General features: G+C 69.9%; 60 protein-coding genes, 3 pseudogenes and 1 riboswitch (1 of these 64 running past the window's edge). Of the genes and pseudogenes, 29 read left to right on the top strand and 34 right to left on the bottom strand.

The genetic code is table 11. The annotated features are described in order from the left end of the window. Both ACFYVR_RS05480 and ACFYVR_RS05475 read left to right on the top strand, forming a co-directional pair. Positions 1-58, top strand: the final stretch of a protein-coding gene (locus ACFYVR_RS05480; RefSeq protein ID WP_387470489.1) for a maleylpyruvate isomerase family mycothiol-dependent enzyme. 575 nt of this gene lie to the left of the window's left edge; only the last 58 of its 633 coding nucleotides appear in the window; the start codon falls outside the window, past its left edge; the stop codon is at positions 56-58. A gap of 89 nt (positions 59-147) precedes the next feature. Then, complete coding sequence (locus ACFYVR_RS05475) at positions 148-2,166, top strand: serine/threonine-protein kinase (protein WP_387470487.1); 2,019 nt, start codon at positions 148-150, stop codon at positions 2,164-2,166. Positions 2,167-2,176: 10 nt separating this feature from the next. Here ACFYVR_RS05475 and ACFYVR_RS05470 read toward each other — a convergent pair whose 3' ends face one another. From ACFYVR_RS05470 to ACFYVR_RS05440, 7 genes and pseudogenes are all read right to left on the bottom strand, one after another. Beyond that, on the bottom strand, positions 2,177-3,514 hold the full coding sequence (locus ACFYVR_RS05470) for an amidase (RefSeq protein ID WP_387470485.1): 1,338 nt from the start codon (positions 3,512-3,514) through the stop codon (positions 2,177-2,179). A 41-nt stretch (positions 3,515-3,555) separates the two neighbouring features. Beyond that, positions 3,556-4,110, bottom strand: a complete 555-nt coding sequence (gene hpt / locus ACFYVR_RS05465) for a hypoxanthine phosphoribosyltransferase (protein ID WP_387470483.1) — start codon at positions 4,108-4,110, stop codon at positions 3,556-3,558. 17 nt (positions 4,111-4,127) lie between these two features. Next, complete coding sequence (tilS, locus tag ACFYVR_RS05460; RefSeq protein WP_387470481.1) at positions 4,128-5,141, bottom strand: tRNA lysidine(34) synthetase TilS; 1,014 nt, start codon at positions 5,139-5,141, stop codon at positions 4,128-4,130. Beyond that, a complete protein-coding gene (locus ACFYVR_RS05455) occupies positions 5,138-6,190 on the bottom strand; it encodes a zinc-dependent metalloprotease (RefSeq protein WP_387470479.1) in 1,053 nt (350 codons plus the stop codon). Before ACFYVR_RS05455 ends, tilS begins: the two co-directional genes overlap by 4 nt. Further along, positions 6,187-7,602 (bottom strand): D-alanyl-D-alanine carboxypeptidase/D-alanyl-D-alanine-endopeptidase, encoded by a 1,416-nt coding sequence (gene dacB, locus ACFYVR_RS05450; protein WP_387470477.1) that lies wholly within the window; start codon positions 7,600-7,602, stop codon positions 6,187-6,189. The genes ACFYVR_RS05455 and dacB overlap by 4 nt, the downstream gene beginning before the upstream one ends. A gap of 56 nt (positions 7,603-7,658) precedes the next feature. Then, the gene (locus ACFYVR_RS05445; protein WP_387470475.1) at positions 7,659-8,528 is read right to left on the bottom strand and encodes an RNA-guided endonuclease TnpB family protein; all 870 of its coding nucleotides are present in this window, start codon (positions 8,526-8,528) and stop codon (positions 7,659-7,661) included. A 173-nt stretch (positions 8,529-8,701) separates the two neighbouring features. After that, positions 8,702-8,851, bottom strand: a pseudogene (locus ACFYVR_RS05440) (hypothetical protein); the annotation flags it as partial. A 156-nt stretch (positions 8,852-9,007) separates the two neighbouring features. Here ACFYVR_RS05440 and ACFYVR_RS05435 point away from each other — a divergent pair. Both ACFYVR_RS05435 and lexA read left to right on the top strand, forming a co-directional pair. Next, positions 9,008-9,499: an inorganic diphosphatase gene (locus ACFYVR_RS05435; protein ID WP_387470473.1), complete on the top strand. Its 492-nt coding sequence runs from the start codon at positions 9,008-9,010 to the stop codon at positions 9,497-9,499. Between the two features lie 164 nt (positions 9,500-9,663). Further along, positions 9,664-10,326, top strand: coding sequence for a transcriptional repressor LexA (gene lexA / locus ACFYVR_RS05430; RefSeq protein WP_387470471.1), 663 nt, complete (start codon positions 9,664-9,666; stop codon positions 10,324-10,326). 4 nt (positions 10,327-10,330) lie between these two features. Here lexA and ACFYVR_RS05425 read toward each other — a convergent pair. The 5 genes and pseudogenes from ACFYVR_RS05425 to ACFYVR_RS05405 all read right to left on the bottom strand — a co-directional run. Then, a pseudogene (locus ACFYVR_RS05425) lies at positions 10,331-10,756 on the bottom strand (arginine deiminase family protein); the annotation flags it as partial. Next, positions 10,753-11,083, bottom strand: a pseudogene (locus ACFYVR_RS05420) (amino acid permease); the annotation flags it as partial. The pseudogenes ACFYVR_RS05420 and ACFYVR_RS05425, both read right to left, overlap by 4 nt. Before the next feature lie 135 nt (positions 11,084-11,218). Beyond that, positions 11,219-12,907 (bottom strand): MDR family MFS transporter, encoded by a 1,689-nt coding sequence (locus ACFYVR_RS05415; protein ID WP_387470469.1) that lies wholly within the window; start codon positions 12,905-12,907, stop codon positions 11,219-11,221. Next, positions 12,904-13,386, bottom strand: coding sequence for a MarR family winged helix-turn-helix transcriptional regulator (locus ACFYVR_RS05410; RefSeq protein ID WP_387470467.1), 483 nt, complete (start codon positions 13,384-13,386; stop codon positions 12,904-12,906). Before ACFYVR_RS05410 ends, ACFYVR_RS05415 begins: the two co-directional genes overlap by 4 nt. 132 nt (positions 13,387-13,518) lie before the next feature. After that, the gene (locus ACFYVR_RS05405; protein WP_387470465.1) at positions 13,519-14,346 is read right to left on the bottom strand and encodes a crotonase/enoyl-CoA hydratase family protein; all 828 of its coding nucleotides are present in this window, start codon (positions 14,344-14,346) and stop codon (positions 13,519-13,521) included. A gap of 128 nt (positions 14,347-14,474) precedes the next feature. Between ACFYVR_RS05405 and ACFYVR_RS05400 the strand changes: the two genes are divergently transcribed. Further along, complete coding sequence (locus ACFYVR_RS05400; protein WP_387470463.1) at positions 14,475-14,999, top strand: 2-oxo-4-hydroxy-4-carboxy-5-ureidoimidazoline decarboxylase; 525 nt, start codon at positions 14,475-14,477, stop codon at positions 14,997-14,999. Here ACFYVR_RS05400 and ACFYVR_RS05395 read toward each other — a convergent pair. After that, positions 14,990-15,586: a TetR/AcrR family transcriptional regulator gene (locus tag ACFYVR_RS05395; protein WP_387470462.1), complete on the bottom strand. Its 597-nt coding sequence runs from the start codon at positions 15,584-15,586 to the stop codon at positions 14,990-14,992. The genes ACFYVR_RS05400 and ACFYVR_RS05395 overlap by 10 nt on opposite strands. A 159-nt stretch (positions 15,587-15,745) precedes the next feature. On the opposite strand from ACFYVR_RS05395, the gene ACFYVR_RS05390 reads away from it, so the two are divergent. From ACFYVR_RS05390 to ACFYVR_RS05370, 5 genes are all read left to right on the top strand, one after another. Next, positions 15,746-16,837 (top strand): hypothetical protein, encoded by a 1,092-nt coding sequence (locus tag ACFYVR_RS05390; RefSeq protein WP_387470460.1) that lies wholly within the window; start codon positions 15,746-15,748, stop codon positions 16,835-16,837. 63 nt (positions 16,838-16,900) lie between these two features. Continuing rightward, the gene (locus ACFYVR_RS05385; RefSeq protein WP_387470458.1) at positions 16,901-17,374 is read left to right on the top strand and encodes a YbaK/EbsC family protein; all 474 of its coding nucleotides are present in this window, start codon (positions 16,901-16,903) and stop codon (positions 17,372-17,374) included. A 73-nt stretch (positions 17,375-17,447) separates the two neighbouring features. Continuing rightward, positions 17,448-17,546, top strand: coding sequence for a putative leader peptide (locus ACFYVR_RS05380; RefSeq protein WP_387470456.1), 99 nt, complete (start codon positions 17,448-17,450; stop codon positions 17,544-17,546). Positions 17,547-17,659: 113 nt separating this feature from the next. Continuing rightward, the gene (locus tag ACFYVR_RS05375) at positions 17,660-18,217 is read left to right on the top strand and encodes a flavin reductase family protein (protein ID WP_387470454.1); all 558 of its coding nucleotides are present in this window, start codon (positions 17,660-17,662) and stop codon (positions 18,215-18,217) included. A gap of 90 nt (positions 18,218-18,307) precedes the next feature. Next, positions 18,308-18,778 carry a winged helix-turn-helix domain-containing protein gene (locus ACFYVR_RS05370; protein ID WP_387470452.1) on the top strand — a complete coding sequence of 157 codons (471 nt, stop codon included), beginning with the start codon at positions 18,308-18,310 and terminating at the stop codon, positions 18,776-18,778. A gap of 54 nt (positions 18,779-18,832) precedes the next feature. On the opposite strand, the gene ACFYVR_RS05365 is transcribed toward ACFYVR_RS05370, so the two are convergent. Both ACFYVR_RS05365 and ACFYVR_RS05360 read right to left on the bottom strand, forming a co-directional pair. Then, complete coding sequence (locus tag ACFYVR_RS05365; RefSeq protein ID WP_387470450.1) at positions 18,833-19,450, bottom strand: hypothetical protein; 618 nt, start codon at positions 19,448-19,450, stop codon at positions 18,833-18,835. 153 nt (positions 19,451-19,603) lie between these two features. Beyond that, positions 19,604-20,884: an aminotransferase class V-fold PLP-dependent enzyme gene (locus ACFYVR_RS05360; protein WP_387470448.1), complete on the bottom strand. Its 1,281-nt coding sequence runs from the start codon at positions 20,882-20,884 to the stop codon at positions 19,604-19,606. Between the two features lie 50 nt (positions 20,885-20,934). Continuing rightward, positions 20,935-21,051: riboswitch (SAM riboswitch) on the bottom strand. Between the two features lie 216 nt (positions 21,052-21,267). Here ACFYVR_RS05360 and ACFYVR_RS05355 point away from each other — a divergent pair. Next, positions 21,268-22,548 carry a hypothetical protein gene (locus ACFYVR_RS05355; protein WP_387470446.1) on the top strand — a complete coding sequence of 427 codons (1,281 nt, stop codon included), beginning with the start codon at positions 21,268-21,270 and terminating at the stop codon, positions 22,546-22,548. Between the two features lie 128 nt (positions 22,549-22,676). Here the strand turns inward: ACFYVR_RS05355 and ACFYVR_RS05350 are convergent, their stop codons facing one another. From ACFYVR_RS05350 to ACFYVR_RS05340, 3 genes are all read right to left on the bottom strand, one after another. Then, the gene (locus ACFYVR_RS05350; protein WP_387470444.1) at positions 22,677-23,867 is read right to left on the bottom strand and encodes a serine/threonine-protein kinase; all 1,191 of its coding nucleotides are present in this window, start codon (positions 23,865-23,867) and stop codon (positions 22,677-22,679) included. A 71-nt stretch (positions 23,868-23,938) separates the two neighbouring features. Continuing rightward, complete coding sequence (locus ACFYVR_RS05345) at positions 23,939-25,126, bottom strand: MFS transporter (RefSeq protein WP_387470442.1); 1,188 nt, start codon at positions 25,124-25,126, stop codon at positions 23,939-23,941. After that, positions 25,123-26,355: a cytochrome P450 gene (locus ACFYVR_RS05340; protein ID WP_387470440.1), complete on the bottom strand. Its 1,233-nt coding sequence runs from the start codon at positions 26,353-26,355 to the stop codon at positions 25,123-25,125. The genes ACFYVR_RS05345 and ACFYVR_RS05340 overlap by 4 nt, the downstream gene beginning before the upstream one ends. A 650-nt stretch (positions 26,356-27,005) precedes the next feature. On the opposite strand from ACFYVR_RS05340, the gene ACFYVR_RS05335 reads away from it, so the two are divergent. Then, the gene (locus tag ACFYVR_RS05335) at positions 27,006-28,400 is read left to right on the top strand and encodes a wax ester/triacylglycerol synthase family O-acyltransferase (protein WP_387470438.1); all 1,395 of its coding nucleotides are present in this window, start codon (positions 27,006-27,008) and stop codon (positions 28,398-28,400) included. A 306-nt stretch (positions 28,401-28,706) separates the two neighbouring features. Here ACFYVR_RS05335 and ACFYVR_RS05330 read toward each other — a convergent pair whose 3' ends face one another. From ACFYVR_RS05330 to ACFYVR_RS05320, 3 genes are all read right to left on the bottom strand, one after another. Further along, the gene (locus ACFYVR_RS05330) at positions 28,707-29,780 is read right to left on the bottom strand and encodes an alpha/beta hydrolase (protein ID WP_387471178.1); all 1,074 of its coding nucleotides are present in this window, start codon (positions 29,778-29,780) and stop codon (positions 28,707-28,709) included. A gap of 312 nt (positions 29,781-30,092) precedes the next feature. Beyond that, a complete protein-coding gene (locus ACFYVR_RS05325) occupies positions 30,093-30,359 on the bottom strand; it encodes a DUF1876 domain-containing protein (RefSeq protein WP_387471176.1) in 267 nt (88 codons plus the stop codon). A gap of 117 nt (positions 30,360-30,476) precedes the next feature. Beyond that, positions 30,477-30,923 (bottom strand): MarR family winged helix-turn-helix transcriptional regulator, encoded by a 447-nt coding sequence (locus tag ACFYVR_RS05320; protein WP_387470436.1) that lies wholly within the window; start codon positions 30,921-30,923, stop codon positions 30,477-30,479. Positions 30,924-31,028: 105 nt separating this feature from the next. On the opposite strand from ACFYVR_RS05320, the gene ACFYVR_RS05315 reads away from it, so the two are divergent. Both ACFYVR_RS05315 and ACFYVR_RS05310 read left to right on the top strand, forming a co-directional pair. Then, on the top strand, positions 31,029-31,406 hold the full coding sequence (locus ACFYVR_RS05315) for a rhodanese-like domain-containing protein (RefSeq protein ID WP_387470434.1): 378 nt from the start codon (positions 31,029-31,031) through the stop codon (positions 31,404-31,406). A gap of 71 nt (positions 31,407-31,477) precedes the next feature. After that, on the top strand, positions 31,478-32,713 hold the full coding sequence (locus ACFYVR_RS05310; protein WP_387470432.1) for an Ig-like domain-containing protein: 1,236 nt from the start codon (positions 31,478-31,480) through the stop codon (positions 32,711-32,713). Positions 32,714-32,770: 57 nt separating this feature from the next. On the opposite strand, the gene ACFYVR_RS05305 is transcribed toward ACFYVR_RS05310, so the two are convergent. After that, positions 32,771-33,946: a 4-hydroxybenzoate 3-monooxygenase gene (locus ACFYVR_RS05305; protein ID WP_387470430.1), complete on the bottom strand. Its 1,176-nt coding sequence runs from the start codon at positions 33,944-33,946 to the stop codon at positions 32,771-32,773. Between the two features lie 62 nt (positions 33,947-34,008). Beyond that, positions 34,009-34,758, bottom strand: a complete 750-nt coding sequence (locus ACFYVR_RS05300) for an IclR family transcriptional regulator (protein ID WP_387470428.1) — start codon at positions 34,756-34,758, stop codon at positions 34,009-34,011. 70 nt (positions 34,759-34,828) lie between these two features. On the opposite strand from ACFYVR_RS05300, the gene pcaH reads away from it, so the two are divergent. Further along, complete coding sequence (pcaH, locus tag ACFYVR_RS05295) at positions 34,829-35,632, top strand: protocatechuate 3,4-dioxygenase subunit beta (RefSeq protein WP_387470426.1); 804 nt, start codon at positions 34,829-34,831, stop codon at positions 35,630-35,632. Next, the gene (pcaG, locus tag ACFYVR_RS05290; RefSeq protein ID WP_387470424.1) at positions 35,629-36,180 is read left to right on the top strand and encodes a protocatechuate 3,4-dioxygenase subunit alpha; all 552 of its coding nucleotides are present in this window, start codon (positions 35,629-35,631) and stop codon (positions 36,178-36,180) included. The genes pcaH and pcaG overlap by 4 nt, the downstream gene beginning before the upstream one ends. 7 nt (positions 36,181-36,187) lie before the next feature. On the opposite strand, the gene ACFYVR_RS05285 is transcribed toward pcaG, so the two are convergent. Genes ACFYVR_RS05285 through ACFYVR_RS05260 form a run of 6 tightly spaced genes read right to left on the bottom strand, consistent with a single transcriptional unit; the run spans position 36,188 to position 40,616 of the window. Continuing rightward, entirely contained in the window at positions 36,188-37,189 is a 1,002-nt protein-coding gene (locus ACFYVR_RS05285) for a DUF3445 domain-containing protein (RefSeq protein ID WP_387470422.1), read from the bottom strand. A gap of 38 nt (positions 37,190-37,227) precedes the next feature. After that, positions 37,228-37,722 carry a dimethylamine monooxygenase subunit DmmA family protein gene (locus ACFYVR_RS05280; RefSeq protein ID WP_387470420.1) on the bottom strand — a complete coding sequence of 165 codons (495 nt, stop codon included), beginning with the start codon at positions 37,720-37,722 and terminating at the stop codon, positions 37,228-37,230. After that, entirely contained in the window at positions 37,719-38,714 is a 996-nt protein-coding gene (locus tag ACFYVR_RS05275) for a DUF3445 domain-containing protein (RefSeq protein ID WP_387470418.1), read from the bottom strand. The genes ACFYVR_RS05280 and ACFYVR_RS05275 overlap by 4 nt, the downstream gene beginning before the upstream one ends. Beyond that, entirely contained in the window at positions 38,711-39,700 is a 990-nt protein-coding gene (locus ACFYVR_RS05270) for a PDR/VanB family oxidoreductase (RefSeq protein WP_387470416.1), read from the bottom strand. The genes ACFYVR_RS05275 and ACFYVR_RS05270 overlap by 4 nt, the downstream gene beginning before the upstream one ends. After that, the gene (locus tag ACFYVR_RS05265) at positions 39,700-40,227 is read right to left on the bottom strand and encodes a dimethylamine monooxygenase subunit DmmA family protein (RefSeq protein WP_387470414.1); all 528 of its coding nucleotides are present in this window, start codon (positions 40,225-40,227) and stop codon (positions 39,700-39,702) included. The genes ACFYVR_RS05270 and ACFYVR_RS05265 overlap by 1 nt, the downstream gene beginning before the upstream one ends. Before the next feature lie 8 nt (positions 40,228-40,235). Then, positions 40,236-40,616, bottom strand: coding sequence for an ethanolamine utilization protein (locus ACFYVR_RS05260; RefSeq protein WP_387470412.1), 381 nt, complete (start codon positions 40,614-40,616; stop codon positions 40,236-40,238). Positions 40,617-40,943: 327 nt separating this feature from the next. Here ACFYVR_RS05260 and glnT point away from each other — a divergent pair, with 327 nt between their 5' ends. The 9 genes from glnT to ACFYVR_RS05215 all read left to right on the top strand — a co-directional run bounded on the left by glnT (position 40,944) and on the right by ACFYVR_RS05215 (position 49,700). Next, positions 40,944-42,320 (top strand): type III glutamate--ammonia ligase, encoded by a 1,377-nt coding sequence (gene glnT / locus ACFYVR_RS05255; RefSeq protein WP_387470410.1) that lies wholly within the window; start codon positions 40,944-40,946, stop codon positions 42,318-42,320. A 35-nt stretch (positions 42,321-42,355) separates the two neighbouring features. Beyond that, complete coding sequence (locus tag ACFYVR_RS05250; RefSeq protein WP_387470408.1) at positions 42,356-43,243, top strand: glutamine amidotransferase; 888 nt, start codon at positions 42,356-42,358, stop codon at positions 43,241-43,243. 147 nt (positions 43,244-43,390) lie between these two features. After that, a complete protein-coding gene (locus tag ACFYVR_RS05245; RefSeq protein WP_387470406.1) occupies positions 43,391-44,092 on the top strand; it encodes a protein glxC in 702 nt (233 codons plus the stop codon). Positions 44,093-44,141: 49 nt separating this feature from the next. Next, on the top strand, positions 44,142-45,467 hold the full coding sequence (locus ACFYVR_RS05240) for an FMN-binding glutamate synthase family protein (RefSeq protein WP_387470404.1): 1,326 nt from the start codon (positions 44,142-44,144) through the stop codon (positions 45,465-45,467). Positions 45,468-45,481: 14 nt separating this feature from the next. Further along, positions 45,482-45,787, top strand: coding sequence for a WhiB family transcriptional regulator (locus ACFYVR_RS05235; RefSeq protein WP_387470402.1), 306 nt, complete (start codon positions 45,482-45,484; stop codon positions 45,785-45,787). After that, positions 45,784-47,016, top strand: coding sequence for an allantoate amidohydrolase (locus tag ACFYVR_RS05230; RefSeq protein WP_387470400.1), 1,233 nt, complete (start codon positions 45,784-45,786; stop codon positions 47,014-47,016). The genes ACFYVR_RS05235 and ACFYVR_RS05230 overlap by 4 nt, the downstream gene beginning before the upstream one ends. After that, on the top strand, positions 47,013-47,594 hold the full coding sequence (locus ACFYVR_RS05225) for a HutD family protein (protein WP_387470398.1): 582 nt from the start codon (positions 47,013-47,015) through the stop codon (positions 47,592-47,594). The genes ACFYVR_RS05230 and ACFYVR_RS05225 overlap by 4 nt, the downstream gene beginning before the upstream one ends. Before the next feature lie 188 nt (positions 47,595-47,782). Continuing rightward, positions 47,783-48,976, top strand: a complete 1,194-nt coding sequence (locus ACFYVR_RS05220; RefSeq protein ID WP_387470396.1) for an NAD(P)/FAD-dependent oxidoreductase — start codon at positions 47,783-47,785, stop codon at positions 48,974-48,976. 76 nt (positions 48,977-49,052) lie between these two features. Further along, the gene (locus ACFYVR_RS05215) at positions 49,053-49,700 is read left to right on the top strand and encodes an SDR family oxidoreductase (RefSeq protein WP_387470394.1); all 648 of its coding nucleotides are present in this window, start codon (positions 49,053-49,055) and stop codon (positions 49,698-49,700) included. A gap of 34 nt (positions 49,701-49,734) precedes the next feature. On the opposite strand, the gene ACFYVR_RS05210 is transcribed toward ACFYVR_RS05215, so the two are convergent. Genes ACFYVR_RS05210 through ACFYVR_RS05200 form a run of 3 tightly spaced genes read right to left on the bottom strand, consistent with a single transcriptional unit; the run spans position 49,735 to position 50,796 of the window. Continuing rightward, positions 49,735-50,139, bottom strand: a complete 405-nt coding sequence (locus ACFYVR_RS05210) for an SRPBCC domain-containing protein (RefSeq protein WP_387470392.1) — start codon at positions 50,137-50,139, stop codon at positions 49,735-49,737. After that, positions 50,139-50,462: an ArsR/SmtB family transcription factor gene (locus tag ACFYVR_RS05205; protein ID WP_387470390.1), complete on the bottom strand. Its 324-nt coding sequence runs from the start codon at positions 50,460-50,462 to the stop codon at positions 50,139-50,141. The genes ACFYVR_RS05210 and ACFYVR_RS05205 overlap by 1 nt, the downstream gene beginning before the upstream one ends. A 55-nt stretch (positions 50,463-50,517) precedes the next feature. Further along, positions 50,518-50,796, bottom strand: coding sequence for a DUF1905 domain-containing protein (locus tag ACFYVR_RS05200; RefSeq protein WP_387470388.1), 279 nt, complete (start codon positions 50,794-50,796; stop codon positions 50,518-50,520). A 99-nt stretch (positions 50,797-50,895) separates the two neighbouring features. Between ACFYVR_RS05200 and ACFYVR_RS05195 the strand changes: the two genes are divergently transcribed. Beyond that, on the top strand, positions 50,896-51,543 hold the full coding sequence (locus ACFYVR_RS05195; RefSeq protein WP_387470386.1) for a helix-turn-helix domain-containing protein: 648 nt from the start codon (positions 50,896-50,898) through the stop codon (positions 51,541-51,543). 615 nt (positions 51,544-52,158) lie between these two features. Here the strand turns inward: ACFYVR_RS05195 and ACFYVR_RS05190 are convergent. Beyond that, on the bottom strand, positions 52,159-52,449 hold the full coding sequence (locus ACFYVR_RS05190; protein ID WP_387470384.1) for a hypothetical protein: 291 nt from the start codon (positions 52,447-52,449) through the stop codon (positions 52,159-52,161). Positions 52,450-52,551: 102 nt separating this feature from the next. Between ACFYVR_RS05190 and ACFYVR_RS05185 the strand changes: the two genes are divergently transcribed. Beyond that, on the top strand, positions 52,552-53,148 hold the full coding sequence (locus ACFYVR_RS05185) for a TetR/AcrR family transcriptional regulator (protein WP_387470382.1): 597 nt from the start codon (positions 52,552-52,554) through the stop codon (positions 53,146-53,148). Here ACFYVR_RS05185 and ACFYVR_RS05180 read toward each other — a convergent pair whose 3' ends face one another. After that, complete coding sequence (locus ACFYVR_RS05180) at positions 53,149-53,919, bottom strand: IclR family transcriptional regulator (protein WP_387470380.1); 771 nt, start codon at positions 53,917-53,919, stop codon at positions 53,149-53,151. 186 nt (positions 53,920-54,105) lie between these two features. On the opposite strand from ACFYVR_RS05180, the gene ACFYVR_RS05175 reads away from it, so the two are divergent. Next, on the top strand, positions 54,106-54,870 hold the full coding sequence (locus ACFYVR_RS05175; RefSeq protein ID WP_387470378.1) for a CoA transferase subunit A: 765 nt from the start codon (positions 54,106-54,108) through the stop codon (positions 54,868-54,870). Then, positions 54,867-55,520, top strand: coding sequence for a 3-oxoacid CoA-transferase subunit B (locus ACFYVR_RS05170; RefSeq protein ID WP_387470376.1), 654 nt, complete (start codon positions 54,867-54,869; stop codon positions 55,518-55,520). Before ACFYVR_RS05175 ends, ACFYVR_RS05170 begins: the two co-directional genes overlap by 4 nt. Positions 55,521-55,664: the final 144 nt, after the last annotated feature.

Raw genomic sequence — 55,664 nt, 5'->3', positions numbered from 1 at the left:
GCTGATCGGCCGGCCCACCCGGCCAGGGCTGCCGGAGCTACCGCCCTGGCCGTTCTGATCGTTCGGACACCGCGCGCGGCGGGATTATCCTGAAGGTCCGAGGCCCTTTCCGGCAGGTCACGACGACAACGGTCGTCGGCAGATGTCATGACACAGCGCCACGCACGAACCACTCCCGACGCGACGGTCGCGGCCGACGCGTCGCCCCCGACTGCCGCGCTGAGCGAATCGGCCAACGAACTCTCACGCGAGGTCCCCGACCAGCCCACCGAGCTGGAAGACCTGCTGAGCGGCACCGCACGCGATCCCGCGCATCCCGACGACCTGCCCACCGTCGCCGCCCGCACCGATCGCCGCACCCTCGACGACCTGGACGTCGGCGACCGCGTGGACGACTTCGACCTGCTGGTCGCGCTCGGCCGGGGCGCCTTCGCGCGCGTCTTCCTGGCACGGCAACGGTCCTTGCAGCGCCTCGTCGCGGTGAAGATCTCCCGCGACCACGGAACCGAGCCGCAGACCCTCGCACAACTCGACCACGACTACATCGTGCGGGTGTTCGACCAGCGCATCGTCCCCGAGCTGGGGATGAAGGTGCTGTACATGCAGTACGTGCCGGGCGGCACGCTGCTCGACGTCCTGCGCCGGGTCCGCGACACCCCCGTCGAGGAACGCTCCGGTGCCCTGCTGCTCGACACCATCGACACCACCCTCGACGCCAAGGGCGAGATCCGGCCGACGGACTCGAGCGTGCGCGCCGAGATCGCGTCCCTGACCTGGCCGGAGACGGTCGCCTGGATCGGGTGCCGCCTCGCCGAGGCGCTCGACCACGCGGGCGGGCACGGCGTCCTGCACCGCGACGTCAAACCCGCGAACGTCCTGCTCACCGCCGAAGGTGTCCCGAAACTCGCCGACTTCAACATCAGCTTCAGCGACCAGGTCGCCGGGGACAGTCCGGTCGCCTACTTCGGCGGGTCCCTCGGCTACATGTCGCCGGAGCAGCTGGGGGCGTGCCACCCCGGCCGGCCGGCGACCGCCGCCGACCTCGACACCCGCAGCGACATCTACGCACTCGGAGTCCTCCTGTGGGAACTGCTCACCGGAACCCGTCCGTTCGCCGACGAACCCGGAGCCGACCCCACCGAGGAGACACTCGACCGGATGCTCGCCCTGCGCGAGGCCGGGCTCGGCCCGGGCGTCGACGCGGCACTGCCCCAGGACTGTCCGGCGACCCTGCGACGGGTGCTGCACACCAGCCTGAACCCGAACCCCGACCGCCGGTGGCCCAGCGGCGCGGAGCTGGCCCGGCAGTTCCGGCTGTGCCTCGACCCGCACGCCCGGGATCTCGTCGACCCCCCGCCCACCCGGCGCCGCCGCACACTGCAGCGCTGGACGATCCCCATCCTGGTGGCCGCGGTGGCGATCCCCAACGCGGTCGCCGGCGCATACAACTACCACCACAACAAGACCCTGATCATCGACACCCTGACACCGCTGGCGGAACTGCACTTCGAGCAGATCCAGTTCGTCATCAACGCGATCGCGTTCCCGACCGGCGCCATCGTGCTGCTCTACCTGTGCCGTCGCCCGCTCACCGTGCCCCGCGGCCTGCGGAAGGGCCGCACCTACGACAGTGTGGCCCTCGCCAGGGCCCGCACCGACACCCTGCTGCTCGGCGACCGCGTCGTCATCGTCGTGTTCGGACTGTGGGCCGTCGCGGGCCTCGCCTACCCGATCTCCTTGCAGATCGCGGCGGGAGGGATCCCGGCCGGGGCGTACGTCCACTTCGTCGGATCACTGGTCGTGTGCGGCGCGATCGCCGTCGCGTACCCGTTCTTCTTCGTCACGTTCTACGCCGTCCGCTACCTGTACCCGGTCCTGCTGCCGTACGGCATCACCAGCAGCGACGACGACCGCGAACTCCGCGGACTCGACCGGCGCAGCACCCGCTACCTCGCGGTCGCGGCGTCGGTGCCACTCGTCGCGGTCGCCGGCGTCACGTTCCTCTCCCCCGAGCAGATTCCCGAGGTCATCGGCGCCGTGCGGGTGCTGTCCGTCGGCGCGATCATCGCGTTCGTGTGCGCCTACTGGCTCTTCCGGCAACTCGAGACCGACCTGCGAGCCCTGGAACGGGTGGTCTCCCACGAACCCACGACGCGCCCCGACTGACGCTTGCCTGTCACACCGCAGCGACCCGCTGCCAGGGCAGCGCCCGCTCCAACTGCGCCGCCACCGCCAGAATCCGGCCCTCCCCACCCGGTGGGGCGGCGATCTGCACGCCGAGGGGGGTCCCGGTTGCCGGTTGAATGCCCGCGGGCACACTCGCCGCCGGCCAGCCCACGAGGTTCCACAGCGACGGGAACGGCGCGTACCGGATGTTCGCGGTCAGGTTCGCCAGCCACGACCGATCACTCCATCGCACCGCCGCGATCGGGGCGGACGCGAGGGTCGGGGTGAGCACCACGTCGTGGTCGGCGAAGTAGCGGCGCAGCGCCCGGTCCAGGCGTTCGACCTGCGCGGGTTTGACGGTCCGGGCCAGCATCCGCCCCGCCGTGACGTGCCGCCGGGTACGCCGCTGCAGCAGCGCGGGGTCGAGGCCGTCCGCGTCCGCCGCGGTGCCCGCCGTCCAGCGGGCAAGCAGCGGAAGCGGATTCGCCGGGTACGGCAGCGGGCCCGTCGCGACGTGGTGACCGAGCCCGCCGAGCGCGGCGGCGGCGCGTTCCACGGCAGCCCGCCAGGGTGCGTCGACGCGGACGACGGGCAGCGGCGAGCGAACCGACACCGCGATCCGCAACGAACCGGGATCGGCGATGTCGGCGAGCCCCGGACGGTCGGCCATCACGGACAGCAGCAGCGCCGCGTCCGCGACGGTCGTCGCCATCGGCCCGTTCTCGGCCATGCCGAACCACGAGTCCACCCCGAGTTCGGCGGGCACGAGTCCGCGTCCCGGTTTGATGCCGAACACCCCGCAGGCCGCGGCCGGGATGCGGATCGACCCCATGCCGTCGGCGCCGTGCGCGGCCGGGACCATCCCCGCGGCGACGGCGACCGCGGAGCCGCCCGACGACCCGCCCGAGGTGACGGCGGGATTCCAGGGGTTGCGGGTGATCGCGTCGGGGGTGTCGGTGGCGCCCCACACGCACAGTTCGGGGACCGCGGTCACCCCGACGACGACGGCGCCCGCGGCCCGCAACCGGGCGACGACGGGATGGTCGGCGGCGGCCGGTGCGGCGGGGCTCGCGAGCGAACCGTTGCCCAGCCGGCGACCGGCGACGGGAACGTTGTCCTTGACCGCGAGCGGTACGCCGGCCAGCGGCAGCGAGGCCAGGTCGGGCCGGGCGCCCAGGGCCGCCGCCTCGGTACGTGCGGCGTCCGCCCGGACGTCGACGAAGGCGCCGAGGCGGGGGTCGCGGGCCGTGATCCGGGCGAGCGACTCCTCGACCGCGTCGACCGGGGTCAGCGTCCCGGACCGCACCCGCTGGGCGACGGCGGCGACGGTGAAGTCGGCGTCCATCACCCGATTATGCGCCCGCGGCGAAGCCGCTCCGGGGAGGTTGATCAGCCGCCGTAGACGTTCGGCTCCAGGGTGCCGATGTACGGCAGGTCGCGGTAGCGCTCGGCGTAGTCGAGACCGTATCCGACGACGAACTCGTTGGGGATGTCGAAGCCGACCCACTCGACGTCGACGTCGATCTTGGTGGCCTCGGGCTTGCGCAGCAGGGTGACCACCGACAGCGACGCCGGGTTGCGGGTCGACAGGTTCCGCATCAGCCACGACAGCGTCAGGCCGGAGTCGATGATGTCCTCGACGATCAGCACGTGCCTGCCCGCGATGTCCTTGTCGAGGTCCTTGAGGATCCGCACCACACCGGAGGAGGACGTCGACGAGCCGTACGAGCTGACGGCCATGAACTCCATCTGGGTGGGGATCGACAGCGCCCGCGCCAGGTCCGTCATGAAGAAGATCGCGCCCTTGAGGACACCGACGAGCAGTAGATCCCCTTCCGGGGCACCCTCGGGGAACTTCTCGGCGATCGAGGCGGCCAGCTCGGCCGTCTTCTCGCGAATCTCCTCTTCGGAGATCAGAACCGATGCGATGTCGCCTTCGTACACGGCGCTAGCCCCTTTGTTCATCGACCTGCCGGCTCGCGCGTGACGAACCCGACCGACAGCCTGCCATGCCGCCGGGACAGCACCAACCTGACGTCCCGCGCGCCGCCGCCGAGCGCGACTCCACCCTGCCCGCGCCAGCGTCCGACGAGATCGTCCGCAGCGCGCAGCTGGGTGTCTGTGAGACCGCCGACGCCCTTGACCTGCAACCATTCGCGCAGCGCCCGGCGACGGACAGCCGGATGCGCGGCGGCGAGGACCTGGGTGTCGAGTTCGTCACCCCCCGTTTCCGAGGGCACCGTCGCCGCCCGCCGCAGTGCCGTCGCAGCGGCGTCGAGCACCTCGCCGTCCTCGCGGACCTGATCCGCGGTTCGCGCGAGGGCCTGCGCGACTCCGCCGCCGAGGATCTGTTCGAGCAGCGGCAGTGCCTCGGTCCGCAGCCGAACGCGGGTGAACGCGGGGTCCGCGTTGTGGGGGTCGCGATGCGGCGGCAGACCCAACTCACCGCAGGCCCGTTCGGTGACCGTGCGGCGCACCCGCAGCAGCGGCCGTCCCCACGGTTCGTCCCAGTCGCGCATACCGGAGATCGACCGCGGCCCGGATCCGCGGGCCAACCCCAGCAGCACCGTCTCGGCCTGGTCGTCGAGGGTGTGGCCGAGCAGGACGGGCCGGCCCGCACGGGCGGCGCCGAGCGCGTCGTACCGGGCGACGCGCGCAGCGGCCTCGAGCCCGCCGCGGGTGCCGACGTCGATCGGTAGCACTCGCGCGGACAGGCAGCCGAGCCGCAGCGCCCGGTCCGCGGCCCGCCGCGCGACCTCCGCGGATCCGTCCTGCAACCGGTGGTCCACGACGAGGGCATGGACCGGACCGGCCTCCGCGACCGCCGCGGCGGTCAGGGCCAGCGAATCCGCCCCGCCCGACAGTGCGACCGCGACCCCGTCCGGGGGCGGGTGTCCTGCGATCCATCGGCGGACCGCGTGGCGCACCTCGAGCAGGGCCTGCCCCTCGGGCAGGCGCGGCGATCCGGTGCTCACGCCAGGACCCGGTCGATCCACGCTCGCGGGTTCTCGATCTCGGCGGTGCGGGGCAGCGTCTCGGGTCCGGTCCAGATCGCGTTGAACTCGGTCATCCCGACCTCGCCGACGACGGCGTCGACGAACGCCTTGCCACGCACGTACTGTGCCATCTTCGCGTCGACACCGAGCAACGCCCGCACGAGCCGCTGCAGCGGGCTGGCCGCCCTGACCCTCCGCTGGTCGAACGCCCGCCGGATCCGGGCCACCGACGGCACCACCGCGGGACCGACCGCGTCCATCACGTGGTCGGCGTGACCCTCGAGCAGGGTGCCGAGCATCAGCAGCCGGTCCAGCGCCTCGCGCTGCGGTTCGGCCTGGGTGGCGCGCAGCAGTCCGAGGATCCCGCGGTCCTCGGGGGCCTGGTCCTGCCCGGGACGCCGGTTCCGCAGCACCTCGGCCAGGCGGCGCACCAGGTCGGACACCGAGTCGTCGCCGACGGCGCCGAGGGTCGCGACCGTCTCCCTCATGTGGTCGCCGATCCAGGGTGCGGACGAGAACTGGACGCGATGGGTCACCTCGTGCAGGCACACCCACAGCCGGAAGTCGTGGGACGGAACCTTCAGGGCCCGCTCGACTCCGACGACGTTCGGGGCGACGAGCAGCAGAGTGCCGTGCTCGCCGGTGAAGGGGTCGTACTGGCCGAGGATCGCCGACGACAGGAACGCCAGCATCGCGCCCGCCTGCAGTCCGGCGGGACGGCCGCCGAGCAACCCGGCGGCGCGGCCGCCCTCCTCGCCGGTCAGGTTCGCCATGGATGCGGCGGCGGCACGGATCCACCCGGCGCGGTCGACGATCCGTGCCTGCGGCACGGGCAGCCCGTCTGCGAGACCGGTGACGTCACGGACCGGTTGCTCGGCCCGGACGGACGCGTCGGCGAGTTCGGCGACGACCGCCTCCGCGGCCTCGCGGGTGCTGGTCGGACCGGGTCGGGCCAGCCGGACCCCGGTGCGCGCCGCCAACTCCCAGTCGACCGCGCCACCCAGTCCGCCGGACCGTTCCTCGGTCATGTGCACCCACACGTCCGCAGGGTCGAGGCGATGGCGTCGAGAGCGGGACGGCTCACGTCCGGCGAGCGGTCGTTCGACATCAGGGCGAACGTCAGGACCCGGTTGTCGACGTCGGTGACGTACCCGACCAGCGCGCTGGCCTCGGACAGGGTGCCGGTCTTGGCTCGCACCCAGCCCGCGCCCACCCCGGTGCCGTAGCGATCGGACAGGGTGCCGGTCGCGCCCGCGACGGGCAGGTAGTCGAGCATCGGCCGCAGTTCCGGGTGGCCGTCGCCGGTCGCGGCGGTGAGGATCTCGTCGAGCAGGCGGGCCGGGATGCGGCCGTCCACCGACAGTCCGCTGGCGTCGTACAGGCTCGTTCCGGTCGTGTCGAAGCCACCCTGGTCGAGGGTCCGGAGGATCGCTTCGGTCGCGCCGGCGAAGGACGGCTCGGTCCCGACCTCGGCCGCGATCTCCCGGCCGACGGTCTCGGCGAGCACGTTGTCGGAGTGGCTCATCATCTGGCCGAGCCGGTCGCGCAGGGGCGCGGACTCGACGGAGGCGAGCGGTGCGGCCCCGGACGGGGCGGTGCCGACGGTGACGCGGTCGGGGGGCAGGCCGAAGGCCGCGGCGAGGGCCGTGCCGACGTCGAGTGCGGGGGTGGCGCTGCGCGGCGACTCGTCCTCGAGTGCCTGCCTGCGTGCGCCGTCGAGCATCATCGGCTCGATCGGGGCGATGTAGCCGGCGGCGATGTCCGTCGGCATCCAGCCGCGGGCCATCGCGGTCCCGGTGTAGGCGCCGGCGTCGACCACGACGGACTCGACGGTCGCGCCCGCGCTGCGAACCTGCGCGACGAGGTCGTCGAGGTGCGGTGCGCCCGGGTAGTACCCGGGCTGCCCGGCAGGTTGCGCGGTCAGGGTCGGGTCGCCGCCGCCGACCACCACGATCTGTCCCGGCTCCGAGCCCTGCACGACCCGGGTGGCGACGCGATGTTCGGGCGGCAACGCGAGCAGCGCGGCGGCCGCGGTGAGCACCTTCGTCGTCGACGCCGGGACCATCGGTGTGTCCGCGCCCTGGCTCCACAGGACGGCGCCGGACGCCGCGTCCGACACGACACCGGTGAACGAACCGAGCGCCGGGTTCGCGAGCGCCGGGCCGAGCGCCGCGGCCACCCCCGCGGGCGTCGGCGTCGGCGCGTCGGCGGGGACCGGGGCGACCTGCTGCGTCGGCGTGACCGGCGGTGGTGCGGGCGTGGTGGTCGGGGACGCCGTGCTGGTCCCGAAACCGAGATTCGGGACCAGCAGCACGAGCGCCGCGACGACGACGCCGATCACGCCGACGGCGACCACACCGAGCAGGAGCCGGACCCGTTTGCGCCGTCGCGCGGCCAGGGACCCGAGCTTGCGGTCCTTCGCCCCTGCCTTGCCCAACATCCCTCCGATGGTCGCTCCACGCACTTCTCACGCCATTATCCCTGACCGGTTACCGTTCAAGAAACGTGTGAAAACGTCTCCCGAGTCGACGCCTGACGGCGTCGACGTTGACCCGCACCCGAAGGTCCCGGTCTTCCCGTGGCAATACCCGCTGCCCGCGCAATGCGGGTCTGACGTGGGTTTCCATCCGGCTCGTTTACCGTCGCCCCGCAACTCGAGGAGGACGCCCACGCAAGCGCCGAAAGACTGCGCGCCGCATTCAAGTCACGATCAATGCGCAGCCCGCACCCATCGCAGATATAGATCCGTTCGGACAGGCGCAGTTTGGCTTTCACCACGCCACACGCCGAACACGTCTTGGAACTGGGATACCACCGATCCGCCACCAGCACACGGGTGCTGCACCAGCCAGCCTTGTACTCGACCTGCCTGCGGAACTCCCCCATCCCGACCCCCGCGACACGCCGAGCCAACCGCCGGTTGCGGACCATCCCGGCCACGTTCAAATCCTCGACCACCACCGTGGTGTGCTCACGTACGAGGCGGGTGGAGAGCTTGTGCAACCCGTCCTCTCTCGCGTTCGCGACCTGGGCATGCGCACGCGCGATCCGTGCTGCAGTCTTGCGCCACCGCTTCGACGGTTCCTGCCTCGTGCGCCGGTCCGGACCGACCCGGCGCGTCGCCTGACGGCCGAGCCTGCGCAAATTCTTCTGCGCATGTTCGAGATGCTTCGGGTTCGCGACCACCTCCCCGAACGCGCCGGTGGTGAACCGGCACGACAGCGTGCCGCGCTTGCCCTTGAATCGGGAAACCGGACTTTCGCGCCTTTCCGCTTCCCGGTCCGGGAGTTCGTCCAGTTCGTCAGCGCGGCTGCGAGGTTCGCCAACCCGGAAGAGTAGGCCTCCTTCGAGTTCTCCGCCCACCACGGCGCCGCGGCCTTCTTGGCCTGGTTCCAGTCCTTGCGGAGGCTGTAGGCAGACCAGCTCGGGCTGGGCGTCAGGTCCGCATCGTCGATCCCGTAGGACCGCTCCGCGGTCCGCTGATCCAGGTTCGCTTTCACCGTGGCCAGGCCCCAGTTGAACGCGGAACGCTGCCCACCACAGTAAGACCGAAGCCCCTCTTCCTGCTCGGAGGTGGGGTCGAGCGCGAACCGGTACGTCTGAATCACCGCACCCACCCCCCGGTCCCATCCCCGCTGTCCGCCCTTGTCGCCGGACCATGAGCGCAAGCACCGACAAAAACGAGCCATAGACGAACAGGCGCACACCGAACGCCACAGGATCACACGGGATCGTGAACTGTCTGTACCCTATGCGTCGCATCCTTCACTTCACCGTGATCCACGGGGAAGGTGGAGCATGAGACGATCAAGCCCACCGAAGACGAAACAAAGCGAGGAAGACGCGTGTCGTTCGACGTCACCATCGAGATCCCCAAGGGTCAGCGCAACAAGTACGAGGTCGACCACGAGACCGGGCGCGTCAAGCTCGACCGTTACCTCTACACCTCGTTCGGCTACCCCGCCGACTACGGCTACATCGAGAACACCCTCGGCGAGGACGGCGACCCGCTCGACGCGATGGTGCTGCTGCCCGAGTCCGTCTTCCCTGGCGTGATCGTCGAGGCTCGCCCGGTGGGCATGTTCAAGATGGTCGACGAGGCCGGCGGCGACGACAAGGTGCTGTGCGTGCCCGCCGGCGACCCGCGCTGGGACCACGTCAAGGACATCTCCGACGTGTCGCAGTTCGAGCTGGACGCGATCAAGCACTTCTTCGTGCACTACAAGGACCTCGAGCCGAACAAGCACGTCACCGGCGCCGACTGGGTCGGCCGCGAGGAGGCCGAGAAGGTCATCGCGGAGGCGTTCGACCGGCTGCAGGCCGACGGCGGCCACTGAGCCCCAACCCTCCCGTGGGGGCGGCACCCCCACCCCGCTCGGCTGAAGGTGGCCTTCGTGCGCGTGAACCGCACGAAGGGCACCTTCAGCCGTTCGAGGGGTGAGCGGGTGTGGGGGTGAGCGGGTGCAGGGCGTGTCGGCGGTTCCCTCTACGATCTCGCCCCGTGACCGGATACGACGACCTCGACCCCTTCGGCGGCCTCGACCCCAGCGCGCTGCCGCCGCGCCAGCAGAGCATTCTCGTGACGATCCGCGACTGGGTGGTCGAGTACGGGTTCGCGCCGAGCACCCGGCAGCTCGCGGACGCGGTCGGCCTGCGCTCCACCTCGGCGGTGTCGAAGCACCTGAAGGCGTTGGAGGACAAGGGTTTCCTGCGCCGCAGCCCCTCGGTGTCCCGGCCGATCGACGTGCGCCCGTTCCTCCGCGGTACCGCGGCGCACGCCGCCTCCGACGACTCGGTGCAGGTACCCGTCGTCGGTGACATCGCCGCGGGCACACCGATTCTCGCGGAGCAGCACACAGACGACGTGCTGTCCCTGCCGCGCGACCTGGTCGGGTCCGGCACGGTGTTCGGACTGCGAGTGCGCGGCGACTCGATGGTCGACGCGGCGATCTGCGACGGCGACATCGTGGTGGTCCGCCAGCAGCACGAGGCACATTCGGGTCAGATCGTGGCGGCGATGATCGACGGCGAGGCGACCGTGAAGGTGTACCGCCGACGCAACGGGCACGTGCAGCTCGAGCCCCGCAACCCGGCCTACCCGGTCATCGACGGCGACGAGGCAGTGGTGCTCGGCCGGGTGGTGTCGGTGATGCGGCGGATCTGACCGCTCAGAAGTCGACGGGGTCGCGGACGATCGGGCACGTCATGCAGTGCCCGCCACCGCGACCGCGGCCGAGCTCGGCGCCGACGATGGTGATCACCTCGACACCTTCCTTGCGGAGCGCCGAGTTGGTGTGGGTGTTGCGGTCGTACGCGAACACGACGCCCGGTTCGACGGCGACGAGGTTGTTGCCGCTGTCCCGCTGCTGCCGTTCGTTGGCGTAGAAACCGCCGCCGGTCGGCACCACCCGGAGCCTGTCGACCTTCAGTGCCTCGGCGACGACGTCGACGAACGACTTCTTCTCCTCGGTGACCTCGGGCGCCTTGTCTCCCGGACGCAGCGAGAAGGTGTGGATGCCGTCGACGATGTCTGGGAAGACGGTGACCAGGTCACGGTCGGCGAAGGTGAATACGGTGTCGAGGTGCATCGCGGAAGGACCTGGCCGAGTGTCGATTTGATCAGCACCCAGTAGCTGACGTTGCTGACGCAGGCACTCGCCAGTACCCGAACGCGGAGAAGAAGCCGAGGTACTCGCCGAATCCGGCCTTCGCGTAGGCGTAGACCCCGGCGTCCAGGTCGGGTTTGCGGACGGCGAGGGCCTGGAACACGAACGCGAGCATCAGCATGCCGGTACCCGCGACGGCCCAGGCGATCAGCGCGCCGAGACCGCCGGTGGCGGAACCGAAGTTCCGGGCAGCGAGAACACCCCCGCGCCGACCATCGAGCCGACGACCATCGCCGACAGCGTCGGCAGCGGCATCTTCCTGGTGGAGGTGGTCTCTGTCGTCACAGCGAACCCCCGAGCCTCGTTCTGCGGAACCGGCACCCTCCGGTGATCCTCGCAGCCCTTCGTCCGGTATGCAGACCAGCCCCGCCGAGTCGTCGCGTCGCGGAGTCAGTCCGGGTCGTGTCCGCCCTCCCGGCCGGCGGCCGCAGCGGCGAGACCGCTGCTGGTACGCAGCGGGACCTCCTTCCAGAACGCCACCAGCACCAGCGAGAGCAGGGCCAGGACCGACACCGTCAGGAACACGGTCGACATCGAGTCGGCGAACCCGACCTTGAACGGTTGCGCCAGCACCGGGCTGAGCTGCTGGATGACCGAACTGTCGTGCAGCACATCGGCAGCCGCGGACGTGTCGTGGTGGACCAGTCCGCCGGCGAGGGCGGCGTCCGCGGGGTTGTCGCCGTGCAGGCCCGCGACGACGGCCTGTTGGAACCCGGGGTCGGACGCGGCGGACTGCAGTTGCTCGGTGATGTTCGGCGTCAGCTGGGCGAACAGGATGGACAGGAACACCGCGACGCCGAGTGTGCCGCCGATCTGCCGGAAGAACGTCGAGGCCGCGGTGGAGACGCCCATGTCCTGCGGCGGCAATGCGTTCTGGATGGCGAGGGTCAGGGGCTGCATCATGTTGCCGAGCCCGAAACCGGCGATCGCCATGAACACCATCACGATCGGCAGCGGAGTGTCGGCGTGGACGTAGTGCATCAGGAACATGCCGAGGGTCACCGTCGCCGCCCCGATCAGCGGGAAGATCCGGTAGTGCCCGGTGCGGGAGATCAGGCGTCCGGACAGGATCGAGCCGACCATCAGGCCGAGGACCATCGGCAGCATCTGCATGCCGGCGAGAGTCGGACTCGACCCGCGCACCACCTGCAGGTACTGCGGGATCAGCGAGATGCCCCCGAACATCGCGGCGCCGACGACGATCGAGATGACCACGCCGAGCGCGAAGGTGGAGTTGCGGAACATCCGCAGCGGGATCAGCGCGGCGTCGCGGAGGCGATGCTCGACGAGGACGAAGACGAGTACACCGACCGCGCCGATCACGTAGCAGGTGATCGACTCCGGGCTCCCCCAGCCCCATTCGCGACCCTGCTCGGCGACGACGAGCACCGGCACGATGCCGACGGCCAGTGCGACCACGCCCCACCAGTCGATCCGGACACCCGAGCGGCGGACCTTCGGGAGCCGCAGGAACCGCGACACCACCGCCAGCGCGAGCGCGCCGATCGGGACGTTGACCAGGAAGACCCACCGCCATCCGGCGATTCCGGCGATGGTGTCCTGACCGGCGAGCAGTCCGCCGATCACCGGGCCGAGCACGGAGGACGTGCCGAAGACGGCGAGGAAGTAACCCTGGTACAGCGCGCGTTGGCGCGGGCTGACGATGTCGGCGAGGATCGCCAGGGCCAGCGACATCAGCCCGCCGGCGCCGAGTCCCTGGAATGCCCGGAACGCGGCCAGCATGTACATCGACTGCGCCATCGTGCACAGCATCGATCCGACGACGAAGATGGTGATCGCGGCCAGGTAGAACGGCTTCCGGCCGTACATGTCGGAGAGCTTGCCGTACAGCGGGGTCGCCAGCGTCGCGGTGATCAGGTACGCGGTGGTCACCCAGGCCTGCAGGGCGTAGCCGTTGAGGTCGTCGGAGATGGTCCGGATCGCGGTCGCCACGATGGTCTGGTCCAGCGATGCCAGGAACATGCCGAGCATCAGCCCCGAGAGGATGACCATGATCTGCCGGTGCGTGTAGACGCCGTGCTCGGCGACCTCCGCTCCCGTGTCTGCCGCCGGGGTCACCGCGGTGCGCTCGGCTGGTCGGCGCCGAAGATCGGCCGCATCCGCTCGTAGTCGTCGACGAAACGGTCCATCAGTCGGGCGAATTCGACGAGGTCGTCGATGGGCCAGTCCGCGAGCACCTGCCCGAGCTTCTCGTTGCGCCGGGCGCGGACCCGGGCAGCGACCGCGCGTCCGCTGTCGGTGGCGGCGAGGACGCTGGCCCGGCCGTCGGTGGGGTCGGGCTGACGCTCGACGAGGCCGCGCTCGACGAGCTGGGTGACCTGCCTGCTGACGGTCGACGGATCGGAGTACATCGCGTCGGCGAGCGCGCTCGAGCGCATCGGCCCGTCCTGGATGAGCCGGAACAGGCAGGCGTAGACGGCGGGGTCGATGCCGTCCGTGGTCTTGGCATGCGCCATGGTCCGGTCCCGCATGCGCTGCAGCCGCACCATGTGGTTTCCGATGCGGTCGGCCAGCGGCTCGACCTCTTCCGGGGTCATCTCTGTCGCTCCTCGAGGGCGTCACTCAAATGCTTGCTGCCCGCAAGTATGTGGTGGACGCCACCGTCGAGGCAACCGGCCGACCTGCGCACCTTTCGCACATCGTCGGCCGGGCCCGACGCGGGGCCGGGTCTATCTCCCCTTGAACTCCGGGGCACGCTTCTGGAACACGGCGGCGATGGCCTCGCCGAGGTCCTCCGACGGCAGGAAGGCGGAGTTCCACGCGGCGACGTACCGCAGGCTGTCGTCGACGTCGGGTTTGCGGCTGTGGTCGAGCACCTGCTTGACGCCCTGCACGACGAGGGGCGGGTTGGCGGCGATCGCGGCGGCGGTCTCGTGTGCGGCGGCCAGCACCGCGTCGGCGTCCTCGTGGACGTCGTTGACCAGGCCGATCTTCTCGGCGCGCGCGGCGTCGATGTCCTTGCCGGTGAGCGCCAGTTCGCGCAGGTGGCCGTCGCCGATGATTCGGGGCAGACGGGCGAGGGTGCCGACGTCGGCGACCATCGCGACCTTGACCTCGCGGACGCTGAACTGGGCGTCGGCGCTGGCGTAGCGGATGTCCGCGGCGCTGATCAGGTCGACGCCTCCGCCGATGCACCAGCCCTGGACCGCGGCAATGACGGGCTTGCGGCAGTCGGCGACGGCGGTGATCGCGCCCTGCATCTGCCGGATCGTCGCGTGGAAGTCCGTGCGCGGCGCGGCCTGCGCCTTGTCGGCGAGAACCGGAGCGAGCTCCGGGGCCATCGCCGCGAGGTCCAGTCCGAACGAGAAGTTCTTGCCCTGGGCGGCGAGGACGACGGCGCGCACGTCGGAGTCGGCGTCGAGGTCGCCGAACAGCTGCGGCAGTTCGCTCCAGAAGTCGGGCCCCATGGCGTTGCCCTTGCCGGGACCGATCAGCGTCACCTGGGCGACGTGGTCCTTGATTTCGACGGTGAAGGCCTTCCAGGCGTCTCGAGTCATTACTCGAGAGTAACCTCTTTCGTGGCCGCCCGTTAAGCCTGTGAAAATTTCGGTCGCCGCAGGTGGCGTCGCCGCGGACCGGCCGTCACGATGTACGCACGGGATGCTTTCGACGCGGGGAGGTCGAGATGTTGATGCACCAGGGCATCGGACTGGATCGGTTCAACGCCCTTGCACCCCGCAGCGCAACCCATGCCCTGTTCGAGTGCTACTACTCGGTGATCTGGGCGGGCCGAATCGTGGACGGACGCCCCTACGTGTCCCACGACGCACTGCTCAGCAGTGCCGATACCGAACTCTTCGAACTGTCACCCGCCGACATCGACATCGCACTGCAGTGCCACCCGACCGTGGCCCGCCGGATCCACACCACCGCCTCCTCACTCGAGCAGTGCGCGGTGTGGGCGCCCGACGAGGAGACGATGCTGGCCGTCCTGATCGCCTGCGAGAGCTACGAGCAGCGGTTCGGCTATCCGTACCTGTGGTGCGCCGCCGGCCGCGACGCAACCGAACTGCTCCTCGACCTCGACGCGCGGATGTCCCACTCCCCCGAGGTCGAACGCAAGACGATGGTCAGCGAACTCGCGAAGGTCAATCGCACCCGGATCCAGCGGATGCTCGGCCCCGAGGGCGGTTACGACAACTACTCCTGACCGCGTCCGAGGGCGCTGGCGAACAGCCCCGAGACCGCTGCCTGCACGGCGCGCCGGTCCACCTGCTCAGGGTCGACGGCGTGCTCGAGCATCAGTCCGGAGATCAGGGCCATCAGCGTGATGGCCGTCGTGCGCGCGTCGACGCGGATTCCCCATTCGGCCGCCCGCTCGGCGATCAGTTCCTCGATCTGCCGCCGCAGGGATCGGCGTTCGCGCAGGTAGGCCTCGGCGACCGCGGGTTCGCGGGCGGCCTGGACGCCGAATTCCAGGACGAGCAGAGCCCACCCCGGGTCCCCGACCAGCCAGGCGCTGATGGTCTCTCCGCCGCGCCCGGCGGCGGCGCCGACGTCGAGTCCGGCGATCTCGGCGAGAACCCGTCCGGCGAGTTCGAGGGAGCGGTCGGCGAACAGCTCCGCGAACAGGTCCTGCTTGGAGTCGAAGTTGGAGTAGACGGCGCCCTTGGTGAATCCGGCACGTCGCGCGATCTCGGTGAGCCGGGCGGCACCGAAACCGCGTTCGGCGAACTCCTCCGCAGCGGCGTCGAGGAGGCGGCGGCGGACCTCGGTGCGCGAGGGCCGGGTCAGCATCCCGGGATCGGCGTGTGAGGCGGCTCGCGGCCGCCGCTCCGGTGTCGTCCTCGACTCAGATTCCACGGTTGTCCATTTTCCAGCTTGACCGCCCCGATTTTGGATACCTAGGGTATTCAATACCTTGGGTATTCACAACGCGGCAAAGGCAGACTCCCGATGACCACCACCGATCTCGACGCGACCCCCGGCGACACGGCCTCCGCACCGGACGCCACCCCGCCACACCGCTCCACCAGCCCCACCGACCGGTACAGCCCGAAGCAGATCCTCGTCGCGGTCGCGGTCGGCGTCCTGCTGCTCCAGATCGGATTCATCACCAGCTACGTCGCCGCGTTCCACCAGCCCACCCCACACGACATCCCGATCGCGGTGGTCGCGGAACCGGGACTGCCCGCGGGCGCCGACCAGCAGGTGGTCGACCGTCTGGGCGCGATCGACGGACACCCCGTGCAGGCCCGCGTCGCGGCCACCACCTACGAGGCCCGCACCCTGATCGGCGACCGCGAGGTGATGGGCGCGTACGTGATCGCGGCGAGCGGCCCGGACACCCTGATCACCGCGAGCGCCGCGGGCAGTTCCGCCGCAACCGCGCTCGAGAGAATCTTCACCGCGGCCACCGCCGACAGCGGACGGACCTTCGTCGTGCGCGACGAGATTCCGGTCGGCGTCCACGACAACCGCGGCCTGTCCGGCTTCTACTTGTCGATCGGCTGGGTGGTCGGCGGCTACCTGCTCGCGGCTGCGGTCGGACTGCTGATCGGGGCACCGCGCACGCTGCGCGAGGCCGGGCTGCACACGACGATCACGGCCGGATACGCGGCGGCGTCGGGATTCGTCGGCGCCCTGATCACGACCACCGTGCTCGGCACGTTCACCGGCCACCTGTTGCCGTTGACGCTGCTCGGCGCCGGGGTGGTGTTCGCCACTGGCATGTTCACGGCGGGACTGCGGGCCGCGCTCGGAATCCTGGCGGTGCCGCTGGCGATCGTCATCTTCGTGGTCCTCGGAAACCCCAGCGCCGGAGGCGCGTTCGGATCGAACGTCCTGCCCTTGTTCTATGCGGCCATCGGCCGGTGGATCACGCCGGGCGCGGGTACGGAGGGCGTGCGCAGCATCGTCTACTTCCACGGCACGGGCATCGGGCAGCCGATCGCGACGCTCGTCCTCTACACCGTGGTCGGCGTCGTCGCGGTGTTCGGCTGCACCGCTCGTCTCGCAGCACGGAGCTCGGCACCCGAGGTCGCATAACGGACGCAATTCGACCCGAGCGTTTCGTCGCGCACAGGATGCCCGCCGGTCCTAGGGTGGGGCATGGCGAGAACACTGCACCCGAACGCGGCCAACGTCGCACGGACACTGATCTCGCGCGGCCACCACGGCGTGGTGGTCACGCAGGACGCGCCGACCCACACCGCCGCCGACGCCGCCACCACCCTCGGCGTCGACGTCGGAGCGATCATCAAGTCACTGGTGTTCCTCCTCGACGACGAACCCGTCCTGCTGCTGGTGTCCGGCGCCCACCAGGTCGACACCGAACGCACCGGCAAACGCCTCGAGGGCACGCTCACGCCGGCCCCCGCGACACTCGTCCGCGAGGTCACCGGGCAGCCCGTCGGCGGCGTCGCACCAGTGGGGCACCCGACGAACCTGTCGACCTACGTCGACAACGCACTCGAGGCGTATCCCGAACTGTGGGCCGCGGCGGGCTGCCCCGACGCGGTGTTCCGGACGACCTTCCGCGAACTGCTGCGAATCACCGCAGGACTGGCCGTCGACATGAACTGACGGGCCCGCCGACACCCCGCCGACGCATCGAACCCGAGGCTCGCCGTCGACGCGCACCGGCGGTCGACCTATAGTGGTGCAAACCGATTCTGGAGGCACCGTGACCGAACAGGGCTGGCGACGTCGCCACGTCGACCTGTGCCGTGTCACGACGTGCCTGTGTTCGCACTGATTCGAACCACAGGCGCGCACGTCCCGCGTGCGCGTTTCCCAGCGCGTCCCCGGCGCGCGCATCCATGACAGCCGGCGCATCCGGTCGCCTGCGCACCCGAATCGAAAGTACCCATGCCCCAGTCGCTCGAACCCCAGCAGCAGAACCCCGCCACCGCGCCGGTGGACGGCACCGCCGTCACCGCCGACGGATACCGGGCGGCGATGCGTCGGTACCCCGCCGGCGTCACGATCGTCACTCTCGACTCCGGGTCCGGGCCGGTCGGCTTCACCGCGACGTCGTTCGCGTCGCTGTCGCTGGACCCGCCGCTCGTGTCGTTCAACATCGCGCACACCTCGTCGTCCATCCGGGCGTTGCACGCTGCGGATTCGGTGGTGATCCACCTGCTCGGCGAGCACCAGCACCCGCTCGCGGAGCGGTTCTCCCGCAGCGCCGACCAGCGCTTCGCGGACACCTCGCTGTGGAAGCGCCTCGAGAGCGGCGAGCCGGTGCTGCACGGAACCCCGATCTGGTTGCGCACCACCGTGCATCAGCTGATTCCGGCGGGCGATCACACCCTCGTGATCGGACTGGTGACCCGGATCCACGACGAGAACGACGCCGAGGCGGCAGCGTCTCCGCTGCTGTACCACGACGGCCGCTACCATCGATCCACCCCATTGGGCGAATGATCATCGCGCACAACGCAATCCACGTCGGACGGGAGTGTCGCGGCTGTCGCTGACCCGACCGCCGAACCCCCTTCCGACGTGGAGTCCCACATGATCCCTTCGTACGTGCGTGAGTCGAGCACCGATCTGGTGCTCACCCTGCAGTTCACCGGTTCCACCGACCACCGCCAGCTCGCCGCACTCGCAGAAGCCCTCCGAGCGACCGCGCGCGAATTGGTGCCCGGCGTCGACGCCCTCACCCGGCTCGACCCGGTGGCCCCGCTTCTGATCGATCTGCCCGCCCGCGAGGTCCGGCTCGACGGGACACCGGTCTCGTTGAGCCACACCGAATTCGAGATCCTGTCCCATCTCACGAGCCGGCCGCGGGTGGTGGTGTCGCGGCGGCGGATGCTCGAACTGTGCGGCACCCTCGGCGAGCGGGACCGCGCTGGACGCAGCGTCGACGTGCACGTGTCGCGGGTGCGCACCAAGCTGGGCCGGTTCGGCAGGCAGGTGACCACGGTCCGCGGGGCCGGCTACCGCTACGACCCCGACCCGCAGATCCACGTCGTCACACACTGAAGCGAACCCTCGCCCGGTCCCGACCGGGCGAGGGTTCGCTTCGTGGAGGCTGTTTCAGGAGGCGAGTTCGCGTGGCGAGAGACCGAACCGGCCGAGCACCTCGCCGAGGACGGCGGACGGGCGCGTCACGCCGGAGTCGTGCAGCAGCGGCAGCACGTCGTCGACGACGCGGTCGAGCACCCGGGGCAGGACCAGAGGCAGCAGGGTGACACCGTCCGCGACCTCCGCGGCCCGGATGTCGGCCAGCAGACCGGCCAGACCGGAGGCCGAGCCGACATACGAGATCGATTCGGGCACACGGGGTTCACGCAACCCAGCGTCAAGCCGGGCGAGTTCCCGTCGGGCGCTGCGGTGGTCGTCGGCGAGCAGCACCTCGATGTCGAGCAGGACGGCGACCGAATCGGGATCGCGGCCGTCCTCGGCGACGCGGGCGCGGATCGCCTCGCGGCGCTGCTGCGCCTCACGCAGGTCGTGGGCACGGACCCGGACCACCGATCCGGGATCACCGACCAGGTCGAGCGACGACGACGTCAACTGGACCCAGTAGTCGCTGAGCCCCACCGGGATCCGGAACTCGGTGTGCGCGGCGGACGCCGGGTGGTGGCCGGCGCCGGACAGCTCGACCGCCACGTGCAGCGGGCGAGTACGAAGGGACGAGAAGGATGCAGACATGACAGACCTCGGGAGATGTAGCGGGGTGACGTGGTTCGGCGAGTTGGAACTCAGGCCGGACACATACCCGAGGCAGTACGGCACAGGTCGACATGCCGACGGCACCACTGACCGTCGATCGTGCCTGCCGCAGCCGTTGTCATGGCAAGGATGTTACCGCGCCGCGGCGGCGTCCGTCGCGCGCCCACGCACGAACTCGCCGACGGCGGCGATCAACCGGTCCACATCGGCGCTGCTGCTGCCCAGCCCGAGGCTCGCGCGGACGGCGCCGTCGCCGTGGCCGAGCCGCGACAGCAGCGGGTGCGCGCAGAAACGTCCGTCCCGGACGCCGATGCCGTGCAGGTCGGACAGGTACGTCGCGACCTCGCGCGGCGCGGCGCCCGCGACGGTGAAGGTGACGATGCCGACCGCATCCGGCGAATCCGGCCAGATCCGCAGCACGTCGACGCCGTCGACGTCGGACAGTCCGGCGACGAGCCGGGCGCAGAGTGCCCGCTCGTGGCGCTGTGCGGCGTCCGCGTCGAAGGCGGCGAGGGCCTGGCAGGCGGCGGCGATCGCGACGGCGCCGAGCACGTTCGGCGACCCGGCCTCGTGACGCTGCGGGGCCGTGGCCCATTCGATGCCGTCGAGGTCGACGTTCTTCGTCGCCCCGCCACCGGCGAGGTACGGCTCGGCCACGTCGAGCCAGTCGGCGCGCCCGACGAGCGCACCTGCACCGAACGGCGCGTACAGCTTGTGACCGGAGAAGACGAGGTAGTCGACGTCGAGGTCGGCGATGTCGACGCGGCGGTGCGGCAGCAGCTGAGCCGCGTCGACGGCGATCCGGGCGCCGCACTCGTGGGCGATCCGGGCCAGCCGGGCGATGGGCAGCACCTCGCCGGTGACGTTGGAGGCACCGGTGACGGCGAGCAGCGCGGCGGGACGGGTGCACAGTTCGGCGACCAGTCGCTGCACGGTCTCCTCGACGGTGTCGGCGGAGCGGACGACCCGGGCACCGTTTCGCTTCCAGGGCAACAGGTTTGCGTGGTGCTCGATGTCGAGGACCACGGTGTCGCCGGGCACGCAGGACGCGAGCAGGTTCAGCGCGTCCGTGGTGTTGCGGGTGAAGACCACGACGTCGTCGGTGCGGGCCCCGACGAAGTCGGCGACCACGTCGCGGGCGCCCTCGTAGCGCTCGGTGCACACCTGGGAGGCGAATCCGGCACCGCGGTGCACGCTCGCGTAGAACGGCAGCAGCGACTGCACCGCCTCCGCGACCGCGGACAGCGCCGGCGCGCTGGCCGCGTAGTCGAAGTTGGCGTAGGTGACCGACGTGCCGTCGGCCAGCGGCGCCACCAGATCGGATCCACACACCGAAGCGAAAGGCCCTGCGGTGGCACAGCTTTCGTCGACAGCGGCGTCGAGGGCGATGGTGGTGTCGAGTACAGCGGTCATGGCGTCATCCCTTACGTCAAGGGACTCGTGCTGGAAGTGGTTGTGCATCGAGTCCGCGCTTGCCGTGTCCGGTTTTGGATACACGGCCAGGTCGTCACCCGGGGCACCCCACCGCGGAGGAGGGTTGCCGGCCAGCAAGCCGGGGCTAAGCGCTGGCACTCATGACCTGAACCGAGAATGACAGCGGCAGTGGCGCACTGTCAACCCGAACGATCCGGGCGCCACTGTGACGTGCCTCACGGACCTCCGTCGGGATCACACTCACCGGATCGGATCGCCGTGTTGCGCCGGCAGGCAGACAGGCCCCGCCGGGGGAACCACCCTTCCTCAGCCACACGCGCCGAAACACGCACATCCGGATCGCCTTGGGCGATGATTGTCCTGTGACCGGATCGACCAACCCGGCAGGAGCATTCCGCCGGAGAAGGCTGATGCCGTCGATACCGATGCAGCGGCGAATCGCGGCGGTTTCGGGGGCAATTGGTGCACTGTGCGTCGTGTCGGCGTTTCTCGTCTGGCGGTGGGACGACCTGCAACCTGCGCAGGGAACCGTCCTCGGCGGAGTCGGTGTTCTCGCCGCCGCTCTCGTCGCCTACTACGGCGTTCACCGCACTCGGATCAGTAACGAGAAGATCGCGGCAGACCAACTCCGCCAAGCAAGGGATCAGCTTGCGGCGGAGAACAGGAAACTTCAGGGCACCTTGGATCGGCAGCAGCAGGCGCTGGACCAGACGCACCGTCGTGAGACCGTGCGGGACCTGCGAGCGAGATTCACCTCCGCCGCGGCGCAACTGGCCGATCCTTCGGGGACGGTCCGATTGGCTGGCGTGTACGCGATGGCATCGCTCGCCGACGACTGGCACAACTCGGACACCCCCAACGACCGCGAACGCCAAGTGTGCATCGATGTGCTGTGTGGATACCTGCGCTTGCCCTACAACTCACTGACCGCCGACGAAGGTGAGAGACAGGTCCGACGGACGGTGGTGGGCGTGATCCGTGAGCATCTCCAGAAGGACGCGCCGTCGAGCTGGCAGTGCTGCCACTTCGACTTCTCCGAGACGGATTTCCGCGGTGCGGAGATGGACTTCCTCGGTGCCAGGTTCTCCGGCCGGGTCGACTTTTCCGGAACGGTCTTCGAGAGCGGAGAGGTCAGCTTTCGGGGATCCGTGTTCTCCGGCGCGACGGTCGACTTCTCCAGGGCGACCTTCGTCGACGGCGAGGTCAGCTTCTGGTCTGCCACTTTCGAGAGTTCCTGGATCAGCTTCTCCGGCGCCGGTTTTCGGGGAGGGATGGTGGATTTCTCCGAGACAATCCTCGACAGTGATGTGAACTTCTTCGGCGCCGAGGTCTACAGCGGCGGCCGGATCGACTTCTCCGGGGCGGTGTTCAGAGGCGGAAATGTCGACTTCTCCGAGACTGCCTTCCTCAGGGGTGGCGAAGTCGACTTCTCCGAATCCGTCTTCTGTGGTGCCGATGTCGACTTCTCCGGGGCGGTTTTCAAGGGCGGAGACGTCGACTTCACTTCACCCGGAGCGTGGAATGAAGGTCCCACGGTGCCGTGGGAGGACACGCCACCAATCGGCGTCACACCCGGTCGATGGCCACCCGAAGTAGTCCGGGTCGAGCCGGCAGCGAAGGAGACGGGTGGGGAATTTCGGTGAGCACACTGGAGAACATCCGGGCACGATCCAGGTGTCATCGTGACCCGGTGCGCACGCACCAGAGTTGACACGGCACCGATCCGTCCCCGTCGGGCGCCTCGTGTGCGGGCTTCACCGGGCGGTGTCGCTCAGTTGTCGTTCTTGCCGCCCTTCTCGTTGGTCTTTCCGGTGTCCTTGTTGCCCTTGTCGTTGCCCTTGTCGTTGCCCTTGTCGTTGCCGTTGCCCGGGCCCGATTCGGTCGGCGGGGGAACGTTCGTGACCGGGGGGCCGTTGGTCACCGGGGGGCCGACCGGCGCGACGACGGTGCTCGGGACCGGTGGAGGAGCGGGGCCGACCGAGGTGGGGCCGACGGTGCCCCCGCCGTCGCGCGAGGAGACCGCGAGTGCCACGAGCACGACGGCCACCAGCAGAGCCGCGACGGCGGCGGCGACGACCGTTCGCCGCGACCGTCGAACCGGCGCGGGAGCCGGCGCGGGCACGGCGGGGGTGAAGGCCAGCGTCGGCGGTGGAGACGTCGGGTACGGGGTCTGCAGTGCCGTGGCCATGGCGTGTGCGTCGGGAAAACGGCGGCGCGGGTCGCGGGTCATCGCGCGGTCGACGACGTTGACGAGGGCGGGGTCCACGTCCGGCCGCAGGGTCGCCAGCGACGGATACCGTCCGTTCATGATGGCGTGGACCAGCGACGCGATCGTCTCACCCGCGAACGGGCGTCGGCCCGACAGCGCTTCGTAGCCGACGACCCCGACGGCGTAGAGGTCGTCCGCGACCGTCGCGGGCTTGCCGGCAATGCGGTCGGGGCCGAGGTAGGCGACAGTGCCGAGAACCAGGCCCGTCGTGGTGTGGTCGGTGTCGGCGCTCTTGGCGATGCCGAAGTCGACGACCTTCACGGTGCCGGCGGCGTCGAACAGGACGTTCCCCGGTTTGATGTCGCGGTGCACGATGCCCGCCCCGTGGGCCGCACCGAGCGCGGCCAGGATCTGGCCGAGGATCGCGCGCACCCGCGGCCCGGACAGGGGACCGGCGGAAATGTCGTCGGCGAGCGACCGACCGGGCAGGCGTTCCATCACGATGTAGGGGACGCCGGCGTCCTCGCCGCTGTCGTGGACGGCGACGATGTTCGGGTGAGTGAGGGTCGCGGCCAACCGCGCCTCCGACTCGAAACGCCGACGGGTGTCCGGAACCCCCGCCAACTCCGCGCGGAGCACCTTCACCGCCACCGGACGCCCGAGGCGTCGGTCCCACCCCTCGTGGACGTCCGCCATCCCGCCGCGACCGAGCACTCCCCGCAACTCGTACCGACCTGCGAGAACCACCGACATACCCTCAACGCTAGACGGCACGGAGGACCGCACGACCTCGTCCCCGGTCGGCCTGCGTGAACGCCGCGGCGTCAGACCGCGCTCCGCACCGGCAGAGTCCGTGCAGGCGTCGAGACGAGCACCACGCCGACGGCCGTCACGGCCGCACTCGCTGCAGCCGCGAGGCCCGCGGTCGCCGCCGAGCCGAGTGGCGCCTGGAGCGCACCGGCGATCATGTAACCGACCGGCATGCACACATTGGCGAGGGTCGCGCCCAAACCCGCGACTCGTCCGAGCATCTCTTCGGGCACTCGCGTCGCCACGAGGACATCCGCCCAGACGCTGCCCACTCGAATCGCGGCGCCGGCGAGCAGTGCCACCACGGCCATGACGGAGAACGGTGGACACAGGCTCAACGTCACCAGGCCGACGCAGATCGCCCCCTGCGCCAGCAACGCCGATTGTGCTGTACGAGAGGGAATCCGCTTTCCCAGCAGGCTCGTGGCCACAATGCCACCGAGCGCGAACAGGGCCATGATGTAACCCTGGGCGCCCGCGAACCATTGCTCGCTCGACCCCGCGTTGACGATCAGGAGCCAGGCCGGGACCGGTAGCGCGGTTTGTGCCGCAGACACCAGGATCACCGTCCGCAGCCAATGGCATTCCCTGACGTAGCGGAGACCCGCACACGTGTCCTGAACAATCCCCGTGGACGGGTCGGTTCGCGTCGGACCCGGGGTGACCGCACCCGCGCACGTGGCACCCACGGCCACCGCCGCAATGAGCAGAAATGCCGACACGGTGGGTCCGGTGACCGAGATGAGCAGTGCCGCCGCCGCGGGCGAAACCACCTGCACGGTCAGGGTCAGCGAATGCCAGATCGCCAGCCGGTCGGCCCGGTCGTCGCGTGGAACCGAGAGATAGACCGCAGTGGTCGCGGCCGGCTGCGAGAGCCCACTACAGATACCCAGGGCGATCATCACGGGCAGAACGGGAAGTCCGCCCGCAAGTGCCGGCAGTATGGCGATCAGTGCACCACGCCCAACATATGTCGACAGGATGATCGCCCGTTTGTCGAGCCTGTCCGCCAACGTGCCGGCGACGACCCCCGCTCCGAGAATTCCGATGCATCGAGCACCGAATGCCACGGACAGGAGTGCCGCATCTCCGCCGGCGGCAACAACCAACCCGGCCGTGATCACCACAATGGCGGAATCGGCGACCGGGCCGGCGAGGAGGAAGGCGAATCCCAGCCTGGCCCGGAGTCTTCCGGGCGTCACGCGCTCACCGGGACGTCGAATCTCATGGCGAAGTCCTCGGGGGTGAGAGTTCTGCGCTCGTTCACCTTCAGTTCGGCGCCCGACAGCTGAATTCGCATCGTGGAATTTCGGACGATCTCGCCCAGGACGGTCGACAGCTCGCGTTCCGCAAACTTCGCGCCCACACACCATCGCGGTCCGCCGCCGAACGGTATGAACTCGCCGCGCTGTGGTGCCGCGTCGATCCACCGCTCGGGCCTGAAGTCGCCACCGGTCGGCGCGAAGGCGGGCGAGACCCGGTGGGTGACCCAGCTGGACACCATCACCACACTGCCCTTCTTCATCTCCCAGTCCCCGAAACGGATGTCCTCGGCCGCGTCACGGCCCAACATCCACGACGGCGGCCACAGTCGGAGCGTCTCGGACACAACGCGTGTGAGCGCGTCGGCGCCGCCCTCACCTCGCAGCCGATCCTGGACGGCGCGGTGCCGGCCGAGCTCGACCATCCCCCACAGGATCGCTGCCGCCGGAACGCCGTGCGCGGCAAGGAGGGTCGAAATAATCATCTGCACAACGTCTTCGGGCGGCAGATCGGCTCGTCGGAGGTCGTCGCACAATCCGTCCGAGCCCGGTGTCCGCGCGAGCTGCGCCACGGCCGATTCGAGATTGCGCAGGGCCCTGCGGACTCGCAGGTCCGAAGGCCGCCAGCGCATCCATCTGGGTAGGACGAACGGGCTCGCCGTGATCGGGAAGAGCGAATCGAGGAGTTCCTGTGCGAGAGAGGGGATCTCGTCGACGTTCCGCGTTCCGAAGCAGTACCGACTGATGGACGCGGACGTGAGAACCTGCAAGGTGTCGATCAGCTCGCGGTCACCGACCGTCCTCCCCACCCAACTCCGGACGATTGCGTGTGTGTGTTGTGCGAGTTCGACCTGGTGGTCTTCGAGGCGATCACGTGATGCCAACGCCGCGGATGCCGCCTTGCGCGATCTCATCCACTTCTGCACCGATTCGGATCCGAGATCGCCCGACACCTTGTTCCTGAGGAAATTCTGTGTCGACAAGAATTTGCGATTCGACCCGACGAGTACGTCGTGTACCTCGCGGTGACCCGACACGAGGAAAGTTCCCGGCCAGAGTTCGACTATCGGTCCGAGTTCTGCGGCGTCGAGCAGAAAGGACAGCCGCCCGCGATCGTACGTTTCCGCCAATGCTGCTCGCGACGCCCCGAGAATTGGTGGCCGTGCCATTTACGTCTCCTAATGAGAGTGCGGGCGGCGAAACAAAGTCGACCGCCCGCACTCTCGAACATTGTCAGGACCATTCGTACATGCCCGGCGCTTTTCGCGGCACGAAGCCGACGAGTGCGGCGACGGTGAACTTGATGCGACGCATTTCCTTTCCCTCCTTCCTGTACTCGATGTGACATGAACAAGACTGATCCATCGGCGCGGGGTCCAGAAGCCACCCAAGGTGTGGGATCCGCTCACCCCCCGAGGTCTTCTCGCCACGAGATGCGTGATGCGGGGGGCGAGTACGACGGACGTGTCACCGATCCGATCCGCGGTCGCCCGCGCCGGCGGATGTCCTCGCTCGCGGTGCCGTGGACCCGTGCGCCCCACGGGGCGGTCCGACGACCGTCGCGGCGTGCAGCTGACCGACGCCGCGGCCACCTCCCGCCGGACAGCGGGGCGCCGACAACCTTGCCGCCGGGACACAATTGGACACTCGACCAGGTGGTATTTGTCACAACTGTGATGTAAAAAGACGCTGGCGGCCGCGATCGTGATTTGCCTCACACTTTGGTGTTACCGCTGGACACACAGATCCCTACACGCAGCTCCTCGGGGGGGCCGGACCGCTCGCAGTCCGGCACGGACAAGATGGAAGGGCCGAAGCTTTGCTGTTACCGATGTCGCCGACCGATTCGATGTTCCTGATCGGCGAGTCCCGCCACCATCCGATGCACGTCGGGGGCCTGGCGGTGTTCGACCCGCCTGAAGGTTCCGACGCGCGCGACGTCCGCACGATGCTCGACGCGGCGCTCACGCGAGGCGAGGTGTCCCCGCTGCTGCGCAAACGGGCCGCACGGTCGCTGACCACGCTGGGCCAGTGGGGCTGGGAATCCGACACCGAGATCGACCTCGGCCACCACGTCCGCCACGACGCCCTCCCCCAGCCGGGCGGGGTCACCGAACTGCTCGATCTGGTCTCCCGCCTGCACGCCGGCCTGCTCGACCGCAGCCGCCCACTGTGGGAGATGCACCTGATCGAGGGCCTCGCCGACGGACGCCTCGCGGTGTACATGAAGATCCACCACGCCCTCGCCGACGGGGTGTCGGCGATGAAGCTGCTGCGCAGCGCGCTCAGCGAGGACCCGGGCGCGCGAGCGATGCCCGCACCCTGGGAACCGCTGACCCGGCAGCGCCACCTGGTCGCGGCCGGCGACCTGCCGGGCCGAGTGAGCGCACCCGCGTTGCCCGCGGCGGCCCTGCGCGTGGCCCGCGACACCGTCGGCGAGGTGGCCGGTCTGCTGCCCGCCCTCGCGGGCACCGTCGACCGGGCGCTGCACCACCGCGGCGGCGCACTCACACTCGCCGCACCGCACTCGATGCTCAACGTGCCGATCGGCGGGGCCCGACGATTCGCGGCCCGCTCCTGGCCACTCGAACGGCTGCGCCTGGTCGCCAAGCACGCCGACGCCACCGTCAACGACGTGGTCCTCGCGATGTGCTCGGGCGCTCTGCGTACGTTCATCGGCGCTCTCGGGGTGCTGCCCGAGCATCCGCTGATCGCCATGGTTCCGGTCTCGCTACGAGGTGAGAAGCGGGAAACCAAGACGGGCAACGAGATCGGGATGCTCTCGTGCAACCTCGGCACCCATCTCGACGATCCGGCGCTGCGACTCGAGACGGTGCACGCCGCCATGACCGACGGCAAGAACGCGATGCGCACCATGAGCCGCACCCAGAACCTGGCCGCGAGCGCCCTCGGCACCGTCCCGCTGGCTCTGGGCATGTTCGGGATCGGTTCGTTCATCCGCCCCGCGAACGTGATGATCTCCAACGTGCCGGGGCCGAGCGAGCCCCTGTACTGGAACGGCGCCCGCCTCACCGCCCTGTACCCGCTGTCGATCCCGGTCCGTGGGCAGGCCCTGAACATCACCTGCACCAGCACCGACGACGAGATCGCGTTCGGGCTCACCGGCTGCCGCCGCACCCTGCCCGACCTGGCGCCGATGCTCGACCACCTCGACGACGAACTCGGCGCCCTCGAATACGCCGTCGGCCTGTAGAGCCCGGCACCCGGCCAGAGAGGGACGTGCGTGTACGACCGCGCACCCCACCGACAGCCCACTCCCGACATCCGCACCACGTCAGCGAGCACGGTCGTGGCCGTGTGGGCTGTCGGTCATCGCGTGGCCTCCCTCCGTGTCCCGCTGCAACCGCGCAGACGGTGGCACGCTCCCCTACCCGGCACGGCGGTGGGACCGAAAGCCTGGGCGGGTGCGGCACGGCGAGACCCTCGTTCTCGGCGGCGGTGGAGAAGGTTTGCATCTGATCCGACAACTGGTGACACCCGCAACCGTCGCCGAAGACCACTACGTGCGACGCAGTGGCCTGCCCCGTCGGAAGAATCCGGATGCAGAACCGATCCATACCCGTAGACGTGTTCGGTCGCGGCGAAGGGCACACGCGGCCGTCGTGGTGCGGACGAACTCGCCGATCTGCACGATCGCGCGCTGCGCCTCGGGGATGACATCCGCGGCCACCTGGAAAACGTGAATCTGCCGGTCCCACACCTCGAGCGTGACCGGCACTCCCGCCGTCGCAAGGCGCTGGGCCATCAGCTCCGCGTCCGGGTAGAAGATGTCGGTGGACCCGACCTGGATCAGCACCGGCGGCAGCCCCTCCAGGACGCCGTCGACGGGCGAGACACGCGGCTCCCTCGCGCCGGTGGGGCCTCGGTTGTCGACCCGGTCGGCCACGCCGGTGAGAGCCGCGAGAACCGAGCGCGGGAAGACCGCACACCGGTCGGCACCCGGGTGGGCGAGCTTCCCCGCAGGATCCATGTCCATCAGCGGCGACAGCGCGACCAGGCCCGCCGGACGCGGCAGGCCCAGATCGGCGAGCGCACGCGCCGTCATGAAGGTCAGGTATCCGCCGGCCGAATCACCGGCGATCACGATCTGCCCCGCCCCGAACCCCTGCTCGAGCAGCCACCGGTAACCGTCGACGCCGTCGGCGACAGAGTCACCGATCGGATGCCTCGGCATCATCCGGTAGTCGACACTGAGCACGGCGGCACCGGCGGAGGCGGAGATCCGCGTGACCAACCGGCGGTGGGTGTTCAACCCGCAGGTCAGGAACCCGCCGCCGTGCAGATACAGCACCGCCGTCTCGCCGACCACATTGCGGGCGTGGATCCATTCGGCGTCGCAGTTCTCGAGGTGCACGCCGCGGTGAGTGGCACCCTCGAGGGGCGGGAGGATCCTCGCGGCATGGTCGATCGCCCCTGCGGGCCACAGGGGACTCGGCCACCGCGCCCATACTCCGAGCATCGGTTTGACCGTCATCCGCAGCGTGTGGGCCAAGACCTGGGACCGAAGGCTGGCGCCGGGAAAGTAGTCGGGTTCCGCGGCGGCCGCGAGCGCAGGAGGACGCCTCCTCGTGATGCGTCGGACAGACCGGCCCGACGGCGTTCGATCGAGTGACAATGCGGCTCCCGGCGTCTGTGGCTGGTGCACACACTGCCATCAGGGTCACCGAGAACGCGCGAACCACCACCGACACGGACCGGCGTGTCGGACGCGCTTCGACCGAGCGCCTCTCGGGGAATCGGACCAATTCGATGCTGCTCACCCGGGTTTTCGGTCCCGGCGGCAGCCTCGGGTCCCGGCGGCAACCCCGGGTTCCGCGGCGGCTCGGTCACGGCGCGGGTCGGCGAGATTCGCTCGGGCGGTGGGCTGCGGGTAGGACGCGGCGCACTACGCGTAGAGCTGAGCCTTCCTGTGGGTGATGCTCTCGATGTCGGCCGCGGTCGCGTCGATCAGCTGGTGGGACAGGTCCGCGAGCGCGCGGGCGGCCGCGAGTTCGTCCCCGATCGCCGGGACGTCGGTGTCGGCCGGATTCAGTCTGGCCAACCCGACACCCACCAACCCCGGTTTACCCTCGGCGTGCAGCCGGGCCTTGGCTCGGGTCCGGCCCTCGTGCTCGTCGATTTCGATCGCCACCGACCACTTCTTCTCGTCCATCATGGTCGCCTCCTCGACTCACACCTCAACGATGACAGTCCGGCAGCCGCACGTCGAGGGGTCGTCGACCGGTTCGCCGGCGGCGTGCAGCACCGTGACGTTCCTCACAATCAGGGGTCACCCGCCTCCGAGTGCGCCGAGCACCTGGAGCAGCGACGGACCGAGACGGTCCAGCACGTCCGCGTCGAGCCGATCGGCGAGCATCCGGTCGAGCTCGGCGATCGCGTCCTGCCCCACCCGCAGCAGGCGCGCGCCCTCGTCGGTCACGAAGAGTTGTGCGGTGCGTCCCCGGCCGGAGACGGTCGCCCTGCGCACGGCGCCGAGCTCCTCGAGTTTCGTCAGCGTCGCCTGCATGCTCTGCGGCGTCACCGAGGCGCGCCGGGCCAACTCGCTGTACGAGATTCCCGCGTCCCGGGACAGATGCCCCAGTGCGGACAGGTGCCGCATCGCAATCCCCTCCGCCCTCAGGACGGCTTCGACGTGCTCACGCATGCGCCGACCGACCGCGATCACGAGGAAGGCGGCGCTCAGCGGTGGGGCGTTCCTCACCCCGTCGTCCGTCATCTTGACAACTCCCGTCGGCCAGTTTCAGACTGACTGAAACTCTAGCGACATTCGGATCCCGTCACCCCGCCGACGCCGCTGCCCGCACGAAAGAGACTGCCAGTCATGGGAATTCGCCACTACCTCCGTCACGCACCGTCGGTCACCGCCGCGGAGGCGATGCGACTGGTCGACGAAGGCGCGTTGATCATCGACGTGCGTCGACAGTTCGAATGGAACCGGAACAACATCCCCGGGTCGATTCACATCCCCCTCGACGAACTGCCCCGACGATGCGAGGACCTGCCCGACGACCGGCTGCTGATCACCTTCTGCACCGGTGGCCTCCGATCGGCCGGAGCCGCGAACATGCTCATCGAGTTCGGCTTCGACGCCCGGAACATGTCGAGGGGGCTGATCGACTGGCGGGCCGCCGGAGGCGCACTGCACGGCACCGCGAACACCGCCTCCCCGGGCGAGGCGGCAGACTCCGGAAACAGCTGACCCGGTCTCGTCGATACCCTGGAGGTCAAGTCGAACGTGCGGTGCATGGTGTCCGCTCGAATCCGGGAGGCATGCCAGTGTCGCGTCTTCGTCGCAAGTCCATCGCCCTGACGGCGGTGGCAGCGGCCGTCCTACTGCTCGGTGGGTGCACGATCTCCCAGAGCGACTCCGGGTCGACGGGCCCCGCGACGACGACCGTCCGGGAGTCCGAGGCCGCCATCGCGTTCACACCGGCCGACCCGACGACGCCGGTCAACCCGCTCAGCCCGATCCGGGTGGACGTCACCCAGGGCACGCTGACGTCGGTGACGCTGACCAACCCGGAGGGCAAGGTGGTCGGGGGCATCACGACACCGGATCAGACGTCGTGGAAGCCCAGCGAGCCGCTCGGCTACGGCAAGACGTACGCACTCACCGCGGCGGCGGTCGACTCCCAGGGCCTCCCGACGACGAAGAACACCACCTTCACCACCGTCGCGCCGAACAACCAGACCCGCCTGTACCTGAACACCACCGGTGGGCAGTCGATCACCGAGGGCGGCACCTACGGCGTCGGGCTCGTGGTCGTCGCACACTTCGACGAGGAGATCGGCGACCGCGCCGCGGCGGAGAAGGCGATGACGGTGACGACGAATCCCCCGGTGCAGGGTTCCTGGTACTGGGTCGACGACCAGAACGCGCACTGGCGTCCGCAGGAGTACTACACCCCCGGCACGACGGTGTCGGTGGACGCGAAGATCTACGGCGCCGAGCTCGGCGACGGGCTCTACGGCCAGCAGGACGAGGCGGTCACGTTCGGGATCGGCGACTCGCACGTGTCGATCGCCGACGACGACACCAAGATGGTGACCGTCTACGAGAACGGTCAGGTGGTCCGCGAGATGCCGACGTCGATGGGTATGGGCGGCACCGAGACGATCGGCAACACCACGCTGTCCTTCTGGACGCAGCCCGGCACCTACACGGTGATGGACAAGGCGAACCCGGTGATCATGGACTCCTCGACGTACGGGCTGCCGATCAACTCACGTCTCGGCTACAAGGAGTCCATCAACTGGGCGACGCGGATCAGCACCGACGGGATCTACCTGCACGAACTGGCGTCGAGCGTGTGGGCGCAGGGCAACACCGACACCTCACACGGCTGCCTGAACCTGAACCCGACCAACGCCCAGTGGTTCTTCAACTTCTCCCGGCCCGGCGACGTCGTCGAGGTCCGCAACACCGGCGGCGCCCCGCTCGAGGTGTGGCAGAACGGCGACTGGAGCGTGCCGTGGGACGAGTGGCTGGTGGGTAGCGCCCTGTAGCGCCTGTGAGTCCTTCCGGTCCGCAGGAGGGCCGAAAGGACTCACGGAACCAGCTGGCTAGAGCCCGATGGGCAGGCCGGCGTAGTTCTCGGCGAGTCCGGTGGCGCCGGCGGTGCTGCTCGCCACCCAGCGCAGCTGCGAGAGCTGCAACTGCGCGTCGAAGGGGTCTCCGCTACGGTGCAACATCGTCGTCATCCACCAGGAGAAGTGGGTGCAGCGCCAGACGCGGCGCAGCGCGCTGTCACTGTAGGCGTCGGCGAGGGTGTCGTCGTTCTTGCGCAGCAACGAGATCAGGGCCGGGGCGAGCAGCGCGACGTCCGCGACGGCGAGGTTCAGTCCCTTGGCACCGGTCGGCGGGACGATGTGCGCGGCGTCGCCGGCGAGGAACAGACGGCCGTGACGCATCGGTGTCTGCACATAGCTGCGCATCGGCAGCACGCTCTTCTCGGTGATCGGGCCGGATCGCAGTGTCCAGTCGTCGATTCCGGCGCCGAGGCGGGTGGACAGCGCCGCCCAGACGCGGTCGTCGGACCAGTCCGCGACATCGGTCCCGTTCGGTACCTGCAGGTAGAGCCGGCTGACGGTGTCCGAGCGCATCGAGTGCATCGCGAAGCCGTCGGGATGCCAGGCGTAGATGAGTTCGTCGGTGGACGGGGCGACGTCGGCGAGGATGCCGAGCCACGAGTACGGGTAGACGCGCTCCCACGTCCGGCGGACGCTGTCGGGAATCGCCGCGCGGCTGGGGCCGAACGAGCCGTCGCATCCGGCGATCACGGCCGCATCGACGCGCTGCTCGGTGCCGTCCGCGTCGACGAAGGTGACGTACGGCGAATCGGTCTCGATGTCGTGCAGGGCGGTCTCGGTGACGCCGTAGAAGAACTGCTGACCGGCGGCCTCCCGCGCGTCGACGAGGTCCCGAGTCACCTCGGTCTGGCCGTACACCCACACGCTGCGTCCGCACAGGTCGACGAAGTCGAGGTGGTGGCGCTCGCCGGGCGTCTGCAGATGGATGCCGCGGTGCTCCTGCCCCTCGCGCCGCAGCCGCTCACCGAGGCCGACGGAGTCGAGCAGATCGACCGTCGAGTGTTCGAGGATGCCCGCGCGGATTCGGGAGAGCACGTACTCCTGGGTGCGGGTCTCGATGACAACGGACTCGACGCCCTGTTCGGCGAGCAGGTGGGACAGCAGGAGACCGGCGGGGCCGGCGCCGATGACGGCTACCTCGGTACGCATGGCGCCCAGTGAAGCCGACCATCGCGCGAGCGACCCAGCATCGTCTTTCGCTGAGCGGAAGTTCAGTGCAGACTCCGCTCGATGCCGCGCGCCGCCACCTGCAGCGCCGCGACGAGCCGGGACCGGTCGCGCTCGAGGCTCGGCACCACGAGGCCGAGGCCGGCGATCACCTGCCCCTCCGACGACCGGATCGGGACGGCGACCGAGCACGCGCCGAGGCTCATCTCCTCACGGGTCTCCGCGTAACCGTCCTGATGGATCCGGCGGAGTTGTTCACGCAGCCGCCCGACGTGGGTCACGGTGTACGGCGTGACCCGGGTCAGCGACGCGAACACCCGCTCCTGGACGTCGGGCGGGGCGTATGCGAGCAGGACCTTCCCGACGGCGGTGGCGTGCAACGGAAGCCGGGATCCGACGGTGCTGACGACGGGTACGGACGCGTGCCCGCGGAGCCGGTCCAGGTAGAGCACCTGCGTGTCCTCCCGGACCGCGAGGTGCACGGTGGCGAGGGTGGCGCCGTAGACGTCGTGCAGGAACGGCGAGGCGATCTCGCGGATCCCCGCCCGCGCAGGCGCGAGCAGGCCGAGTTCCCACAGCCGCGGACCCACCACGTACTCGCCGGACTCGCGGCGCGCCAGGGCGCCTCCCGCGAGGAGTTCGCGGACCAGGCGGTGCGCGGTGGGGAGGGCGAGACCGGCGCGGTCGGCGATCGCGGTCAGCGTCAACGTCCGGTGCTGCTCGTCGAACGCACCGAGGATCGCGAGGATCCGGGAGACCACGGTCGCGCCCGGGGTCGCGGTGTTTCCCGCCATCACCAGCCTCCTTTCACTCAGTGAAAGCCTACCGTCGCGGTGACGCGAGGCACCGCCCTAGCCTGCCGATGTGACCACAGCACCTGATCCCCGAGCGAAGGCGTCCTCCGACGCCGCCGCCTCGACCCAGTCGGAGATCCTCGCCGAGATCCGCGACATCGAGACGGCCTACACCCACTCCGGCGTGGAGGAGTTCCAGCCGCGCCTCGACTACGCGCCGTACCGCAGCAGCGTCCTGCGCCACCCCACCAAGGACCTGCACCACGCCGACCCCGAGGGCATCGAACTCTGGGCGCCGGTGTTCGGCAACCAGGACGTCGATCCGCTCGAGGCGGACCTGACGATCGCGCACCGCGGCGAACCCGTCGGCGAGCGCACCGTGATCACCGGCCGGATCGTCGACGGCGAGGGCCGACCGATCGCCGGGCAGCTCGTCGAGATCTGGCAGGCCAACGCGGGCGGTCGCTACATCCACAAGCGCGACCAGCACCACGCCGCGATCGACCCCAACTTCACGGGCGTCGGCCGCTGCCTCACCGGCCCCGACGGCTCGTACCGCTTCACCACGATCAAGCCCGGCCCCTACCCGTGGCGCAACCACCACAACGCGTGGCGGCCCGCACACATCCACTTCTCGCTGTTCGGAACCGATTTCACGCAGCGGATGATCACCCAGATGTACTTCCCGGGCGACCCGCTCTTCGAACTCGACCCGATCTTCCAGTCCATCACCGACCGCAAGGCGCGCGAGCGTCTCGTCGCGCAGTACGACCACGACGTCACCACCCACGAGTGGAGCACCGGCTACCGATGGGACATCGTCCTGTCCGGCAGCGCGAAGACCTGGACCGAACCGGAGGACCACGACGCATGAGCACCCATCTCGCCCCCACCCCCGGCCAGACGGTCGGACCATTCTTCGGATACGCGTTGCCGTTCGACGGCGACAACGAACTCGTCCCGCCCGCCCACCGCGACGCGATCCGCCTGCACGGACGGGTGCTCGACGGCAACGGCGACCCGGTGCCGGACGCGCTGCTCGAGATCTGGCAGGCCGGACCGGACGGAAAGGTCGTGCAGCGCACCGGTTCCCTGCACCGTGACGGCTGGACCTTCACCGGATGGGGTCGCGCCTCGACCGACAACCAGGGCGTCTACTCGTTCTCGACCCTTGCTCCCGGTGTCGGCGAGGACGGCCGCCCGCCGTTCTTCGCGGTGACGGTCTTCGCCCGCGGCCTGCTCAACCGGCTGTTCACCCGCGCCTACCTGCCCGCCGACGAGGACGCGCTCGCCGCCGACCCGCTGCTCGCCTCGCTCGCCCCGGAGCGGCGCGGGACGCTCGTGACGGTCCCCGACGGCGACGGCTACGTCTTCGACATCCGACTCCAGGGCGAGAACGAGACGGTCTTCCTGACCTACTGACGGCTTCCTACGCTGCGGTGGCTTCGATCTGCGAGCGCAGCCACGCCATCGCGGGCATCCGGTAGCCGTCGATCCCCTTGTAGGCGGCGATCTCCGCGGGCAGTTCCTCGACGATGTCGGCGAGTTGTTCGGCCCACCGCGGCACGGTCGCGATCTCGGCGAGGGGCGCCATGTAGGTGCGGATGTTGAACACCAGCGCACCGGTCATCGGCAGCCGGATCAGGTGCTCGAGTTCGATGCGCAGCTGGATGCGGCCCCAGTCCTCGTCGGCGATCAACCGCGGCATGTCGTCCATCCACCGCGGCATCGTCTCGAGGCTGGTGTCGCGCAGGCGGGATCCGACCGCCGAGAACGTCCAGTTCACCCGGCGGTACACCTGGTCGGTGGTCAGCCGCTGCAGGAACTGCTCGGCCCGGCCGGTGACGCCGCCGGGTGTCAATCCGGGTACGGGGCGGTGGATCTCGTCGAAGTTCATGCCGATGTCGAACTTCACGGACCAGTCGGCCGACGAGGTGACCAGCGCGGCGTCGAACCACAGCCGGCCGTCGCGTTCGGTGAGCAGCAGGACGTCGTCCGGGACCTGGCGGCCGATGAACGTCAACGGATGCTCCGGCAGGGTGCCGAGGTTGCCGAGAAGGAAGTCCTGGTCGATGCCGAGAAGCCTATTGACCCAACGATATTCGGTGCCGTCGCGGTGGAGCTCCATCGACTCCGGATACGATGCCGCCAACTGCCCCATCAGGTACAGCATGACGTCCCAGCACGCCGGCGTCATGTGGGGCAGCACCTGCACCCGTCCCGGGTCCGCGGCCAGTACCTCGGCCCGCAACGCTGCCATCTCGAGATAGTCGGGGCCCAGGTCCACGATGTGCTCGCCCCAGCCACCGGTCGGGGTGGGGGTGAAACGCGGAGCCGGTTCGACGTTGACGGCGTACCGAAACGTGTTCTCGCCCTCCGGGAAAGGCCAGGGAAGCCGGGAAAGATCACTGGTGTGCACAGATGTGGTCACGCGTCCTCCTCGTTCGGGTTGGGTGGATCCTCCCGGCGTCAGGCAGCTTCCGCAACCGCACCGAGATAGGTGCCGTGGTGCGACGATCGGTGGGATCGCACCTCGAGCACGGTGCCGCAGGTCGCGCAGCGGACGCGGCCGCCCGGCGCGACGGCGGCGTCCTGGGCGGTGGCGCAGTGGGGACAGAACACCGCGACGCCGCCGCGCACGGTCAGGTGCGTGGTCACCTCGGACGGCAGTGCACCCGCGGCCCGCACCGCGGCGACCGCAGCCATCAGGTCACGTTCCGCGCCGGCGAGCATCACTCGACTGCCGGCGCGGGCCCCGTCCACCGCCTCCCGTACCGCGTCGGTGTCGGCGCCGGACAGCACGGTCGCGGTCCGACCGAGCGCGATCGCCTGGGCGCACCACTCCGCGGCCGCCGCCCGCGCGTCGGGGCAGTCGCCGAGCGCCGCGATCAGGAAGACCCGGCCCCCGGCGTCGACGGTGCCGAGTCCGCACTCGTCTGCGTCCCAGTCGAATCCGGCGCTCACACACTCACCCCCGCATACTCACGGAGCCAGTCGATCCCGGGGCCGCGGGTGCGGGTGACGCCCTTGTAGTCCGCCATGTCCTCGGGCAGTTCGACGAGCACGTCGTGCAGTCGCTGCGCCCACTCGGGGACCAGCGCGACATCGACGAGCGGCAACAGGTGGGTGCGGATCAGGAACAGGATCGCGCCGGAGGCACCGAGCCGGATCAGGTGCTGCACCTCCACCCGCAGGTGCAGGCGGTCACCGACTTCGGCTTCCGGGCCCTCGCCGAGCAGCCGACGGTCCGGCCCCCAGTCGGGATACGTCTCGGTCGCGGTGTCCCGGCGCCGGTCCACGGTCAGCGTCCAGTTGGTGCGCCGATACCGCTGTCCCGGTTGCAATCCCATGAGGAACTGCTGGGCGCGCGGGATGACACCCTCCTCGTGCACGCGCGGTACGGGGCCGTGGATCTGCAGGAAACTCATACCGACGTCGAAGCGCAGCGACCAGTCGGCCGCGAACGTCACGAGCCCGGCGTCACCCCACAGCGCACCCTCGCGCTGGTCGAGCAGGACCACGTCCTCCTGGATCTGCCTGCCGAGACAGCGCAGCGGCGGATCGGGCAGCGTGTCGGCGCGGCTGTACGCGAACGACTGGTCCCAGCCGAGTTCATGGTTGCGCCAGCGCCATTGCTCGCCGTCGCGGTCCAGGGTGAACCGGTCCGGGTAGGCGTCGACGAGCATCCGCATCACGGTCGTCATCGCCTCCCACTGCGCGACGTCCATGTGCGGCAGCGCCTGGAAGCGGGACGGGTCCGCGGCGAGAATGCGCTCCCGCTCGGCGAGCTCGTCCCGGTAGTACTCGTCGATGTCGACCGGGTGGTCGCCCCAGCTGCCCGCCGCGGTGACCGCACGGGCGCCCGCGGGCTCGACATTGGTGCTGTACCGGTACGTCTCGTGCGGGAACGGGAAGGGGAATCGCACCACACGGGCGGGCAGGGCGACGGCCGTCACAGGTCCACCTCGATTCGGTCACCGTCGGCGCGGGACACGCACGGCATGAAGCAGCTGCCGGAGTCCTTCTCCGACGCGGTCAGGAACAGGTCGCGGTGCAGCGGTGCGCCACCGACGACCGGGGTGCGGCATTCGCCGCAGACGCCCTGCCGGCACAGGTTCGACACCGCGACCCCGTGCTGTTCGAGCGCGTCGAGGGCGCTCACCCCGGCGGGCACCGGGACGTCGATGCCGCTGCGCCGCAGGCCGAGGGTGAACGCTTCCCCCGCGTCGAGTGCGCCGACCCCGAAGTGTTCGTAGTGGATTCGCGCGGACGGCCAGCCGGCGTCGGTGGCGCGGGCGACGAGTTCGTCGATGAGCACCCCGGGTCCGCAGGCGTACAGGTGGGTGCCCAGCGGCCGGTCGAGCAGGGCCGGTCCGACCGTGGACCAGAACTCGCCGGGAGTGTGGTAGGTGTGCAGGCCGTCCCCGCACAGCTCACGCAGCTCGTCGAGATGCGGGCCGTCCCCGGGCCGGAAGGTGTAGTGCACCTCGAACGACCGCCCCCAGGTGGCGGCGGCGCGGGCGTGGGACAGGATCGGTGTGACGCCGATGCCACCGGCGACGAGCAGGTGGTGCCGCGCCGTCAGGACCGGCGCGAAAGCGCTACGCGGACGGCTGATCTCGACGGTGTCCCCGGGAACCAGGTCGTGGATCCAGCGGGATCCGCCTCGTCCGGACGGGTCGAGCCGGACCGAGATCTCGTACGCGTCGGGTTCGAGTTCGGGTCCGGTGAGCGAGTAGGAGTTGCGGCGGGCCCGGCCGTCCGTGTCCGTGCCGCAGGACACCACCACGTGGCTGCCCGGGGTGAAGGACGGCAGCGTGGCGCCGCGGGGGTCGACCAGCCGCAGGTGGCGGACACCGTCGGCGGGCGTGCTCGCCGCAGCGACGACGAGCACTCGGGTGGGAGCGTCGCCCCGGACCGGCAGGTCGGACGTGAGGGTCATCAGCGTTCCTCCGCATCGTGCATGTAGCCGAGGTACGCGCCGGTACGGCGCGAAAGATGGTGGTAGACGACGAGATCGGCCGCACACTCCGGGCAGCGCGTGAGCCCGCCGACCGGGACGGACGCCTCGTGGACCGTCGCGCAGTGCGCACAGTGCACGTGGAGTTCGGCGTCGACGCCGCGGGAGTCGACGACCTCGGCGAGGATCTCCTCCCCGAGCACCCCGGCGGCCAGTGCCTGGGCCTGGGCCGCGAGCACCGGCGCCTCGGCACCGACGAGAACCAGGCGCCACCCGACGCGGGCGGCGACCAGCTGGCGTTCCAGGACGTCGGCCGCGAGCTCGGTCCACCCGGGTGGCAGCCGCAGCCAGTTCACCCGCGTCCCGGCGAAGGTCGCGACCAGTTCGTTCGCGCGGTGGCGGGCGTCGGGGCCGAACGACAGGACGGTGACGACCCGTCCGCCGCCCGCGACCTCCGCCCGATCGGACCGCCACCGCCCGACGCTGGTGGTCTCCATACAGACGCTCACGGCTCCCCCTACGGCGCGAAGGTGCGCTGGCCGACGTAGAACGCCAGCGCCCCCTCGGGGGTGGTGAACCGGATCCGCGACCCCTTGGGGAAGAAGATCGCGTCCCGCGGGCCGGCGGTCTCGACCTGCCCGGTGTCGAGGTTCTCGAGCCGGAACTCGCCGTCGAGCACCACCTTCATCTCGTCGTACTCGTAGGTGTAGTCGAGCGGGGCGTCGGCGGGCTCGAGCTTGAAGTAGCCCGCGGCCATCTCCGAGCCCTCCGGGTTCGGGTAGACGTCGTCGATGTAGCCCTTGGTCCCGGGGAACTCCTCCACCGGCATCTGCGGGAGCGACTTCCAGAAGTCGGCGGTGACGCGGAAGGCGGGGACTGTGGTGGTGCCGTCTGCCATGGGTACTCCTGGGCACGGGGCCGCCGGTGCGACCGTGATGAGGGAAGAAGAGAACGCCATTTCGCTGGCGTGAAACAGACACTACTGTCAGGAAACCCACCGGGGGGTTGCCGCATCGTTAACGCGTGTAACCGAAAACTCTCAGCCGGCAACAAGTCTCGGGTTCCGCGGAGCCTCCGAAGCCGTCACGACAATCTGACCGGGCTGTAACACTCCCGTCATGGATGGTATGTTTCCTGGTATTCGACAGCGATTCACCTAATGAAACGTCCCGCTCCGTGCAGGACACCGACGACTTCGCAGCCGAGAAGACCACCAGGAGCCCCGATGACGCTCGACACCGCCGACCGCGCCGTGACGCGCTTGCCCGCACCGTCCGACACCGTGCCCGCCGCCGCGCCGACCGACCTCGCCGGCATGGCCCGCGCCACCGGCACCCGCTTCATCCTCGCGATCTTCGTGACCCTGTCGGGCAAGCCGTGCGCCAAGCTCGTCCCCGTCGAATCGGTCGACGAGCTGGCCACCGAGGGCGTCGGGTTCGCCGGCTACGCAGCGGGCGCGATGGGCCAGGAGCCCAAGGACCCCGACCTGGTCGCGATCCCCGACCCCTCCTCCTTCACCCCGATCCCGTTCGTCCGCCCGGGCCTCGCCCTCGTCCACTGCGACCCGCACGTCGAGGGCAAGCCGTGGCCCTACGCCCCGCGCGTCATCCTCGAGTCGGCGCTCTCCCGCGCCGCGTCGCTGGGCCTCGAGGTCAACGTCGGCGCCGAGATCGAGTACTTCCTGGTGAACAAGGACGAGAAGGGGGGCCTGCGCACCGCCGACGCGCTCGACACCTCCCGGCAGCCCTGCTACGACGCCCGCGACGTCACCCGCATGTACGAGCACCTGACGTCGATCTCCACGGCGATGAACTCCCTCGGCTGGGGCAACTACGCCAACGACCACGAGGACGGCAACGGCCAGTTCGAGCAGAACTTCGACTACGCGGACGCGATGACCACCGCCGACCGGGTGATCACCCTCCGCTACCTGATCTCGGTTCTCGCCGAGGAGCGCGACATGACGGCGACGTTCATGCCGAAGCCGTTCGCCGACCGCACCGGCAGCGGACTGCACATGCACCTGTCGCTGTGGCGCGACGGCGAGGCCGCGTTCCCGGACGCCTCCGATCCGCGTGGTCTGGGACTGTCGAAGACCGCCTACTCCTTCATCGCCGGCATCCTCGAACACGCCTGCGCCCTGCAGGGCGTCATCGCACCGACCGTGAACTCCTACAAGCGGACCGGGGCCACGGCCACGAGCAGCGGCGCCACCTGGTCGCCGCGCCGGGCCACCTACGGCGGCAACGACCGCACCCACTACCTGCGGGTGCCGGACCACAACCGCGTCGAGCTCCGCGGCGGCGACGGCTCGGCCAACCCCTACCTCGCCGCGGCCGCCGCGATCGTCGCCGGGCTCGACGGCATCGAGCGCGACCTCGACCCGGGTGAGCCCGGCTCCGGCGCCGGACCGGACACGCTGCCGATGACGCTGCTGCACGCGATGGACGCGCTCGCCGCCGATCCCGTCGTCTGCGGGGCGCTCGACGGCGCGGGCACCGGTGTCGCCGACTACTTCACCGGCCTCAAGCGCGAGGAGTTCTTCTCCTGGCACAACACGGTCACCCCGTGGGAGGTCGAGACCTACCTCACGGCCTTCTGACCCAACCCTTCCCACGACATTCGAGGAGACTGCCCATGTGCGGCATCGTCGGGCTCCACCTGCGTGAGCCCTCCCTGTACCCCCAGCTCGGTGGCCTGCTGACCGGCATGCTCGGCGAGATGGTCGACCGCGGACCCGATTCCGCCGGCATGGCCATCTACGGCGACCCGACCTTCTCCCCCGCCGGACAGGCGTCGGTGTCGCTGCTCGGCGCCGGGCCCGGGGTCGCCGCCGCGGCGGGCGCCCTGCTCGGCATGGAGGTCACCGCGATCGAACTGCCGCCGACCACCGTGCTGCACGCACCGGTGCCGGCCCACGAGCTCACCGCGGTGATCCGGTCCGTCGCACCGGACGCCACGGTGATCGGATTCGGCGACGACGTCACCGTTCTCAAGGGCATGGGTGACCCCGTCGACCTGGCCCGCGGATTCGGGCTGCCCGCAGCAACCGGCTGGCAGGGCGTCGGGCACACCCGGATGGCCACCGAGTCCGCCGTCACCGCCGCCGGCTCGCACCCCTTCGCCGTCGGCCCGGACCAGTGCCTGGTGCACAACGGATCGTTCTCCAACCACCTGTCCGTCAAGCGCGAACTCGAGGCCGAGGGCGTGCAGTTCGACAGCGAGAACGACACCGAGGTCGGTGCCCGCTTCGTCGCCAAGCACCTCGCCGAGGGCGCGGACCTCGAGAAGGCGCTGCGCCTGCTCGGTGAACGCTTCGACGGCTTCTACACGCTGCTCGTCTCGACCTCGGATTGCTTTGCGGTGGTGCGTGATCCGATCTCCTGCAAGCCCGCGATCGTCGCCGAGACCGACGCCTACGTGGCGATGGCGTCGGAGTTCCGCGCCCTGGCCCACCTCCCGGGCATCGCGGACGCGCACCTGTTCGAACCCGAACCGGACCGCGTCTACGTCTGGAACCGCTGACGCGCTGCGTCCTCCGGCACTGACGCACTGCGTCCTCCAGCACCGACGCACTGCGTCCTCCAGCACCGACGCTCTGCGTCCTCCAGCACTGACGCTCTGCGTCCGGAACTGCTGACCCGACCACCCCCGACCACTTCGGAGCCGACCGTGACCCTCACCGACACCCCCACCGTGACCACCACGTACGACCTGGCCGAGATCTCGACGCGTGAGCTCAACGCCGCGCTGCACGCCACCGAGTCCCCCGCCACCGTGCGGGTGGTCAACCCGCAGGGCGCCCACGCCCTCGCCTGCGGGCTGGACCGCCCCCTCGACGTCACCATCGAGGGCCACACCGGCTACTACACCGCCGGTATGAACAAGCACGCGTCCGTCACGATCGCGGGCAACGCCGGCGTCGGCGTCGGCGAGAACATGATGTCCGGCACCGTCCGAGTCACCGGCGACGCCTCGCAGTCCGCGGGTGCCACCGCACACGGCGGACTGCTGGTGATCGAGGGCAACGCCGCGGCCCGCTGCGGCATCTCGATGAAGGGCGTCGACATCGTCGTCGGCGGCGACATCGGCCACATGAGCGCGTTCATGGGTCAGGCCGGACGTCTCGTCGTCCTCGGCGACGCCGGTGAGGCGCTGGGCGATTCGCTGTACGAGGTGCGGATCTACGTGCGCGGCACCGTCGCCTCGCTCGGCGCGGACTGCGTCAAGAAGGAGATGAGACCCGAGCACCTCGAGGAGCTGCGCGAACTGCTGGACGCCGCCGGCCTGGACGCCGACCCGGCCGACTTCACCCGTTACGGCTCGGCCCGCAACCTCTACCACTTCCACGTCGACAACGCGTCCGCGTACTGACCGGCCGGCGCACCCTCACACCCGCCCCGCGAAACTCCAGGAGTACACCATGACGACCTTCCAGCCCGGTCTGCGCGAGTCGGCCACCTTCGACCGCGGCGTCATCCACGAGATCCAGCGTGCCGCCGAGACCGGCATCTACGACATCCGTGGCTGGGGCGCCAAGCGCAAGGTCCCGCACTTCGACGACCTGCTGTTCCTCGGCGCGTCGATGTCCCGCTACCCGCTCGAGGGCTACCGCGAGAAGTGCGAGACCGACGTCGTGCTCGGTGACCGGCACGCGAAGTACCCGCTGCACCTCGAGACCCCGGTCACGATCGCGGGCATGAGCTTCGGTGCGCTGTCGGGCCGGGCCAAGGAGGCCCTGGGCCGCGGCGCCAGCGAGGTCGGGACGTCGACGACCACCGGTGACGGCGGCATGACCCCGGAGGAGCGCGGCCAGTCCAAGCACCTGGTCTACCAGTACCTGCCGTCGCGCTACGGGATGAACCCGGACGACCTGCGCAAGGCCGACGCGATCGAGGTCGTGCTCGGGCAGGGCGCCAAGCCGGGCGGCGGCGGAATGCTGTTGGGCCAGAAGATCACCGAGCGGGTCGCCGGAATGCGCACCCTGCCGGTCGGCATCGACCAGCGCAGTGCGTGCCGGCACCCCGACTGGACCGGCCCGGACGACCTCGCCATCAAGATCATCGAGCTGCGTGAGATCACCGGCTGGGAGAAGCCGATCTACGTCAAGGTCGGCGCCACCCGCACCTACTACGACGTCAAGCTCGCGGTGAAGGCCGGCGCCGACGTCGTCGTGGTCGACGGCATGCAGGGCGGCACGGCCGCCACCCAGGACGTGTTCATCGAGCACGTCGGCATCCCCACCCTGGCCGCGATCCCGCAGGCCGTGCAGGCGCTGCAGGAGATGGGCGTGCACCGGACTCCCGGTGGCGTGCAGCTGATCGTGTCGGGCGGTATCCGGTCCGGCGCCGACGTCGCCAAGGCGATGGCGCTCGGCGCCGACGCGGTCGCGATCGGCACCGCGGCCCTCATCGCACTGGGCGACAACGACCCGAAGTACCAGGCCGAGTACGAGAAGCTGGGCTCCGCCGCCGGTTTCTACGACGACTTCCAGGATGGCAAGGACCCGGCGGGCATCACCACCCAGGACCCGGAGCTGCAGGCCCGTTTCGACCCGGTCGAGGGTGGCCGCCGCCTCGCCAACTACCTGCGGGTGCTGACGATGGAGGCGCAGACCATCGCCCGTGCCTGCGGCAAGTCGCACCTGCGCAACCTCGAGCCGCAGGACCTCGTCGCCCTGACCGTCGAGGCGTCCGCGATGGCCCGTGTCCCGCTGGCCGGCACCACCTGGATCCCCGGCCAGATGTGAGCCGGGATCTCACCGTGACGTTGCCCGCCCCCGTCGTCGAGGCGTGGGAGTGGCAACTGCGGGCCCGATGCCGCACCTGTGACGTCGACTTCTTCGGCGACACAACGGAACTGGTGGACCGCGCGAAGTCGGTCTGCACCGGCTGCCCGGTGCAGGAGGAATGCCGCTGGTTCGCCGCACGGGCGGGCGAGACCCACGGCGTCTGGGGTGGGGTGTCGGCCGAGGAACTCCCGCGGTACCGATGGCTCCCGCCGCCCCGCTCGCTGCGCCGCGCGCACCGGGACCACACAGCACACTTCCCGAGAGGACATACAGCGTGACCGCATTCGACTCGCTCTGGTCGTCGATCATCGACGTCGGTCAGCACAAGACGACCGGAGGCTACCGCCGGTTCGCGTGGAGCGACGCCGATCTCACCCTCCGTGAGTGGTTCCGCGGCTGCGCCACCGAACGCGGCATGGACGCCGAGGAGGACCGCAACGGCAACCTGTGGGCGTGGTGGCTCCCGAACGGGTGGGTGGGCGAACCCACCGGCGCGTTCGTCACCGGCTCGCACCTCGACTCGGTGCCCGACGGCGGCGCCTTCGACGGGCCGCTCGGCGTCGTGTCGGCGTTCGCGGCCGTCGACATCCTGCGCGAACGCGGCGTCGAACCGACCGTCCCGATCGCGATCGCCGCGTTCTCCGACGAGGAGGGCGCCCGCTTCGGCGTCGCGTGCGTGGGCAGCCAGCTCACCACCGGCGCCCTGACTCCCGGACGGGCGCTGGGGCTGCGCGACCGGGACGGAATCACCCTCGCGGAGGCGATGACCCGGGCCGGACGCACCCCCGAGCATGCCGGCGTCGACGACACCCTCGTCGACCGTGTCGGGGTGTACGTCGAGCTGCACGTCGAGCAGGGGCGCGCCCTCGACCTCGTCGACAAGCCGATCGCGGTCGCGTCGTCGATCTGGCCGCACGGCCGGTGGCAGTTCACCTTCACCGGTGAGGCCAACCACGCCGGTGCGACCCGTCTGGTCGACCGCCGGGACCCGATGCTGGCGTACGCCTCGTCGGTCCACAGTGCCCGCGCCGCGGCGGAGGGACTCGGCGCGGTGGCCACCTTCGGCAAGCTCGAGGTACTGCCCAACGGCGCCAACGCGATTCCGTCCGAGATCAAGGCCTGGCTCGACGCCCGCGCCGCCGACGAGGCGACGCTGACCAAGCTGGTCGCCGAGATCGAGGCGGAGGCCCGGCGTCACTCGTCCGTCGACGAGATCGGGCTCGCCGTCTTCGCCGAGTCGATCACACCCATCGTCGAGTTCCCGTCCGAGCCGCGAGAACGCCTGCGGCGCGCTCTCTCCCACCTCGGCGACATCCCGGTCCTGCCCACCCAGGCCGGACACGACGCGGGCATCCTCGCCGCGAAGGTTCCGACCGCGATGTTGTTCGTGCGCAACCCGACCGGGGTCTCGCACTCTCCGCACGAGTTCGCCGAGGAGAAGGACTGCAACATCGGGGCGGAGGCGCTGGCGGACGTCATGGCCGACTGGACGGCCGGCCCCCGATGACCGGGCCGTCCGTGGCGGTGGTCCGCGCCGTCGACCGGCGCCGCGTCCCGTGGCGCAACGGCGCGGGGGTGACCGAAGAGGTCGCCTCCGGACCCGAATCCCGTGACGGACAGCCGCTCTGGCGGATCAGCGTCGCCGACCTCGGCGCCGAGCCGAGTGCTTTCTCCGCCTTCGACGGCCTGCACCGCATCTTCACCGTCGTCGGCGCTCACGGCGTCACGCTGGACTGGGACACCCGGTCCGAATCCGTGACGCCGTGGCATCCCCACCCGTTCGACGGGGCGCACGCCCCGCGCTGCACGCCCGCGGGAGCCACCAGCGCCCTCAACGTGATGGTGGACGCGTCCACGGCCGGCGCCACGGTCCAGCGCGTCGATCTGGGTGCGGGCCCGCTCACCAGTCGGCCGGACGAGGTGACGGCGCTGTTCGTCCGCTCGGGGACCGTAGTCGCCGCGTCGCACCGCGTCGCAGCGGGTGACTGCCTCGTCGTCACGCACGACGAGATCGCCCTCCGCGGCAACGCGGACGGTCTGGTCATCCGGATCCGAATTCCGAAGAGTTCCAACGATCTCCTGTGACGACCGGCGTCACCGCGTCCTGACGACGTCGTAACACCTTCGTCATGCCCATCGAGTTTCCTGATATGAGACACTGATTCATATTCAGAAACACACCGGTCGAACCAACGACGTTCCGGCCGGCAACCACCAGTCAGCAACCAGCGCAGTCGATCTCCCCGCCGCGGGAGTTAGCAAAGGATCCTCACGTGACGGAAACAACCAAGTTCGTGATCGTCGGTGGCGGCCTCGAAGGCTTGGCCATCGCCTACTCGCTCGCCGACCGCGGCGAGACCGACGTGCTGGTGCTCGAGCGCGACACGTTGTGCTCGGGCATGACCGGCAAGTCCAGCGGCGTCGTCCGATGCCACTACGGCACACCGTCGTTGGCCGCGATGTCCTGGTACGGCGTCGACATCTTCACCCGCGCCACCGAGATCTTCGGCGACGACATGGCCTTCCGGCAGTGCGGGTACGTCGTCGGCGTCGGCGAAAACAACGTCAAACCACTCGAGGCGAACATCGAGATGATGCAGGGCCTGGGCATCGCGACGGAGTTCATCACCCACGACAAGATGGCCGAACTCTGGCCGGGCCTGCACCTGGACGACTTCGCCCTGTTCGCGTACGAGCCCCTCGGCGGCCGCGGCGAGGCGTACATGACGGGCATGGCGTTCGCGACGACCGCCCGGAAGATGGGCGTGAAGATCAAGCAGAGCACCCCGGTGGTCTCGCTCCTGCAGAACGACTCCGGTCGCGTCTACGGCGTCACCCTCTCCGACGGCACGGAGGTGCACGCCGAGCACGTCATCGTCGCGGCCGGTCCGTGGACCCCGGCGCTGGCCGCGGGTGTCGGCGTCGACGTCGACGTCAAGGCGCAGCGCGCGCAGCTGGTGCTCGTCGACCAGGGCGTCCCCACCCCCGAGGTTCCGGTGCTGTCCGACCTGGCGGGCCTGCAGTACATCTGCCGGGAGCCGAACGGCGAACTGCTGGTGGGCAACTCCGACCACCAGGCACCGGAGTACATCGACCCCGACAACTACAGCAACCGCGCGGACGACAGCACCATCGAGAAGAACATCATGAAGCTGGGCAACCGCCTGCCGGACATGCCCGACCCGCGTATCACCAGCACGTACGTCGGCGCCTACGACGTGACGCCCGACTACAACCCGATCATCGGCCCCGCCCCCGTCGACGGCCTGTTCCTGGCCACCGGCTTCTCCGGGCACGGCTTCAAGATCTCCCCCGCCGTCGGCAAGCTGGTCGCCGACATGCTCCTCGACGACGGCACGACCACCCTGCCGAACGTCGACCCCCACGACTTCCGGTACTCCCGCTTCGAGGAGGGCGACCTGCTGCTGAGCCTCAACCAGTACGAGGGCGCCGGCGAGATGCGCTGACCGCGCAGTGGTGCACTTGTGGACGGCGGAGCCTCCACAAGTGCACCACTGCGGCGGAGCCGCTACGGTGACAGGCATGGCACGCGTCGTCGTCATCGGTGGGCACGGCAAGGTCGCCCTGCATCTCGAACGGATCCTGACCGCGCGCGGGGACGAGGTGACCGCCCTGATCCGCAATCCCGAGCACGCCGCCGACGTCGCGGCGACCGGCGCGCGACCCCAGACAGCCGACATCGAGAACCTGAGCACCGACGAGATCACCGACGTGCTGCGCGGACACGACGCCGTCGTGTGGTCGGCCGGCGCGGGCGGCGGCAACCCGGCCCGCACGTACGCCGTCGACCGGGACGCCGCGATCCGGTCCATGGATGCCGCCGCAGCCGCCGGCGTGCGCCGCTACGTGATGGTGTCCTACCTCGGCGCCCGCACCGACCACGGTGTCCCGCAGGACAACTCGTTCTTCGCCTACGCCGAGGCGAAGGCCGCCGCGGACGAGTACCTGCGCACCACCCGCCTCGACTGGACCGTCCTCGGCCCCGGCACGCTCACCCTCGAACCCGGCACCGGACGCATCGAGGTCGCCGCGAAGCCCGCTGCCGGATCCGTGAGTCGGGAGGACGTCGCCGCGGTCGCAGCCGCCGCCCTCGGCGACCCGACGACCATTGGCCGGACCATCCCCTTCAACAGCGGACCGACGCCCATCGCCCACGCGATCAGCGGCTGACGGTACGGACACCGGACGGTTGGGGACGCACGAACTACGCGATCGCCTCCGCGAGGCGCGGCAGCACCGTGCTGCGCCATCCCTGCCCCATCCGCTCGAAGGCACCGAGTTCACGCTTGTCGTCGAGTTGGAATCCGGTGTGGTCGAGCAGGAGTCGGGTTCCGGTGCCCTCCGGGACGAGGCGCCACGTGAGCAGCCAGTGCCCGTTGAAGCTGTAGGTGAACCGGGTGTGCGGCTCGACCTCGGTGACGATGCACGGGATCGACCCGAAGCCCGGCATCTGCAGGTGGAAACTGTGCCCCACCGTCGCCGCGATGTCGCCGGGCGCCCACCAGGTGGCGAGCAACTCCGGCTCGGTCAGTGCCCGCCACACCTTCTCCGGGGGTGCGGCGATGAACCGGTCCACCGACACCGATCCGATCCGCGCATCAGCCATCATTAATCCTCCTTCTCCACAAGGTCGTTCTCCACAACCTCCGCCAGGCGTCCCAGCCTGTCGCGCCAGTACCTCTCGAACGGGTGCAGCCAGTCGCCGACACTGCGCAGGGGTGCGGTGTCGAGGCGGTAGTACCGCTGTCGGCCCACGGGGTCGGCGTGCACGAGGTGTGCGCGGCGCAGCACCTGGAGATGCTCGGCCACCGCGGGCCGACTCATCTCGAACTCGGCGGCCAGCTCGCCCGCCGTCCGGGGTCCGTCCACCAACAGTTCGAGCAGCCGGCGTCGGGCGGGATTCGCCAGCGCCAGGAACACGTCGTCGGACACCCTGGGAAAATTAGTAGGAGATCTCCGACATGTCAATAATCTCCGACACGTTGGGTCACCCGAGGCGCTCCAGCAGCCGCACGGTCACGGTGTCGCCCGCCTGCTTGCCGATCGCATCCCGGATCGCCGCCTTGACGGGCAGTTTGTGGGTGCCGTCGCCGAGCGCCATGAAGGAACTCTCGAACGGCAGACCGTCGACCGTGCCACGGACCTTCACCAGCCCGTGGGTACCGAAGAACTCCGCCGACTCCGGCCAGACCACATACGTCCAGCCGCCCCTGTTCGGACTCGTGACCAGCGTCGCGACGAACTCCCGATCCAGTGCACCGTCCATGACCGCCTCCTCGGGTGAGTGTCCCACCACAGCGAGGGGCGGGTCGAGTACCGCGCGCGCCGAGTCCACCCTCATGAAACATGCGGTTAAGCTGGGTGAATGGCCAGCCCGAATCGCCCCGTGCACCATGACACCGCGCCCCGCGAGGTGCCGCGGGACAGCCCGACCGGCGTCGACCTCGAACGGGTCATTGCCGCCCAGGTCCGCAAGCTGCGCCTGGCCAGCGGGCTGTCGGTCGGCGACATGGCCACGAGGATCGGCATCTCGAAGGCGATGCTGTCGAAGATCGAGAACGCGCAGACCTCGTGCAGCCTCTCGACCCTGGCACGGCTCGCGGCCGGCCTGGACGTCCCCGTCACCTCCCTGTTCCGCGGCGCGGACTCGGCCCGCGACGCGGTGTTCGTCGCAGCCGGTCACGGCGCCGAGATCGTCGGCCGCGGCACCCGCGTCGGACACCACTACGAACTGCTCGGCGCACTGCGTGGCCAGCACAAGCGGCTCGAGCCGGTGCTGGTGACGCTGACCAACGCCAGCGAGGTGTTCCCGCTGTTCCAACACCCCGGCACCGAGCTGCTGTACATGCTCGAGGGCGAGATGGTCTACGGACACGGCGAGAGCGAGTACCGCCTGCGTCCCGGCGACTCGCTCCTCCTCGACGGCGAGGGTCTGCACGGCCCGAACGAGTTGGTGGAGTTGCCGATTCGCTTCCTCGCCATCACCGCCTACCCCGACAACCACCAGGGCTGAGTCTCGTGCCGGGCGACCGTCGCCCGTGATCGGCGGCTCACCCCCCGGGGACGTGGGCGTGCCGAATGACATGACGTCACAGGTGCGAGAGGATCTCGACCACCTGCACGCTGGGAGCCTGGCCACCCCCAGGCAACCGAGACGACGAACACCGGCACGAGGCCGGGCCCGAAGTCGCCCTCCGCCCTCGAAGGCGGTCTACGGACACGATGAGTTGGCGGAGTTGCCGAATCGCTTCCTCGCCGTGCCGCATACCCGGACGGCGTTGGGGCAGATACGCCCGCCCGCCGGAACGCGCCGGCGAATCGCGCGTACGTTCATGTGACCGAACCGCGGTCACCATCGAGGTCGAACCGGACCGTTCGATTGCCGGCCACTACCGGCGTTGGCGTCAGCCTCCCCAAAATTCGCCACCCGCAACGACGCTGACGGTGCCGGTATCCGCGGGCGCCGTCGCATCGGAATTCCACAAGCCACCGGCGTGGGCGCCGAGAGCGATGAGTGCTCGCGCAGGAGGCCTGACACCATCCCAGGATTCTGGGCCCGCCACGAGCCCGACGAATGCGTTCCAAGGGCTCTCGAAGGATCCAGCCGATCGACACAGCCGTCGGGGACTCAGCCCGCCGCGACCGCGTCCTCCGCGGCGTTCGACGCCCGACCCCGACGCGTGCGCGGCGTCCACCGCACGACGAGTGCGAGCAGTCGGGGAACGACGACGTACATGGACGTCGGGACGACCATCGCGGTCAGCAGCAGGGCGCGCAGCCAGACGGGCAGGGACGCGACCGGACCGATCAGGGACATCAGCGTCATGCCGAAGGTGACGAACGGGAAGATCGACAGCCAGGTGATCGCCACCCGCAGGTGGATCGACGGCAGGGCCGGGTGGTGGGCGTCCCCCGTCATCCACGCTCCTCACTCACAATTCCAACCAACTGGTTGGAAGCGTAGGTGACCCCGAACCGCATTGCAACCAGACAGTTGGAGATTGTCGTAGGCTGCCACCCCGTGGCCTGGGACACCGAACGCACCAAGAGACTGCTCGTCGAGGCCGGCGTCGCCGAGTTCAGCGCCTTCGGTCTCGCCGGTGCGCGAGTCGACCGCATCGCCGCGGCGGCGGGCGTCAACAAGGAGCGCATCTACCAGTACTTCGGCAAGAAGGAGTCGTTCTTCAACGCGGTCCTCGAACACGAGCTGGTGACCGCCCTGGCGGCGGTCGAACTGTCCGGGCAGGGCCCGGGCGCCATCGCCGACTACGCGGGACGCCGATTCGACCACCAACGCGCACGCCCCGCCCTGAGCCGACTGCTGTACTGGGAGGGCCTCGAACTCGAGGCGCCGGTGTCGGAGGACGCGCGACGCAACCACGCCCGCGCGATGATCGGGCGCGCCCGGGCCGCCGTCCCCGCACTGACCGACGCCGACGCGCAGGAACTGCTCATCACCGTCATCACCCTCGTCGACGGCTGGATGGCGCTGACCACCACCGACCGCCTGTTCACCGCATCCGCGGATCGCGACGACGACCGGTACACGCAGCGACGCGCGTTCATCGTGCGGACCGTCGACGCCGCCGTCCGCGCCGTTCTCGACGACAAGCGCTGACTACCTCCCCCGCCGCAACCGCTGCGTGAGCCGGTGCGCCTGACGCAGCAGCAGTTCGCCGAGTTCGTGCCGCCGCGTCTCGGGGAACCTGCTCTCGACGCCGGTCAGGCTCAGGGCCCACGCGGGCTGGTCGGCGGCGTCGAAGACGGCGGCGCCCATCCCCCAGCTGCCCTCGACCAGGAGTCCGGGGTTGACGCAGTATCCGGTCAACCGGGTGGCGTCGATACGTTCGCGGATGCCGTCGGTGCTGTGCTCGGAGCCCCACGCGGCGGTCAGTTCGTGGCGACCGAGGTACTCGTCGATCTCCCGGTCCGGCAGGTGCGAAAGGATGACCAGCCCCGCGGACGCGACCCCGAGCGGCAGGCGGATACCGATGTGCAGGACGTGCGAGCGCAGCGGAAAGCTGCCCTCTTCGCTTGCGACGCAGACCGTCTCGTCGCCGCGGCGCGCGGACAGGAAGGCGCTCTCTCCCGTCTCGCGTGCCAGGTCGCGCAGGATGTCGCGGGCAAGGTCGGTGATGTCGTAACGGCCGGCCGCCTGCGACCCCAGCAGATACAGCTCGGGGCCGAGCGACCACAGACCCGACTTCTGATCCCGGTCGACGAGCCCCTCCTCGGCGAGCGAGGACAGCAGCCGATGCGCGGTGGGCCGGGCGAGGCCGGCGGCGCGGGCGACGTCGGACGTCGACGCGCCGGCGGTCGGGGCCGCGGCGATCGCCCGCAGCAGCGCGCCGACCCGACGGATCACCTGCGGCTTGACCGGTTCGTCCACACCGACACCTTACGTCCACTCAGTGAACGCCATCGGCATCAGGGTTCGGTCCGCGAGCAGATTCGGACCGATCGAGCCTAGTGCCTTGAACCACTCCCACCTGCACTCTTAACTGGACCGCAGCGTCCAGCCCGCCCCGTCCATCGGACGAACACATCCGGCGGGAAACGAGAGAAGGGACTACGGATGGGAACGACCGTGTTCGCCACGCCGGCCGAAGCCGTCGCGGACATCGGCGACGGCGCCACGATCGCCGTCGGAGGGTTCGGATTGTGCGGAATTCCGGACGCGCTGATCGGCGCGCTCGCCGATTCCGGCGTCGACGGCCTCGAGGTGTACTCCAACAACTGCGGCGTCGACGACCACGGACTCGGAATCCTCCTCAGCGCCCGCCAGATCCGCCGCGTCACCGCCTCGTACGTCGGCGAGAACAAGGAGTTCGCGCGGCAGTACCTCTCCGGTGAGCTCGAGGTCGAGCTGACCCCGCAGGGCACCCTCGCCGAGCGGCTGCGCGCCGGCGGCGCCGGCATTCCCGCCTTCTTCACTCCGGCCGGCGTCGGCAGCCCCGTCGCCGACGGCGGCCTGCCCTGGCGCTACAACGCCGACGGTTCCGTCGCCCTCGCATCCCCGCCGAAGGAGACCCGCGAATTCGGCGACAAGCGGTACGTCATGGAGCTCGGCATCACCGCCGACTTCGCGCTCGTGCATGCGGTCCGCGGCGACACCGCAGGCAACCTCGTCTTCGACAAGACCGCCATGAACTTCAACCCCCTCGCCGCGATGGCGGGCAGGGTCACCATCGCCCAGGTCGAGGAGCTCGTTCCCGCCGGCGAGCTCGACCCCGCCCAGGTGCATCTGCCCGGCGTGTTCGTCCAGCGCGTCGTGCACACCGGCCCGCAGACCAAGCGCATCGAGAAGCGCACGGTGACAACCGAAGGAGCCTCCCGATGACCGGCTGGACCCGCGACGAGATGGCCGCCCGCGCGGCCGCCGAGATGATCGACGGCGAGTACGTCAACCTGGGCATCGGCCTGCCCACCCTGATCCCCGGCTTCCTCTCCGACGACGTCGAGGTGACGCTGCACTCGGAGAACGGCATCCTCGGCACCGGCCCCTACCCCACCGAGGACGAGATCGACGCCGACCTGATCAACGCGGGCAAGGAGACCGTCACCGTCAATCCCGGTGCGGCGTTCTTCGATTCGGCGTTGTCGTTCGGCATGATCCGCGGCGGCCACATCGACACGGCGGTACTCGGCGGCATGCAGGTTTCGGCCACCGGCGACCTCGCCAACTGGATGGTGCCCGGCAAGATGGTCAAGGGCATGGGCGGCGCAATGGATCTCGTGCACGGCGCGAGCCGCGTCATCGTCGTGATGGAGCACACCGACCGCGACGGCAACCCGAAGATCGTCGACACCTGCAGCCTGCCGCTGACGGGGCAGCGCGTCGTCAACCGGATCATCACCAACCTCGCGGTCATCGACGTCGTCGGCGACGGCACCCTCGCCCTCGTCGAGCTGGCGCCGGGCGTCAGCACCGAGGACGTCGCTGCCGCGACCGGCACCACCCTCGTCAACCGAGTCCCCGAACCCGCCTGAGCGGCAGACACCTTCGAAAGGATCACGCATGACATCGGACAACGTCTCGGTCATCGTGGCGGGTGCGCGGACCCCGATGGGGCGGCTGCAGGGCTCGCTGAAGGACTTCTCGGGATCCGACCTCGGCGGCATCGCCATCGCGGG

This window comes from Rhodococcus sp. NPDC003318 (genome assembly GCF_042879035.1).
Classification (GTDB): Bacteria; Actinomycetota; Actinomycetes; order Mycobacteriales; family Mycobacteriaceae; genus Rhodococcus_G.
Note: the sequence above shows the minus strand (reverse complement) of the source record. Positions and strands in the feature narration are given on the sequence as shown.

Coding starts and splice junctions, on each gene's coding strand:
- ACFYVR_RS05475 (WP_387470487.1), top strand. CDS start 148: ATGACACAGCGCCACGCACGAACCACTCCCGACGCGACGGTCGCGGCC.
- ACFYVR_RS05455 (WP_387470479.1), bottom strand. CDS start 6,190: ATGACCGAGGAACGGTCCGGCGGACTGGGTGGCGCGGTCGACTGGGAG.
- dacB (WP_387470477.1), bottom strand. CDS start 7,602: ATGTTGGGCAAGGCAGGGGCGAAGGACCGCAAGCTCGGGTCCCTGGCC.
- ACFYVR_RS05410 (WP_387470467.1), bottom strand. CDS start 13,386: ATGACCCCGGAAGAGGTCGAGCCGCTGGCCGACCGCATCGGAAACCAC.
- ACFYVR_RS05405 (WP_387470465.1), bottom strand. CDS start 14,346: ATGACTCGAGACGCCTGGAAGGCCTTCACCGTCGAAATCAAGGACCAC.
- ACFYVR_RS05400 (WP_387470463.1), top strand. CDS start 14,475: ATGTTGATGCACCAGGGCATCGGACTGGATCGGTTCAACGCCCTTGCA.
- ACFYVR_RS05395 (WP_387470462.1), bottom strand. CDS start 15,586: ATGCTGACCCGGCCCTCGCGCACCGAGGTCCGCCGCCGCCTCCTCGAC.
- ACFYVR_RS05390 (WP_387470460.1), top strand. CDS start 15,746: ATGACCACCACCGATCTCGACGCGACCCCCGGCGACACGGCCTCCGCA.
- ACFYVR_RS05385 (WP_387470458.1), top strand. CDS start 16,901: ATGGCGAGAACACTGCACCCGAACGCGGCCAACGTCGCACGGACACTG.
- ACFYVR_RS05375 (WP_387470454.1), top strand. CDS start 17,660: ATGCCCCAGTCGCTCGAACCCCAGCAGCAGAACCCCGCCACCGCGCCG.
- ACFYVR_RS05370 (WP_387470452.1), top strand. CDS start 18,308: ATGATCCCTTCGTACGTGCGTGAGTCGAGCACCGATCTGGTGCTCACC.
- ACFYVR_RS05365 (WP_387470450.1), bottom strand. CDS start 19,450: ATGTCTGCATCCTTCTCGTCCCTTCGTACTCGCCCGCTGCACGTGGCG.
- ACFYVR_RS05360 (WP_387470448.1), bottom strand. CDS start 20,884: ATGACCGCTGTACTCGACACCACCATCGCCCTCGACGCCGCTGTCGAC.
- ACFYVR_RS05350 (WP_387470444.1), bottom strand. CDS start 23,867: ATGTCGGTGGTTCTCGCAGGTCGGTACGAGTTGCGGGGAGTGCTCGGT.
- ACFYVR_RS05340 (WP_387470440.1), bottom strand. CDS start 26,355: ATGGCACGGCCACCAATTCTCGGGGCGTCGCGAGCAGCATTGGCGGAA.
- ACFYVR_RS05325 (WP_387471176.1), bottom strand. CDS start 30,359: ATGGACGAGAAGAAGTGGTCGGTGGCGATCGAAATCGACGAGCACGAG.
- ACFYVR_RS05320 (WP_387470436.1), bottom strand. CDS start 30,923: ATGACGGACGACGGGGTGAGGAACGCCCCACCGCTGAGCGCCGCCTTC.
- ACFYVR_RS05315 (WP_387470434.1), top strand. CDS start 31,029: ATGGGAATTCGCCACTACCTCCGTCACGCACCGTCGGTCACCGCCGCG.
- ACFYVR_RS05310 (WP_387470432.1), top strand. CDS start 31,478: ATGCCAGTGTCGCGTCTTCGTCGCAAGTCCATCGCCCTGACGGCGGTG.
- ACFYVR_RS05305 (WP_387470430.1), bottom strand. CDS start 33,946: ATGCGTACCGAGGTAGCCGTCATCGGCGCCGGCCCCGCCGGTCTCCTG.
- ACFYVR_RS05300 (WP_387470428.1), bottom strand. CDS start 34,758: ATGGCGGGAAACACCGCGACCCCGGGCGCGACCGTGGTCTCCCGGATC.
- pcaG (WP_387470424.1), top strand. CDS start 35,629: ATGAGCACCCATCTCGCCCCCACCCCCGGCCAGACGGTCGGACCATTC.
- ACFYVR_RS05270 (WP_387470416.1), bottom strand. CDS start 39,700: ATGACCCTCACGTCCGACCTGCCGGTCCGGGGCGACGCTCCCACCCGA.
- ACFYVR_RS05260 (WP_387470412.1), bottom strand. CDS start 40,616: ATGGCAGACGGCACCACCACAGTCCCCGCCTTCCGCGTCACCGCCGAC.
- glnT (WP_387470410.1), top strand. CDS start 40,944: ATGACGCTCGACACCGCCGACCGCGCCGTGACGCGCTTGCCCGCACCG.
- ACFYVR_RS05250 (WP_387470408.1), top strand. CDS start 42,356: ATGTGCGGCATCGTCGGGCTCCACCTGCGTGAGCCCTCCCTGTACCCC.
- ACFYVR_RS05240 (WP_387470404.1), top strand. CDS start 44,142: ATGACGACCTTCCAGCCCGGTCTGCGCGAGTCGGCCACCTTCGACCGC.
- ACFYVR_RS05225 (WP_387470398.1), top strand. CDS start 47,013: ATGACCGGGCCGTCCGTGGCGGTGGTCCGCGCCGTCGACCGGCGCCGC.
- ACFYVR_RS05215 (WP_387470394.1), top strand. CDS start 49,053: ATGGCACGCGTCGTCGTCATCGGTGGGCACGGCAAGGTCGCCCTGCAT.
- ACFYVR_RS05210 (WP_387470392.1), bottom strand. CDS start 50,139: ATGATGGCTGATGCGCGGATCGGATCGGTGTCGGTGGACCGGTTCATC.
- ACFYVR_RS05200 (WP_387470388.1), bottom strand. CDS start 50,796: ATGGACGGTGCACTGGATCGGGAGTTCGTCGCGACGCTGGTCACGAGT.
- ACFYVR_RS05195 (WP_387470386.1), top strand. CDS start 50,896: ATGGCCAGCCCGAATCGCCCCGTGCACCATGACACCGCGCCCCGCGAG.
- ACFYVR_RS05190 (WP_387470384.1), bottom strand. CDS start 52,449: ATGACGGGGGACGCCCACCACCCGGCCCTGCCGTCGATCCACCTGCGG.
- ACFYVR_RS05175 (WP_387470378.1), top strand. CDS start 54,106: ATGGGAACGACCGTGTTCGCCACGCCGGCCGAAGCCGTCGCGGACATC.
- ACFYVR_RS05170 (WP_387470376.1), top strand. CDS start 54,867: ATGACCGGCTGGACCCGCGACGAGATGGCCGCCCGCGCGGCCGCCGAG.